Here is a 55,774-nt window from a genome sequence, read left to right as displayed (position 1 = left end):
GGTACATGGGCACTGGTGGGTATTAGCAAATCGTCCGAATAACGCGGTTCTTGATTTTGATACAGATCTTCACCAAGACAGCTTTGTCATCGATATCTGGGGAGCAATTCGCGGGAACCTTCCATCCAGCGTTGCCTATAACCCATCGCACATCCTCTATGATTGCGGTCAGGATAACTCGCTGGAGATCGTGTGTACTGTTCCGGCTAAACCTTAGTCGTTTCAGTTTTTATTAGCCGTATCCCTGTATTTGATCTCAGAGGATTAATGCTCTGTAACGCCATTTGATAATTTTATGGCGTGGATTGACAGTATCGATGAAAATACTTTGAGAGTGCAGGAAGCGATTATTGATCAGTGTTTCATTGCCCGCTACGGCTGCATGCAAGAGCTTCAGGCACTTAAGCTGGAGCTGGCTTTTGCCTGACGCTTAGTTTCGCCTGTGGCGCAGTTTTCCAATCACGCCCTTCATCACTTGATGCCCTGTTAAAAAGTCGATACGAATAGTTCTGAGTTAGATCCAGTAATCTGCCGTCCGGTAGATGGCGTCTTTCTTACAGCCACAGGTCGATCGGTCGCTTTAGCGTGTCATTCGCTTAAAGCGCCAAAGGCCCGTGGCTTTTCTGATTATTTAACAAGGAGTTAAGTTATGGGTGAATCAGCAATGAATTCAAACGTGGATTTCGAAATATGGAACCATAATGATCGTGGTGGCTTGAGCGATACCTTCAAAAATGCTCAGGGTCAGGACAACATCACGGGCAATACCGATTCGTTAGAAACTGCATCAAACACTTGGGTGATTGTTTTCAACGAAACCAATTATTACGGCGACTCAATGCAGGTCGGGCCCTCTACCTACCTCGATGATCTGAACCATACTACCCGTTACAACTCATCAGGTAGCGATGAGGGTGACTGGAAGAATCAGATTCAGAGTTTTGTGCTGTATAAAACTAAGCCTTCTTACTGGGGAAGAAATCCAACGAGGGATGAGCTTTTTGTACCTCCTTCCGGGCATGCTGTATTCACGGAGAATAATAATTTTCTCGGGGACAACCGTACCTTTACAGCACCCTATAACGCCCTGAATCTGGGTGTGGTCGGATACACGACCAGTGGTACAGAAATGTATCGGACGACGGGTGGCACGATCAATTCATTACGCACAGGCCCGAATGCCTGGCTGATTATATTTAACGAGGCAGATTGCCGGGGTTGTGCCTTGAGAGTGTCGCCAAACACTATACATGGCAACCTTAATAATATCACTCGCTATAACCTTCAGGGAGAAGACGAGGGAGACTGGAAGAACCAGATTGAGTCTTTCTTGCTCTACAATAAAGAACCTGAATTCTGGGGCACTGGTTATCCGCGTCCGTATATCGATTTCACAACCCTGTTTAATCTGTATCCGGGGACGACCAACACCAGCAGCGACGATAAAATTACATATGTCATCGAGGATGCGACCTATAAGATCGATGAGCCAGAAGTCGCTGCACAGGCAACAACGCAGGTTATCAGTGATTACTACATTAATGATGACTTCAGTGTGTTGCCTGAGGATGGCTGGACGAAGTATCACATTTCAATGAGCCACGAAAATACCGGCGGCCGCAATGACAAAGCCGAGTTTGATATGTTCTTCGATAACTCAGGAAAGCTTGTCAGCATCCAGCACTTCGAGTGGTCATCGGATGGCGCTTATAACATTTCGCAAGCATTGATAACGATTGTCGATGATGAGGCCTGGCTGCTGGGTACCATTGGTGCACTTGAAACTCTGGGGATTTCCGAAGAAGTCGCAGATGGTTTCGTACAGGTTTTCGATTTTTTAACGACAGCCTTCAACGATATTTCTTCGCTGGTCTACAGAAAGACAGACAACGGTGGTAGTTACTATTTCCTGCCTGTGATCTGCCATACGATCAATCGGGTTTACTCGGCGATTGCGGGCACGTTTAACCGGCCTGCCTATGCTTCTTCATCCGATAGCCGCAATAGCTATGCGCTGGATTTCAATTACGATGGCTACACAGATGCATTGTCGGGCACGGGTTCTGGTGTCTCAAACGTCGGCGCCTGGGGCCTGAAGTCGGGCACAAGCGGCGAGATGCCGTTCAGTCAGGTGATTGAGTTTGAGTATCAAGGATATAACTTCCGTGTCTGGTACCCGGAAGTTTCGTTCTCGACTGAGCTGGGTATGGTCATGTCCTGTAAGATCGACTACGAAATCAGTGACAACAAGGATGATCACGTCATCCTGTTGATGGGTGTCAGCGTGCCAGCCAATGCAGGTGATCAGCCAGTATTGAGTTTTGCTCAGGCCACCATCCAGTTCACGGACATGTCAGACTCAAACATCATGACGTCTCCGTGTGGTGGCAACAATATCATTAACGATGTCTACGACCAGCTCAGCAGCCAGCTGACAGGTACCAACATCGACAGTAGCTCAGGTGGGCGTGCTTACCTTGCAGACGTCGCTAAGGCCAATATGCAAGCTATGCTCGACTGCGCTGTGTTTACTCACAAGTAGCATTTTTCAATCGCGTGGCAGCGTTCTACGTTGCCACGTTTATTCGCTTGCTTCCTGCCAGAACTGGCATATATTAAGCGCTGAACCCCGTACCCTCCCAACGCTTGCCACGAGAAGGCGGCTCTGCCGGTTCACCTGTGTTTACTGTTTGCTTTAGCGGGTGTGACTCCATGAATGAAATGTTAGCGATTGCGCTCTTGATCGGCGCCAGCGCCTGTTTTGCGATGGCCGAAATCGGTATTGCTGCGTCGCGTAAGATTAAGCTGCGTGTGTTGGCGGGCGAGGGTAATCACCAGGCTCAGGACGTGCTTGCCCTGCAGCAAGACCCCGGCGCTTTCTTTGCCATGATTCAGATTGCGTTAAACGCTATCTCGATTCTTGGCGGCATCATTGGGGAAGAGGCGCTGACGCCTTACGTAAAAGAAGCGCTGAGCATGGTGTATCAGGGGCCTGCGCTGGATCAGATCAGCTTCGCTCTGTCGTTTTTCTGTATTACCGCGCTCTTTATTCTGTTTGCAGACCTGCTACCCAAGCGTATAGCCGTGAACCTGCCGGAAGCCACTGCCGTACGTCTGGTGACTCCGATGCGCTGGGTGACTTATATGGTGATGCCTCTGGTTGTGCTGTTTAACGGTGTGACCAATGCCGTGCTGCGCTTACTGAAGCTGCCTACTGAGCGTGAGGAGCAGGTCACGACTGAAGACATCGTTGCCATGATGGATGCCGGTGCAGAAGACGGAAGCCTGCAGCAGCAGGAGTATGAGTTAATCGGCAATGTTTTTGATCTCGATACTGCACTGATAAGCAGCGTTATGACGCCGCGTGATCAGGTTGTTTACTTTGACCTGGACGAGTCCGTCGAATCGATTTCTCAGAAGGTGGTCGATCATCCGCATAACGATTTCCTGGTATGCGATGGTTCACTGGAGAAAATCAGCGGCTCGGTTGAATCTAAGATGATCCTGCAGCAGGTGTTGAAGGGGGAAATGTCTGGCCTGTCGGCGCTGAACTTCTCAAAGGATGTTCTTTATCTCCCAGAGACACTAACCCTCGGAGAGGGCCTGAATGCCTTCAAAACGGCGACTCAACCCTTCGCTGTTGTCGTGAACGAGTACGCGACTGTCGTTGGGCTGGTCACAGTGAAAGACATGCTCAGTGGTTTTATGGGGCAGCTGATCACTCATGAGGACGATCAGTTGATCATCCAACGCGATGAGCAATCCTGGTTGATGGATGGTATGACGCCCGTTGGTGACGTGATGCGGGCTCTGGATATCGCTGCAATGACGAGCTGTTCGGCATAAACGTGAGTGCTAATGAGTACCCATAGAAGGAGTAGGCTTGTCAGAGGGTGCTTAGGGGTCATGTTATAACCCTAGTCAATATTGCAGAGATCACCAAAGATCAAAGCGCCTTATGGTCGAACCATTGGGCGCTTTTTAGTTTTATGAAGACATTGGCTAAGGCGTCACAATATTAAATGTGCCTTCCGGCTTTTCGATTAGGCTAAAGAACTTTACTAAATCCAATACACTGCCATCCACGGTGAGATCATCCCCAAACAAGGTGTCCTTGATGCCAGCATGACCGACGATCATATCGACAAACAGAGGCTGCGTAAGGGTTAGGGTGGCGTCAGCAATGGTATCTTTGGCCACCGCCTTGTGGTGCAGTACGCTGTTTTTAAGGGTTAGAAGGTAGCTCTGATCTAAATCGCTAAAGGTGACCTTAATAGCCAGTTCGGTATCGGCTGCTTTGTCCGCGTTGAGGTTCACCGCCATGCTATTGAAGAAGAGGTGCACGGGGGTTTTTAACAGGACTTCTTTCATGACCGCTGGGCTGATGCCTTCATCCGGTCCGCCGTGGCGCAGTTCGTAAGCGCCTGTGAGATAGAAATCACGCCATGGTGCAGATTCGGCCTGATACCCCAGTTGGTCGTACACCTTAGCTAATAGGGCTTTGGCTTCTGCGTGGTCAGGATCGGCGAATACGGCATGGTTGAGCAGTTCTGCCAACCAGCGATAAGTCTGGGTGCCATCGGTTGCGGATAGGTTGGCGGTGCCGTCGAATTGCGTCTGCGCTTTGGCGACGACTGCGTCCACGCCACCCATCATTTCAACATAACGAATCGCAGCTTCTTTTTCGGGTAAAGGGTCTAGCTTAGCTGGGTTGGCGTTATACCAGCCTAGATAGGCTTGGTACACCGCTTTGGCGTTGTGCTTGAGTGTGCCGTAATAGCCTTGGTTATGAAACTGTGTGTTAAGCGCCTCAGGTAGGGTTAAGCTTTCCGCAATTTCGTTTGGGGTATAGCCCTTGTTGAGTAGGCGAACACTCTGGTCGTGTATGAATTTATAAGTGTCGCGTTGTTGTTCCAAGAAATGGTTGATTTTTTCTTGCCCCCACAGTGGCCAGTGGTGACTGCCAAAGTACACGTCGGCTTGGTTAAAGCGCACGCGTGCTTCGTCGATGTAGCGGCTCCAGATATTCGCATCACGAACCTTCGCGCCTCGTAATGTGTAGAGATTGTGCATATTACGGCTCAGCATTTCAGCGCCACAGAACGCTTTTTGTTTTGGAAGGTAGAAGGTAAATTCAGCGGGGGCCTCTGAGCCCGACACGGTTTGAAAAACGAAGGGCACACCATCAATGCTCAGTTCGGTGATGGGCTCGGAAATGTGAACGGTGGCTTCTTCAAAACCGAAGCTGCCAAACGCTGGGCCCTTGCCTAATCCTGTGCCCACATGCCCGCGCTCCTCTCTGGCGAGTCGCTTACCGTACATGTACATGGCACGACGACTCATGGCCGTACCAGCAATGATATTTTCACTGGTGGCTTCTTCTTCGAAGCCTGCTGGAGCAACGATGGTTAGACTCTGTTTTTCTTCGTCGCTTAGGTTCTGCAGTATGCCCTGTATGCCGCCAAAGTGATCAATGTGACTGTGGGTGAACAAAATGGCCTTGATGGGGTATTTGCCTAAATGTTGTTGTGCAAAAGTGAGGGCTTTATGGGCGGTTTCTCTTGCGGTGAGAGGGTCCACTAAAATCCAGCCTGACTCACTTTCAATGATGGTCATGTTGGCCAAATCGAATCCACGAATTTGATAAACGCCGTCGGTGACTTTAAATAAACCGTGAATGTTATTCAGCGCCGCCTGGCGCCATAAACTGGGGTTGACTGAGCCGGGTGCGTTTTCACCATTGGCATCGACAAAGCCGTATTCATCCATGTTCCAGACCAAGCTTTTGCCAGTTAAATGAGCAATTTCAAGATGGTCTTCACTGGCGATGAGGCCTTTGCGAGCAAGCTCAAAATCCTCTGTGTTGCTGAATGGCCGTTGTGCCAATACCGCTTGGTTGGCTTTTACCGTGGTGGGGGTGGGCGCACTGTGCCCAAGTGTGTTCGCGTCAGATTCAAATTCAACCGAGTTGTCGCAGGCCGCTAATAAGGCAGCGGATAGGGCGAGCAGGGCAATACGAAACATAAAAGAGCCTCATGTATTCTTATTTTTAGATCAGTGTAACCCTGAGATGCAGGAATGCCTTGGTCTTAAGCGGACAAAGGTGTGTCATGTTTAACCGTCAATGACTAAAGCAGGTGTTTTTTGCGAAATGCCGATGGGCTTTGACCCGTTAGCTTGGAAAAGGCTCGCGTAAAGTTACTATGATCGGCAAACCCCAAGCGGAGCGCGATATCTGTAATGGGTAACTGAGTGTCTTTTAGGTATTGTTTAGCCAGTTGAACTTTGCAATCTTGCAGTAAACCACGAAATTGATTGCCTTCCTCTTCCAATCGACGTCGCAAACTTCTTTCCGTTAACTTCAAATGTTGAGCCGCCCCTGTGACCGTGGGTTCGGACTTCTCAAGCTGGCTGAATATGTAATGGACAACGTGTTGGCTCACGGTTTTATCGGTTAAGTCTTGAACGTAAGACTGCACAATGGATTCATTGTAAGCTGCCATTTTTTTATCGCCCATGAGGTCGCTCTTGGCCACCTGTTGGCGATCAAACCATAAAGCGTTGTGCGTTTGCTTAAACTCAACTGCACAGCCAAAGCCGTTTTGCCAGCGTTCAGGGTAGGGTTCACCTGATCGTTGCAGTGTGACTTTGTTGATTAGCTTTGGGTTGCTGGTCAGTTGCAAGGCAAGCTGGTGAAGCGTTGCTAGAAAGCTGTCTATGGCTAAGGGGCTGATGTCCACACTGGGAATGGGTTGAATGGCAAACTGAATGTGCTCTGGTGTGTAATGCAGTTCGATATTGGCCGAATTACTCACCATGGCGTGATACTGCGCCAGTTTTTGAATGGCTTGCTCAAGATTGTCAGCGGTCAGCATCAACAGTCCCAACGCTCTAAAATGCATGGGCTGAACGTATTTGGCCACCTCTAGACCGAAGGCGGCGTTACCTGTGGCCTGCTCCACTAATTGCCAGAATTGGGTCATACGGCGAACGTCCACCCGCCCATCTGGATTGTCCTTAAACTGAGCAACGGACAGACCTACTTGTTCAAATAGCGGAGCGGGGTCAATGTCTTGAGCCTTAAGGGCGCGAATAATGGCCAGAGGCCATGCGGCAAGAGTGGTGTGGACTGGACGATTGATCATGTTTTTGGTTGTTATTGTTAGTTGGCTCATTTTATGGGTCAAGCTTGTGTCAGGTAAAGAGGTGAACCGGTAAACCCTAGCGTACGTATGTTGGGATAAGCGTATGAAATGGGCTGTTTCATGGAAATAAATCATTTTAATTGTGCGCAATCTAATTTACAGTGGTCACTCCCCAAAAGGGACAGGCTATACTGCTAGCCACATCAAAAGCATTTCCAATACAAAGCTGAAGCGCTTACCGCGCAAGACGGATTTCTGCCTGTACGAGGGCTATAAATTCGAGGTGCTGGATCTTGAGGGCGTGCGGGTAGAGCAGTTGCTGGTCACCCGATTGAATGGATGAGGTTGGTCGATGGCAAAGCGGGGTACTCCCGCTTTGCCACTTTCCTTAACGTTATCCCGTTGCGCTTATTTTGCAATCAGCTCGCGCAGTACATAATGCAGAATGCCACCGGCTTTGAAATAACTGATTTCATTACTGGTGTCGATTCGGCACTGCACCTTAAATGATGTGGTTTTACCGTCGTCATCCGTCGCTTCGACTTCAAGAAGTTGGTTGGGTTTTAACTCATCATTAATGCCTTTGATATTGATCGTTTCCTGTCCGGTTAAGCCATGGTCGGCGATGTTCTGGCCATCAATAAACTGCAATGGCAGAACACCCATACCGACCAGATTTGAACGGTGAATACGTTCGAAGCTTTCGGCAATGACCGCTTTTACACCGAGCAGGATAGTACCCTTCGCGGCCCAGTCACGGCTTGACCCTGTGCCGTATTCTTTACCTGCGAGTACAACCAGTGGTGTGTCTTCTTTTTGATAGCGCATAGCGGCATCGTATATAGCCATGCGTTCACCGCTCGGTGTATGAATTGTCTCACCGCCTTCTTCGCCGCCGAGCATCTGGTTACGGATGCGGATGTTGGCGAAGGTGCCGCGCATCATCACTTCGTGATTACCGCGACGCGAGCCATACGAGTTAAAGTCTTCCGGTTTTACCCCAAGGCTCTGTAGGTACTCACCTGCAGGCGAGCTTGTTTTGATGTTACCCGCCGGTGAAATATGGTCGGTGGTGATGGAGTCACCAAACAGCGCTAGCACGCGCGCGTTTTCGACGTTCTCTAAGGGTTTTAGAGGTTGGTCGATGTCATCAAAAAACGGCGGGTTTTGCACGTAGCTTGAGTTGTCGTCCCAGGCGTAGGTTTTCCCTTCGCTGATATCAATACCTTGCCAGTGCTTATCGCCGCTGAATACATCGGCGTAACGGGTGCGGAACATGCCATCATCGACCTTGGCAACGGCCTCGGCAATTTCGGCATTGGTTGGCCAGATATCTTTCAGATATACCGGCTTGTTGTCTTTATCCAGACCGAGCGGTTCGGTTTTTAAATTAATGCGGGTATTTCCGGCGAGCGCGTAAGCAACAACAAGGGGCGGTGACGCTAACCAGTTGGCTTTGACGTGCGGGTGTACACGCCCTTCGAAGTTTCGGTTGCCCGACAGTACCGCTGACACGGTCAGATCATGTTCGGTGATGGCTTTGGCTATCTCGTCGGGGAGTGGGCCAGAGTTACCGATACACGTGGTACAGCCGTAGCCCACCAGATTAAAGCCGAGCTTATCCAGATACGGTGTGAGTTCGGCTTTTTCAAGGTAGTCGGTTACGACTTTCGAACCGGGAGCGAGTGAGGATTTCACCCAAGGTTTACGTGCCATGCCCAGTTCTATGGCTTTCTTCGCAACCAGACCGGCCGCCATCATGACGCTTGGGTTCGATGTGTTGGTGCAGGAGGTAATAGCAGCAATCACCACAGCACCGTGGCTCATGGTGTGTTCTTCGCCGTCAATCGTCACTGTTGCCTGTGCGTTCGGGCCGCCTACGGCCGTGCCGCTGCCACCTTCGCTTTCCAGTCGTGCTTGCTCATCATCTGCAGGCGTTACCTGCAATGCGAGCAGATCGTCGAAGGTATCCGGTACATCGGGCAGGGCGACGCGATCCTGTGGGCGGCGTGGTCCAGCGAGGCTGGCTTCTACTGTGCTCATATCGAGATGCAGGCTGTCGGTAAATTCAGGCTCATCACCGGCTTCACGCCACAAGCCTTGTGCCTTGCAGTAGGCTTCAACTCGCTTGATTACATCATCGGGGCGACCACTCAAGCGCATGTAATTGAGGGTTTCATCGTCGACGGGGAAGAAACCACAGGTTGCGCCGTACTCCGGTGCCATATTGGCGATGGTGGCACGGTCTGCGAGTGGTAGGTCGGCAAGGCCATCGCCGTAGAATTCGACGAACTTACCGACAACGCCTTTGTTACGCAGCATCTGGGTGACCGTAAGCACCAGGTCGGTGGCCGTCACGCCTTCGGGCATTCTACCTGTGAGTTTGAAACCAATGACTTCCGGTATCAGCATGGAAACGGGTTGGCCCAGCATGGCCGCCTCTGCTTCGATGCCGCCAACACCCCAGCCCAGTACACCGATACCGTTAATCATCGTGGTGTGCGAGTCGGTGCCTACGAGCGTATCCGGGTAAGCCCAGTCTTCACCGTTCACATTGGCGGCCCAAACACTCTGAGCGAGATATTCAAGGTTCACCTGGTGACAGATACCCGTACCGGGCGGCACAACGCGGAAATTATTAAAGGCGGTCTGGCCCCAGCGCAAGAAAGCGTAGCGTTCGCCATTGCGTTGCATTTCAATTTCAACGTTGTCGTGAAACGCCTGATCATCGGCAAAGCGATCCACCATCACTGAGTGGTCAATCACAAGATCAACGGGTGAGAGCGGATTGATGCTCTCGGGGTCACCGCCTGCGCGGGCGATGGCATCACGCATGGCGGCGAGGTCCACAACCGCAGGTACACCGGTGAAATCCTGCATCAGTACGCGGGCAGGGCGGTATTGTATCTCGCGGTCGGACGAACGCTTATCCAACCAGTCGGCGATGGCTTTAATATCGTCTCTAGTGACAGTGTCACCGTCTTCGTTGCGCAGAAGGTTTTCCAGCAGCACCTTTAAGGACTTAGGCAGCTTATCAATGCCTTTCAGTTGTTCGGCCGCTTTCAGAAGCGAATGATATTTGTAGGGTTTGCCGTCCACCTCTAGCGTGGACTGGGTATTCAGACTGTTAACTGTCGACATGCTCGGCCTCCATGAAATCCGTGAATCAGCCGCTGTCATCACAGCGGCTGATGTATAGCCTAGTAAATTTGGTTCGGAAAAGGAGGACAAGTTCAACCTGATTGGCAAGGATTGGCCAAACAGAGTGTTCCGTCGCGTTTGGCGCCTCAGCACTCAAGGAATGCCTTGATTAGCGTATCAGCAAAGCCAGCTTTCCCATAAGTCAGATCTCACGGTGGCGTTACTCGCAGAAGTGTCCTCGGCACGGCATAATGACTGCAAATTTTAAGGAGCCATTATGACTTTTAATATTGTTCTGATCGTACTTATCGTTTTGCTGGTGATCTACGCGCTAAAGCGTGCGGGTGTATTCAGCAAAGGCGCAGCAGAAAACGAGACCGTCGGTGATGCTTATTTAGCTGAGAATGCGTTGCGCGAGGAGGTTACTCAGACCGACAGCGGCCTGCAGTACGAAGTGCTCACAGAGGGTGAGGGTGATACCCGACCGGCAGCGACAGATACTGTGCTGGTGCATTATCACGGCACTTTGATCAATGGCTCTGTCTTTGATAGTTCGGTAAAGCGCGGTGAGCCGATTTCATTTCCGCTGAATCGCGTTATCGCGGGCTGGACTGAGGGCGTACAGTTGATGACCAAAGGCGCAAAATATAAATTCTATATTCCTGCGCGTCTTGCCTACGGCAATCGTCAGGTGGGTACGATTCCGGGTGGATCGCTGCTGATTTTCGAAGTCGAACTACTGGATATTAATCCGGCCTGATCTTATGGCGTTTGACACTGAGCTTGCGGAGCGTATTCGTGCGGTGGTCTGTCACTTCGGCCACTGGGACGAAAAGAAGATGTTCGGTGGGCTTTGTATCATGCTCAATGGTCACATGCTGTGCGGCGTTTTGGGGGATGAGCTGATGGTACGGGTTGGTCCTGACGATTACGAAGACGCACTTGATGAAGACGGTACGCGAGAGATGGACTTCACCGGCCGTCCGTTAAAAGGCATGGTGATGGTCGATGGCGCAGCGGTCGCTGAGCCAGAAGAACTGGAATACTGGCTTCAGCGGTGTAACCGCTTCGTCGGGCGCCTGCCGCCCAAATAACCCGAAAGGGCTTTTGAAATAGCCTCCGCCTGAAGCGACCAATTGAATCGTGTTTTAATCAATCGATCTCTTGGTGACGTTTTTACGCCCTGAGAAAAGAGAGCCTCCCCGACCTTTTGGCTCTTTTGCTGGTGGCGCGGATGGCTTCTCTTTAGCGCGGTTGGCACGCGGCACGGAGCTCAACTCCTGATTGTCTTCACCGCTCTGTTTTCCTTTTGAAGCCTTTCCTTTCTGTGCTTTCTCTTTGCCTGCTTTTGTCTTCAATGATTTACGCAGGTTGAGTTTACCAGGCCCTGTCGCGGGGACGCTGTGGTTTGGTACATGTCCGATAAGATCCTCACGACGTAGTGCGCGGCCGATCAGAGTTTCAATGGCGGTCAGTGTGTCGACTTCATGGGCGGCGACCAGTGAAATCGCGATGCCTTTTTCACCGGCGCGGCCGGTACGACCAATACGGTGAATATAGTCGTGCGCGACAGGCGGCAGGTCATGATTGATGACCGCAGGTAAGTGTTCGATATCAATGCCGCGTGAGGCGACATCGGTTGTCACGAGAACTCGCAGGCGATGCTCGCGGAAGGCATCAAGAATGTCATTACGCTCAGCCTGTGTTTTATCACCGTGCAGTACTTCTGCCTGAATGCCTTCCGACTTGAGGTGATCCGTCAGAGCGTCTGCACCTTTTTTGGTCTTGGTGAAGACCATTACCTGCTTCCATTTATTTTCAATCAGAAGCGAAGCAACGGCATTGCCTTTATCGCTGTGATCGACAGGGTGCAGCCACTGACGGACGTTTTCGCTAGTGCGGTTAGCGTCTTTCTGCCCGAGTTCGATGGCTCCGGGCATAAGCTCAGACGCAAGTTCGCGTACGGCATTATCAAAGGTTGCCGAGAAAAGAAGGTTCTGGCGAACGTCGGGTAGTTTCTGAACAATGCGTTGCAGATCTTCGGCGAAGCCCAGATCCAGCAGGCGGTCTGCTTCGTCGAGCACCAGACACTGCAGATGCTCAAAACTGACACGATGACGGATCATGAGTTCGTACAGACGACCTGGTGTGGCTACGACAGCGTCTGCGCCTTCGGCCATTTTATCTTCAATGGTGCGTGGGTTCTGTCCGCCGCAAAGGAGCAGACAACGGTGACCGCAGTTGCGTCCATAGTCCCGAAAATTCTCTGCCAGTTGCTGAGCGAGTTCACGCGTTGGCGCAATAATAAGTACTCGCGGGTAGCGATAACCTTCTTCTTCTGTGCGTGGGTGCTCGCTGAGTAATTGCAGAAGCGGAAGCATAAACGCTGCAGTCTTGCCTGTACCGGTTGGCGCTGCGGCCATCAGTTCGGTTCCCGCCAGGATATGAGGGATTGCGGCCTCCTGAATCGGGGTAGGTTCAGCGTATCCCAACGATGCCAGCCGTTTCAGAATGTTAGTGTCGTGCAACAGGCTGCGGAAGCTACTCATGACTGGTCTCCACCAAAGAGTGTCTCAGGCGTAAATTCGATGGACTGCTCGTCATTTCCTAGCCACATGGTGCCGTCCTGGATCGTCGCTTGCAGTCGCATGGTGCGGGTGCATAGTGACTCTAGCTGAGTGCAGGCATCGTCGGCGAGCTTAATTACGCTCAGCTTTGGGTATGCATGAATTTTATTTTCATGCTGTTTCCACCAGACATCAAATGCATTGCCCTGATAGCCGTACAGTTTGACTGACTGTGCTTTATTACACGCCTTTCGTAGACGTTTTTCATCAGGCTGGCCCAGTTCAATCCAAAGCTCCGTCTCATCGCTGTATGTGCGCTGCCAGAGATCAGGCTCGTCATCTGTGCTGATGCCTCGGGTAAATTCCAGACGTTCGTGTGCATTCAACGCGAATACCGCGATGCGGGTCATCATTCTCAGTATGGTTTCTGAGGGATGTTGGGCGATCGTCAGGGTGTGGGTCGCATAGTAGTCGCGATCCATGTCAGAGATCATCAGTTCAGCTTTGTAGATGGTGGCTTTCAGTGCCATGCCTGGATTCTCGAGCTTTGTGTACGGGAGAAGAAAGGTGCGTACTCTACTGCGATTGGTGGAGCTTGCATAGTATAAATACTTTTTACTTTAAGGATCATTCATGATTAATTATATATATTAATGTTGTTTAGGAGGTCATAAATGAGTGAGTATGATCTTGATCCACTGTCAGATCAGCAGATTCTGGCAAAGTTGGCCGGGCGGCTCCGGAGTGAGCGTCTCCAGCGTAACGTTACACAGCAGGCGCTGGCTGATCTCGCTGGGGTGGGAGTGGCCACACTGCGGCGTTTTGAGGGCGGAGAGGGCAATCTGAGTCTGCTTAATCTTATCGCTGTTTTACGCGCCCTCGGGCTTGTGCACCTGTTGGATGCATTGATTCGTGAGCCTGATGTCAGCCCGATAGCGAGCCTCCGAGAGAACGGTGCCGGGATTTATCGGGAGGCGCCCATACGTCAGAGGGCAAGACCTGAATCGTCATCGGCAGATGATGCAAGCTGGTCGTGGGGCGATGACGAATGATCAGCCTGGCGGAAGTGCAGCTTTGGGGACGCACAATAGGCGCTGTTCAATGGAACAGTGTGCGCCAGCTCGGCGTGTTTGAATATGCCCCTGAATTCCTACGCTCGGGTATTGAGTTGGCACCACTGCAGATGCCGTTAAGAGCGGGGCGTTTCAGTTTTCCTCAGCTGGCTCATGAGACCTTTAAGGGCTTGCCGGGAATGTTGGCTGATGCCCTGCCGGACAAGTTCGGTAATCTCCTGATTGATCAGTGGCTGGTGGCACAAGGGCGTGATCCGGGGTCATTCAATCCTGTTGAACGTCTGCTCTACATTGGGCAACGGGGAATGGGGGCGCTGGAGTTTGCTCCGGCGACGCGAGGTCATGTAGGCGCTGGAACGCCAGTCGAGTTGTCCGAGTTGGTGTCGCTGGCGAATAAAGCCCTGAATCAGAAGCAGGGCCTTGCGGTAGAAATTATTGAAGGCGAAGAAGACGCTCAGGCGTTGAACCAGATTATTGCAGTGGGAACGTCGGCGGGTGGTGCACGTGCAAAAGCCGTCATCGCATGGAACGAGCAGACCGGAGAGGTGCGCTCCGGGCAGTGCGATACAGAAGCGGGCTTTCGGCACTATTTGCTCAAATTCGACGGCGTTGCGGCGAATCGTGATAAAGAATTGGCAGACCCTCAAGGTTATACCCGCATTGAATATGCATGCTATTTGATGGCACAGGCTGCGGGCATCGAGATGATGCCAAGTCGCTTACTTGAAGAAAACGGTCGTGCGCACTTTCTGACCCAGCGGTTTGACCGGTCTGAAACTGGCAAGAAGCTTCATATGCAAACGCTCTGTGGTATTGCTCATTACGATTTTAATGTGGCAGGCGGGTATTCTTACGAGCAGTGCTTTCGTGTGATTCGTCAGGTTGTGAAGAGTCAGGCACGCGTTGCTCAAGAGCAGCAGTTCCGGCGAATGCTGCTTAATCTGATGATACGTAATCAGGATGATCATACGAAGAATATTGGCTTTCTCATGAACCGTCAGGGGGTGTGGTCTCTGGCGCCCGCTTATGATGTAACTTATGCCTACAACCCTGATGGGGACTGGACTTCTACTCACCAGATGTCTGTCAACGGCAAGCGGGATCATTTTGCCCTTGATGACCTCATCGAATGCGGTAAAGCAGCGGACATTCGGGAGCGACAGGTTAAAGAGTTGATTAGCGAGGTGGGAGAGGCTGTCCGAGACTGGAGAAGGTTCGCCCAGGAGGCAGGCGTCCCGGAGGATTGGGCCGCCTCTATTGAATCGTCCTTCAGGAAGTTTTCAATTTAAAATATCGCTAATGATATACTGGTGTTAATTTATGCAATTTAGTGATCATTAATGATCTTTTGATTCGTTCCATTTGAACAACAGTAAACGTACACGCTCATCGCATGGCTGATGCCAGAAGTTGGTGTCTTCGTACCACTCTCCGAGCATGTCGAGGCCAGGCTCTGCCTGGCAGGCGCCGATCTCAATGGATGACTCTTTGCCGTAGGCATCATAGAGCTTTTCAAGAAGAAGCTCGCAGCGCTCTGCGTGGTCGGCTAGCAGAAACGGCTGATCAAGGTCTGCTTCCAGCTCGCGGATAACGGACCAGCCGGTTTCTCCCATCTGATAGAGAGTGTCCTGAGAAATACCATGCAGGTCTTCGAGTGCGAAATCCCAATCGTCCCAGTCATCGTCCGGTTGAATCAGAGTTGTCTTGACGGTGCCGTCCGCCAGAGACCAGGCGATTGCGACGGGGTGTGCGCTGTCTTCGTATGAGCTGGCATCAATCGCAACAAAAGACGGGTATTCCACGGCGGACTCCAGATATAAATCGATTAGTCAGGCGGCGAATTTACTTCGCCGCCGGTCGGTGTGCAATATTGCAGTGCAATAAGTCGTCGGGGTGCAGGAACTGCTCGGCGTCTGAGGCACTCACTGGGTGACCATAATAGAACCCTTGTGCGAGATCACAGCCGTTGCGGATCAGAAAATCAGCTTGCTCAGCGGTCTCAATTCCTTCAGCCACAATCAGCATATCGAGGTTTTTGCCTAACGTAATGATCGAAGCGGCAATGGCCTGATCGGCAGTGCTCGTGCTCAGGTCCTTCACAAACGTCCGGTCGATCTTGATGGCGTCGACGGGTAAGTTCTTCAGATAATTGAGTGATGAAAAGCCGGTGCCGAAGTCGTCAAGGTAAATAAATATGCCATGTTCTCTGAAATACTCGAGGACGTGGCGGGCATGAGTGAGGTCCTGCATCAGCAGGCTTTCAGTGATCTCAACTGAAATCAGCGAGGTTGGTATGCCTATTTCTTTAATCGTGCGGACGATATCCAGATGAAAATTCGGAATCAGGAACTGTCTTGGGGAAATATTGATGCTGATGTTGGCCTGGTAGCCTTGCTGGTACCACTCTTTTGCCTGGATGCATGCTTGCTCAAGAATCCAGAAACCAATCCGGCCGATCATGCCCGCATCTTCTGCGATATGGATGAAGCTCTCTGGTGATACGAACTCACCGTTAGACTTTGGCCAACGCAGTAACGCCTCAAAGCTGTGGAGGTGGCCAGTTGACATCCCCGGTCGTATATCGTGGAGGCACACCTTAGGTTGGTAATATAACTCCAGTGCGTTGCTTTCCAGAGCCTTGCGCAGACTGGTCTCAAGGGACATACGCTGAACGGCGATACGTTCCAGCGATGGCGTAAACAGATGGTAGCAATTTTTACCATTTGCTTTTGCACGGTACATGGCGATGTCGGCATTACGCATAAGAATGCCGACTTCTTCGCCATCGGTAGGGTAGATGGCTATACCCATAGAGGCGCCAATGACGAACTCTCTGCGTCCGAGGCGAATCGGATCACACAAGCGAAGCAGAAGATGCTCTGCGGACTCCAGTACTTCATCGTGGTGCTCGACGTGGTTGAACAGTACGATAAATTCGTCACCACCAACACGGGCCAGTGTGTCTCCTGGGCGCAATACTCCCTGAAGGCGTTGGGCGACCTCAATGAGCAACTCGTCCCCGGTACTATGACCAAGGCTGTCGTTGATGGTTTTAAAACCATCCAGATCCAGATAGCAAAGAGCAAAGCGCTTGTGTGTATCTGTGGCTTCTTCAATGGCCTCAGACAGTTTCTGCTGCAGGTGTACGCGGTTTGGCAAGCCGGTCAGGCTGTCATGGTACGCCTGGTAACTGATGGTCGCTTCTTTTTCACGGACTTCCGTAATATCGCGGATCATCCATATAAAGCCGGCAACTTCATGGTGATGTCCGTATATCTCCAGTGTTGTTCCGTCATGAAACTTGTATTCATCGAACGACGATTTACCGGGATCACGAATCGCCGCCAGTTGACTATGCAGCTTCGTTTTATCGCTGAACAAGGAGCAGGAGTAGTGGAACAGGTCGGTGCCCGACCGAGAAATGACTTCGTCCCGTGAGGTGCGGAGCAACTCTACGTAGCGGTCGTTGAACGCTACGACATGATCATCCTTGTCGACAACAAGAATGCCTTCGTTTGACGCATTGAGCGTGGCATTGAGTACCTCGTAGGACTGACTCAGTTCCTGTTGTGACTTTCGTTGGGATTCAAGGTTGCGGGTCAGGGTAGCGTTCCGCTCCAGCATGGTACGCGCACTCTGCTCAAGCGTTTCCATGAGGTCGGACCGCTGTTGATCCAGTAATTCGTATGTTCGGTCAACGTCCCGGAGCAGCGCCTGAAAGTTTTCGGGCAGGCTCGCCTCTTCTCCGAGGTGTTGCTTTATGTGTTGCTCAAGCCTTTGGTGCATAGGGCCGCCAGGTACCTGTTTGTTTTTGTAGTTGTCGGTAAGCGTGGTGACGACCTGACGGGAGAATCAGGACGGCCTGACATCCGCTGGTTGGCGTGGCAGTGAATCGAGCGTATCCGGTTATTTTGTCCTGTCTGCATCTTCCGCTCTGACTTTTGAAGGAAGGTATGCAGGGCATCCGGAAAAAACTCGACTTTTGCTAGCGGCAACCGGCTTCTGTTGCTCGATTATTTCTCTATAAAACGGTTTGTTTAAACGTCTCAGGAGTGTGATGGATCACGAAACTCTGAGCTCCTCCGCATCAGCCGTACACTCTATCTCGTTTGTCTCATCCACGGTAATCGTGCGCGCTGGCGCTGCAGGCACGGAAAGCGCTTTCATGTGGCGATAATGGCCTTTAATGGCTGCCCAAATCGTTGGGTACGAGCGCAGTTCATAGCCCAGTTCTGCTGCTTTCTTTTCAACCATAGGGTGCAGCTCAGCGTAATGCACATGGCTCACACGTGGGAACAGGTGATGTTCTGCCTGAAAATTCAGTCCTCCGAGAGCCCAGGTCAGAAAACGACTGTCCGTGGCGAAGTCTACCGTAGTACGCATCTGATGTACGGCCCACTCATCCGGTAATACACCACGTTCGTCCGGGCGGGGGAATTCAGCTTTATCTACGACATGTGCCAATTGGAAGATAACGGCGAACAGGAAGCCCAGAAAAGCGTGCATCAGAAGAAAACCGAGCAGTGCTGGGCCAGCTCCCAAAGCAGCCATTGGAATAAGCAGATACAGGGTCACGTAGATGGCTTTCGATGCCCAGAACTCCACATGGTCAGCGAGCTTCATGCGGTGCGAATAATCCCTGCGGGCAATTTTCTGGCTGCCATAGGCTTTAAAATCCAACGCAAAGAACCAGAACAGACTGGTAATCAGGTACAGGAACCAGACATAAAAATGCTGATATTTGTGAAATGGGCGATGCGGTAGATGAGGGCTCATCCGGAACAGTCCGAGAGCGTCGATATCCTCGTCCGCCTCGTCGACATTGGTAAAGGCGTGATGATTGCGATTGTGCTTCTGTGCCCAGTAGTAGCGATTACTACCAACGAGGTTGAAGGACATCGCCATCAGGCGATTGACCTTGCGAGAACCGCTGAAAGATTCATGTGCACCGTCGTGCATGATATTGAACCCGACCAGTGCTGTAGCTATGCCATGCAGTGCCCAGGCAATGTAATGCATTGAGCCAGACAGACCGTAGATGAGCAGGTAGCTCCCTACGTACAGCAGGGCAATAAAAATGGCTTTATTATGCAGGCGATCATCGCCGGTTTTCCTGATTCCTTTCTCTCTGAAGAAACGGGTCACTTCTCCAGATAATTCCTGATATACCGGGCGTTTGCCGGACTGAAAGTGTACGTGAGACATGTTAATTATTCTTTAGTTATGAGGCCGCAGCCTGTGCTTTTCGGACGCTCGTTTCTTCCACTTCCGTATGGACAATCAGCGCCTCAAAGTTATCGTTATTATACAGGTGTTGTGAAACTATGGTTGGAAATATTGTGACTCAGGACACATGTTTGGTCAGTTTTCGGTAATTTAATGGTGTGATTCCCATCCATTTCCGAAACGCCCTCACGAAGTTTGACGTGTCTGTGTAACCTAGTTGCTCGGCGATTTCTGAAACCTTCATGCTCGAGTTGCCAAGCAGTCTTGTGGCCTGTTCACGTCTTACTTCTTCAACCATTTTTCGGAAACTGGTGTTGAGCTGTGCCAGTTGCCGGTTGAGGGATCGGGCGCTGATACGCAGGCGCTCTGCAACATCTTCTAGTGATAGGCCGCTGCCGTAACTGATCAGAAGTGTACGGACCCGTGACGCAAGATCGATGTGCTCACCCGGCGCTTCCGCCAGTAGCCGTTCGCATTCCTGCTCAGCGCTATGACGAGCAACGCTGTTCGCTGTTGATACCTCGAGGCTCAGAGCTGCTTTGGGTAATACAAGTTCGTACTGATCACAGTTAAATTCGACGTCACAGCCTAACAGTTGTTCATAGAAAGCCACCGGTCGCTGTGCTGACTCGACCAGTCTGATGATTGGAGCCAGGATGTCATTATTACGGGTCAAAAAACGCGCAATTGTTACCAGCGTCGATAGAATGTTGTGCGCAATAAAAGGGTAGGAGTCGGGCAGGGCGGCTGCTCTGATAATTTCCAGAGCGCATTCATCCTGCCCCTGACGAAACCGAATGCGCGCCAGCCCCGTACGGGTGCCCGCATAACGTACGGCGAGGGACAGGCCTTCACCGAGCGTCTCGCTTGCCATCACGGCAAAACCAAGGAAGCCATGGCTGGCGATGCTCATTCTTCGCCCGTGCTCCAGCCCCAGCAGAGGATCGTTTGACAGGCGATAGGCGTTGCGTACGATCTGGTCATACTCACGCGCTGAGATATGTGTGCCGGGTTGTCCGAGCGCACGTGGCGAAAGGCGGGTATTTGTGACTAACTGTGCCGGGCTTATCCCTCGGTTAGCCAGCAGCTCCAGCAAGGGGATCAGGTACTCGTTAGTAAACAGCGGGTGAACCGCGGATATTTCCTGACGTCCGGGCATGATAAACCTGATACAATGTGTGGCGATAAATGACCAAAATGATGTCACGAATATCACTTTCGCTCAAACTCGCTTTGCTTCATAGTCTGGGCGCCATAAAAAACGATCAAATAAACAGGGGAAAAACCTATGGATGCGTCTTTCTGGGACGGCAAACGTGCGCCCGGTATCGTTGATACCATCAATGTGAATGAATACGATTCGGTTGTTGAATGCATTGACAGTGCGTTCAAGCGCTACGCTGACCGCAAAGCATTCACCAGCGTAGGCTACACTCTGACCTATCGTGAAATCGACGAGTACAGTGCTGCATTCGCATCCTATCTACAGAACCATACTACCCTGCAGCCAGGCGATCGTGTCGCGGTTCAGATGCCGAACATTATGCAGTGTCCGATTGCGGTATACGGCGTTCTTCGTGCCGGTATGATTCTTGTGAACACGAACCCGCTGTACACTGAACGCGAAATGCTTCATCAGTTCAACGACTCAGGCGCTAAAGCCCTGGTGTGCATGGACATGTTCGCTAAGTCGGTTCAGAGCATCCTGCCAGAAACGGGCCTGAAGCACGTTATTGTGACCAGCCTTGCAGACATGCTGCCATTCCCTAAGCGTCAGCTGATCAATGCTGCTGCTAAATACATCAAGAAAATGATCCCGGATTACTCGTTGCCAACCGCTGTGCGTTTCCGTAAAGCGCTGAGCCTGGGTAAGTCTGCGGGTGCCTATAAGAAGAACCACATCACTGGTCACGACAGTACTATCGTTCTGCAGTACACCGGTGGTACTACAGGTGTTGCGAAGGGCGCTGAGCTGACCAACCTGAACCTGATTGCGAACATGCTGCAGGCGCGCGCCAACATGGCACAGGTTGATGATAACGGTAAGCCACTGAAACCAGCCGACGGCGCTACCGTAGTAGCTCCGCTGCCTCTGTACCACATATACTCTTTCACTGTTCACCTGATGGCGATGCTGGATTCTGGTGATCACAGCATCCTGATCGCGAACCCTCGTGACCCAGGCATGTTCATTAAAATGATCAAGCCTCATCGTCTGGACGGTTTTGTTGGTCTGAACACACTGTTTGTCGGGCTGTTGAACCACCCTGAATTTAAAGAGTGTAACTTCGAGCACCTGAACCTGACTCTGTCAGGCGGTACTGCTCTGATGGATGACACTGCCAAGCGTTGGAAAGAAACCACAGGTTGCGGTATCTCAGAAGGTTATGGTCTGACTGAATGTTCGCCAATTGTTGCGGTTAACCCAGCGGCTGGTCTTGAGCGTCTTGGTACTGTGGGCCAGGCTGTTCCGGGCACGTCACTGAAGTGTATCGACGATCAGGGTAACGAAGTGCCTCAGGGCGAGCGCGGTGAGCTGTGCGTTAAGGGTCCTCAGGTAATGAAAGGTTACTGGAACCGTCCTGAAGCGACCGCTGACTCTTTCACTGAAGACGGCGAATGGCTGAAGACCGGTGACGTTGCTGTTATCGATGACGATGGTTTCGTGAAGATCGTTGACCGTATCAAAGACATGATCCTGGTATCTGGCTTCAATGTTTATCCAAACGAAATTGAAGAAGTTGTGGCAGCGCATCCTGCTGTTGAGAACTGTGCCGCGATCGGTATTCCGGATGCGAAGAGTGGTGAAGCAGTGAAACTGTTCATTATCTCTACCGATAAGAACCTCACTGCGGATGACATCAAAGCTCACTGCCGTGAAAATCTGACCGGTTACAAACAGCCTAAGTACATTGAGTTCCGCGATGAACTGCCAATGACTCCGGTTGGTAAGATTCTCCGTCGTGAGCTGAAAGACGAAGAAGCTGCTAAGAACAAAGAAGCTGAGCCGGCTTAATTCCGCTCGGTACTTTGTTGCAATTTGCTGAAAATAGAAACGGCCCCTCATGCAGGGGCCGTTTTGTTTCTTGACCTATCTCAATAACACCCGCAGAACCCCCCGGACTTACCAGTGTGACACCCTCTGTTGGTCATCGCGGCCAATCGCTGCTTCTGGCTGCCGCTGAAAGAATGCTGATGGTAGCTACAACATCACCGGGACTAAGATTTTTATTTCTTCGGGTGAACACGACTTTACCGACAACATTATTCATATCGTACTTGCCCGTCTTCCTGATGCGCCTGCAGGCACAAAAGGTATCTCGCTGTTTATCGTGCCTAAGCTGAATGTGAACGACGATGGTAGTGATGGCGAGACGAACAACGTGACCTGCGGTTCTATCGAGCACAAAATGGGTATTCACGGTTCGTCTACCTGTGTCATGAACTTCGACGGTTCTAAAGGCTTCCTGATCGGCCCTGAGAATAAGGGCCTGCACTGCATGTTCACCTTCATGAACACGGCTCGTCTGGGTACTTCTATTCAGGGTATCGGTGCGGCTGAACTGTCGTTCCAGGGCGCACTGCCATATGCCAAAGAGCGTCGTTCAATGCGCTCCCTGAGCGGTAAGAAGAGTCCGGACAAAGTGGCTGATGCACTGATTGTTCACCCGGACGTACGTCGCATGCTGCTCACTCAGAAAGCCATCGCGGAAGGCGGTCGTGCCATGCTGTATTATGCAGCGACGCTGGCAGACAAAATGATGGCCTCACATGCCGCAGGCGATATGAAAGGCTACGAGGACTGGGACGACAAACTAGGCTTCCTGACGCCAATCATGAAAGCGGGTCTGACTGAACTGGGTTACGAAGCGGCGAACCACGGTGTTCAGGTATACGGTGGTCACGGCTTTATTAAAGAATGGGGCATGGAGCAGATCATCCGTGATACTCAGATTGCCAAGCTGTACGAAGGCACGACGGGTGTTCAGGCACTCGACCTGCTGGGTCGTAAGATCCTGCTGGGCCGTATGAAGTCATTCGACGACTTCCGTGCGGTTGTGAATGAGTTCATCAAGAACCACAAGAACACCAAAGAAATGAAGCCGTTCATCAAGCAGCTGAAGCGGGCGATGATTGCCTGGCGTCTCAATACTTTCCGTATTGCGTTTAAGGCACGAAAAGACCGCGACATGGTAGGTGCAGCGTCAGTCGATTACCTGATGTACTCCTGCTACATCGTGATGGCCTTCTTCTGGGCTAAGATGGCGGATGCTGCGTTCACTAACGTAGCGGCTGGCAAAGACGTCGACTTCCACAAGGCGAAAATTCAGACCGCGGAATTCTATTACGATCGTCTTCTGCCTCGTGCGAAAGCACACAGGAAAATGATGCTTAAAGATCCTAAGTCTCTGATGCAGATGGATGAGGAGAGCTTTGCTTTTCTGTGAGTGAGATCTGACGATAATAAAACGGCCAGCAATTGCTGGCCGTTTTATTATCCGGGATCTATCAATCAGGCTTCGACTTCGCTTTCATCATCGTCACGCACTGACTCGTCAGAGTGATCATAGAGCGCAATCGAAAGATCAATATCGAGCGTATTATCATCGCTTAACTGTCGATTTAGCTCGCCATGGAAGCGGGTTGTGGTGATGTATTCAGCCAGACCAAAGTGCGGATGAGGCGTTACTTCGTCGGTTCCTTCCGGTAGTACCAGTGAGAAGTGAACCTGTGCGGTGGCGCCTTTTACTTCCGCACTGGATTTGAGAAGCGTTGCACGTTCCAGCATTGGCTCTCGTTCGAGAATCAGGCTGATCAGGAATGACAGCAGTCCGGCCGGTTCTGATATCACTAAAGAGAATGGCATCTGAGTCACGGTTCGGACAGACTTAAGAATCTCAGATTCGTGTAGCAGGTCGTCGAAGAGCTTCGGCAGATCAACAGCGCCCTGGCCCTCGTTGGTGCAATGGCGCAGATACTCGCGCATGACCGGCATTCTGCCTGGGAGGTCTGCACCTTCTGGGTAGTGCTCTTCCATTTCTGCAAGCAGCCACTTCTTGAACTCATTCGTCGACTGCTGATTCACCTGAGCATTTTTCTGCTCCAGACGGGTCTCGAGGCGCCTTACTGTTTCACGGGCCTTCTGTTGCTCTGTGTACAGCTGCTCCGTGCGCTCGGTGACTTTATTCTCAAGTGACGCTGCTAACTCATGAGCACGGCGGGTTGCAGACTGTTCGCGGGTTTTATCCAGCATGCAGATCAGAACTTCACGAGGGCGCGATTCACTGAACTGGAGCGTTTGCATGGTGATATCGAAATAGCACTTCTCATTGCGGAAGTTGGCAATGGTAAATTCGCCATGCAGTCGCGATATGCGGCCAAGCAATAACTGGTTAATCTTTTCCCGCTGCTCCGGACCTTTAAGCCCCCGAACCATGTCACGGATATGTTCCATCGCACTGGGCATGGACTCCAACTCTTGGCGCGTGGTCGCCAGATGCCGTGCAAAGTGGTTATTACATTGAAGATGGTCAGACTCAGGCAGGTATCTCGCAAAGCCCAGAGAGGCGTTGTCAATTGCGACTGTCAGCTGCTCTTTGGTTTCGACCAGCTGCTCTCGGGCCTGCTCCCGTTCCTGGGCGTCACTGCGAAGGGTTTCGCGCATGCGGTTAATTGCGTTGGCGACCATGTCGAGCTCATCTGATCGCTTATGTTGATCGCTGAACTGCAACGGATCATCAAGATTATTCAGGTTGAAGGTATGTGCCCACTGGGCCATAACATCCAGGCGCCGGGTGATCAGCAGACGTACCATCACAAGAATGAAAATAGAGACGGAGAAAGTCTTGATGAACTGGGTGCCAATGATGGTGACCGCTTTATGTTTTAGGTCGTCGTAAAGCCCGGTGTAGTTCACATTCAGGTAAAGGTTACCAAGTTCGTATTCCTGAGAGGCGCTCTGGTGCGTCAGCGGAAACGAATAATGAAGGTCCGCGGCGGCATAAATATCTCCCGCGCTCTGTACCAGCTTCTCACGACTTTCGATGTAGACGTACACCACACCCGGGAAGTTGAGGATACCGGAGAGCTGAGATTCGATCTGGCGGTTGTCAAAGTTCCAGAGGCTGTAGCTGATACTTTCCTGGTAACTGGCGTGGATCTGATCGAGGTTGCTGCGGTATTGGCTCACCCCGCGGCGGTAATCAGAATAGAGTACAAAGCCCGAGGCCAGGACACTGACGATAAAGCTGAAAGCCAGAAGATATGACAGCAGACGCACGCCAACGTGGCTTTTCTGAACGAATTCCTGATCAGTCTGTTTCTGCGGGCTACTCAAGTCCTGTGTCCTGCAATTATGAAAGTTATACTCGTTTTGTAACTATAGGCCAGAAAACAAATTTTGACGACCCGAGATCAACAGGGTCATATTCTCTGGCTTGTTTCGTACATTCTTCGCCGAAAATTGACATAGATCGTGCTTCGCGCCTGTGAACCGTTCGTTGTTGTTTTGTTCTTGATTTGTATCAAATGACGTCAATGTCATTTACGTACTCTGGCTGTGTTTTCTATTGCACAGACATAAGGAGTGCGCGATGAAACTGATGAAAACCCTGATCGCTGGTGCTGTATCCATGGCTTTCCTTCCTGCCGTTCCCGCATTTGCATACGAGGCCGGAGATATTATCGTTAAAGCCGGCGTAATCAACGTAATTCCTAAAGATGGCAATGCAGAGGTGGGTAACTCTGAGCTGGACATCGACTCTGATATCCAACTCGGCCTGACCGGTGTGTACATGGTCAGCGACAAAATCGGTATTGAGCTGCTTGCAGCCACTCCTTTTACACACACCGCAGAGGGCGATGGTGGAGATATTGATGGGGTTGATGTTATTACCACTAAACATCTCCCACCAACACTGTCGGCTCAGTTCTATCCAATGGATGCAGCGTCGAAAATTCAGCCATATGTTGGTTTAGGCGTAAACTACACCTTCTTCTTTGACGAAGAGGATGATGCTGGCCTTGGCTCTAACGGACTGAAACCAAGCTTTGGCTTAGCCTACAGCGCCGGTGTTGATTACATGGTCAACGATAACTGGTTGGTCAATGCGTCTGTCTGGAAAGTGGATATCGACACTGAGGTAAAAGGTGGCGCTGCGGATGGCCTGGATGTCGAGATTGATCCTGTCGCCTTTATGGTTGCGTGCGGCTATAAGTTCTGAGCAGCCATCATGACCAATAAAAAAACCGGGCGATTGCCCGGTTTTTTTTATTGCTATTGGTTTTACAGCACAGGCGCTATAAGGCGAAGCAGGCGCGCAAGAAGCTGCTTCCACCAGCGCTGATCGACGTGAGTAGGGCGACAATGGTCGAGGTCATCAAGCATCATGGCCTCGATTTCAGCAGCGAACTCTTTGTCTTTAATCAGAGCGCCAATTTCGAAGTTGATGCGCAGCGAGCGGTTATCCAGATTGGCACTGCTGACGCACGACCACTCATCGTCTACCAATAGAACTTTCTGATGCAGGAATCCGGGCGTATAGGTGTAGAACTGCACCTGAGCTTTCTGCAGAGAGGCAACGTAGCTGCGGTTCGCCTGAGCTACCATCCAGTTATCAGAGATACCCGGAAGAATAATCCTGACATCAACTCCACGCAGGCCAGCCAGTTGAAGCGCAGCATAGACGTTCTGGTCCGGAACGAAATAAGGGCTGACGATCCAGCAGCGCTCTGTGGCGGTGTTAATCATGTGGGTAAAAAAGAGGCTGCCGCTGTCGTAATAATCGGCAGGACTTGGGTTGATGCACATCACTTTGCGCTTACCCATGATTTGCGGCTGCTCCCAGCGCAATTCAGGCGTGACGCCTGTAGCCCACATCCAGTCTTCGCTGAACGATAGCTGAAATGCCAGCGATACCGGGCCAGACACGCGCATGTGTGTATCTCGCCAATGACCTATTTCCGGATCTTTACCCAAATATTCAACACCCACATTGTGACCGCCGACAAAGGTTGTGTGATCATCGATAATCACCAGCTTACGGTGGTTACGGAAATTGATGTTGGTGCGGTTGCGCAGTTTGAGTGGGTTAAAGCGTGATACTTCTATGCCAGCATCTGTCATCTGCCTGATGAAATTCTTATCCAGACCACCAGAGCCGATTTCATCATAAAGCAGGTAGACCCTGACACCTTCAGCCGCTTTCTGGCACAGTACATCAGCAAAGCACTGTCCCAGAGCATCGTCGCGGAAAGTATAAAACTGCACGCAGACGGTATGTCGCGCTGTTCTTGCTGTATTGAGGATAGCATTGAAGGTGTCGTGTCCGTTAATCAGTAGCTGAGTGTCATTGCCATCCAGCATCGGGACGCGAAAAAGTCTCTGTAGTGGCAGGGTGGTCGTGTCAGGCGACAGTACAGCATCAGTCAGAGTTTTACGGATCTGTCGCTGACGTTTAGCCAGGTGCGTGTCCTTTTTTCGGCGAGCGCGACGATAACCTCTGAAGCGGCGACTACCAAAGAGAAGATAAACGGGAAGGGCTACCAGTGGCATCAATATCAGAGCAAGTACCCAGGCGGCTGTTCCCTGCGCGGTCCGGCCTTGCCACAAAGCGTCAGCGGCGGCTGCTATGCCGCCGATGTATAAGAGGATGGGCCACACCCACCAGGCAAAAGCTTCCATAATCTTCCTGAGACGACTTTAAGTCATGTGAAAAGGCGCCTGGCGCCATTCGATATCAGACGGGTCAGCAGGTGAGGTGGCTTGTAATCAGAGGCCGACGAGTCTCATGAATTCTTCACGGGTCGCCTGATTAGCGCGAAAGTCACCCTTCATCACCGAGGTGCGCATCATTGAGTTCTGCTTCTGTACGCCACGCATCATCATGCACATGTGCTTGGCTTCAACGATGACACCTACACCACGACAGCCCGTGACTTCTTCTACGGCTTCCGCGATCTGTTTCGTCATGTTCTCCTGAATCTGAAGTCGACGTCCGAACATGTCAACAATTCGCGCGAACTTGGAGAGGCCGAGTACTTTACCGTTTGGCAGGTAACCAATATGGCATCGGCCGATAAATGGCAACATGTGGTGCTCACACAGTGAGTAAAACTCGATGCCCTCTACTACAACCATTTCGTCGTTATCGCTGCTGAATACGGCACCGTTGACTACTTCATCGATTTTGGTCTCGTAACCACTGGTCAGGAACTGCATCGCTTTCGCAGCTCGTTTGGGTGTATCCAGAAGGCCTTCGCGTGAGACGTCTTCGCCTAATTCAGTTAATACATCACTGTAAAGTGATTCTAGTTTCGACATTTTGGTTCCGTCGCTTATTCAGATTTGAAGTAATAGTACTTAATTCGATGAAACTTATACAGGATTTTGTGCTTGTATAAGTTTTATTGTGTTATCGGCCAGTCGAATGGCATTCGTTTTACGCGCTCGCCAAGCTCAGAAAGGTAGCCAGCGACGCCATCAGGCTCCTGTCTTCCGGTCCAGTGCAAACATGTATGGCTCCCGGTTTCTCCAGGCAGACCGCTTTCCGCCGAAACCCTTGTTTCTGAGATATTTACTGACCTTGTTGAGACTGCATCACGGAGTATTTTATCGGTCTGGCGAGCAATTGCTTCACCTGAGTCAATCCAGTGATGATCCGGCCAGAGATGTTCTAACTCGTTGCGCAGCAGTGGGTAGTGTGTACAGCCAAGTACAATGGCTTTCATGTCCGGGTACGTCTCCAGCCAGGGGCCAAGGTGGGCCTCAAGTTCTGAACTGACGTCCTCACCGGAGACCGCACGCTCCGCGTAACTGACCAGCAGTGGGCTTCCAAAACGGTGAACTTCGAAGCCATAAGCGAAGTCTGATATGAGGTTGTCGGTGTACGGGCGCTTCACCGTCGCGGGAGTTGCGAGAAGACCGAATGAGGTATCAGCCGAACTCGCGCAATGCCCGGCGGCGACTCTCACCGCGGGCACAACGCCCACAACTGGGATGTCGAGTACTTCACGGAGTAATGGCAGGGCTAACGTACTGGCAGTGTTGCAAGCGAGAACAAGTACCGCAGGATCGAAGCGCTCGACTGCTGCCTTGCATAATTCAGGGATTCGGCGTTCAAGGAGGCTATCACTCTGATTACCGTACGGAAAACAGGCTGTGTCCATCAGGTAATGAAAGCGCGTTACCGGGAGTTTCTTGCGGACCTCACGAAGTATCGACAGACCACCGGCGCCAGAGTCAAAAATCAGGATGCTGTTGTCTCGGGAAACATGAGGCGTGGAGGTAACCACTGAAGAGAAGTCCGCAGGTTAGTCAGTATTGCCGGCATTCTATCAAAGAAATTTCGCTCATGCCGGGCAAAAATCAGGACAGCGTCTACACTGAGTGGAACGGGAGAGGACAAACCTTGGAACTAGCGGAATTACTCGAAAACGCCCGCCGCAATGAAGCGCTGCTGCAGCGTCTACAGGCGTTTGAACTGCAACTGCTGTCAGCCCAGAACTGGCAGGATTTTCTGACCTTACTTCTTGAAGCCTTGCCTTCTCAGTTTGATCTGGACGCCGTCAGTTTGCGCATCTGTGACCCAGATGGAGAAATTAAAGCGTCGATGCTTCAGTCTCTCGATATCGATCAGGGAGCATTGCTTAATCAGATCGAATTCAAAGTCAGCTTACCCATAAGCAAAGCCGATGTTATCGACACACCACCACCGTGGCGTTCGGGTCTGCGTTTGCCTTTAATGCGCAGTGGCGAATACATTGGCCAGCTATGTATGTTTTCATCTCGAGAAGATCGTTTTACCGCCGGTATGGCGACCGATTTTATGCAGCATCTGGCGGCAGTGATCGCTGCTTGCCTGGTGATGGTGCGGCAGTCTGAGGCACAGGCGCTGATGGCACTGACTGATCCACTCACTGGCGCTGAAAATCGTCGGGGGTTTGATCGTGTTTATCGGCGTGAATGGGCCAGAGGGCAGCGGCAGCATCATGTATTTGCGATGGTGCTGATGGATATCGATCACTTCAAAAAGGTCAACGATATTCACGGCCACGGCACAGGTGATCGCGTACTGAAGACGTTATGCCGGACATTGAAATCGACCATACGACCCACCGATCACATCGGACGCCTCGGCGGAGAGGAGTTCGCATTGATTCTGCCTGGTTGCCAGCCAGATCAATTAATTGCGGTGGTTTCCCGGGTTCAGGAGTCGATTCGTGAAATGTCGGTATTGAATGACTCGGGCAAGCGTGTGCCCGTGACGGCGTCGGGGGCTTTTATTGCAGTCACGCCACGTCCGCATCAGGATCTGTCAGTCGAGCAGGTGCTCGATCATCTGGATAAGTATCTGTACAAAGCAAAAGCGGCCGGCCGGGATCGGTTCCTGCCGGCGGCATCTGCCTGAGCGTTACTCAGGAGCTTCGGTAAACAGTAGAGTAAAGGTCACGGGCACAGTCGTTGAAATTCGATCCAGACCTGCGACTTCGCGCAGCGCTTCGACACCTTTTGCCAGTTTAAATTCGCCAGCATTCACTAATACTGGGGATTGGGTGGTAACAATCACGTGACCGTCGGCAGCCGCAGTAGCGAGCACATCCGTTTCAATGTCTTTCTTCTCGCCGTGCAATTCGAGAGTCAGCGGTAATAAAGACGTTGCGGTTTCGCCGTTTTTAAGCGCCAGCATCATGGTTTCCGGCAGGTCGGCAGAAACTGTGGCTGTGGCATAGTCAGAGACGTTGAAAAGCATGGATTGCATGCGTTCGTTGCGGATGCCAATGCCGGTTTCAACACTGGTCAGATCAATCGCAATCTCTGCATTACCCTTATCGCTGACTGAGCCAGAAACCTGAGTAAACTCATGAACTTCGGTAATGTTGGTGTTTTTCGTACTCAGAAATTTCACTGAAGAATCCGGACTCAGTGTCCATTCAGCATAACTTAGTGGGGCGGCAAGAATTAGCAGGGTAGAAGTCAGGAGTTTCATAATTGGTTCTCGTTAACGTTTAGTCTGGACTTTGACACGAAAGCTTATGAAGGTTCAAGGCGTAGCCTGTGACCCAGGGCAAGTCAAAAGGATCATTTACTACGGATTATTGAATAAGAGTAACCTGAGGAAATGAGTACGTGCTCAACCATTTCAGATCGCGCTCAATGGTTAAGCGATTATCGTGTTCCAGAGTCAGGCGCTCTTTATCAATTTTGAACTGTTGTTTCGGCGTCAGGGCTTTGTATTCATCGAGAATCGGCATCGAACGTGTAGCAGTATGGTGGGCGCGGAGACTTGCCAGTTCATCCATGTGCCAGACATCCGGATCGAGGCCCTTCAGCAGATACTCAAGGCGAAGTACGCCCTCGGTGATATCACACTGCTGCTGCAGAACAGAGCGACTGACGAAACGGATGTCTGAAATCAGCTCTTCCTGATGCTTGCGAAGCTGCATAGCGGCTTCTGCTTCCTCACGTTCCTGTTCTTCCTCCATTGCCTGCACTTTGCGGGTTAGACTCCACGCGTACCAGGCGAGCGGAATAATCACGAGCACGGCAAGAATGATAAGCAGGATGGAAAGGGACATGGACACCTCAGGTCAGATACGTCAGTGGTGCCATGATAACCTCTGATACCGATGGGCTGAACCCCGCCTTACGCTTCCAGACGTGCAGCCTATGCCTGATCCAGCAGGCAGCGTTTAACGATAGAGCCCTCGCGATAGCGTACTTTGAAAACAGCACCATCGCGGTGACTGTTGATTTCGAAGCGCCGGGTGGTTCTCCCGGCAACTGCGTCATTCTGAGTTTCCGGCTGGCACTGGGTGTTTGGTGAGGGGCTGCTTTCAGATGATGTAGTTGTCATCACTGTCCTCCGTTACTGAGTGGCCGAGGGCCGTCATAGCCTCACTGATGGTAAAGAAGACTTGCCCAGGATTGATTTTCTCCGCCAGATGCGTTCGGTTCAGTTGATCCATGACTGGCCCTTTAAACTCGGCCAGATGCAGAAGGACAGAACGTTCCTGAAGGCGGCTATTCAGTAACTCCAGCGCTTCAAGGCCGCAGTAATCGATGTGATTAATTGCGGTACCGACGAGGACAACGTGTTTGATGTCTGGCCGTCGCGCGGTGCGTTCAAGAACATAATCGATCAGGTAGTCGCTATTAGCAAAATACAGGTTTTCGTCGACGCGAATCAAAGTGACGCCGGGGATGGTCTCAACGGCGTGTCGTAAAACATTACGGAATTGCTGTGTACGCGGCAAACGGCCAATCTCTGCAATGTGAGGTTGACTGGTGCGACGCAGGTATATGACCAGGGAAACGATCACGCCCGCAATAATGCCGGATTCAGCGTCCATAACGATGACGAGAGTAAAGGTCGTCAACCAGACGATTCCATCACTGCGTTGAAAATGCCAGGCGTTGAGCCCATCGCGCCAGCGGAACAAAGGCCAGGTGGCGACAACGATTAATGCGCCCAGTGCAGCATGGGGAAGATGTTCGAACCAACTACCAGCGACAAGACATACGAGCGCCATAAAACCAAAGGTAAATACCGCAGCCCACTGGCTGAGCGCCCCCGCTGACTGCATCACCATGCTTCGGCCAAAGCCTCCTGCCACAGGCATCGCATGACTGATAGCTGCCGCGACGTTCGCCGTTCCCAGTGCCAGCAATTCTTGATTGGGCCTGATGCGGTTTGTTTGCTCCCGAGCCATCGTATTCGAAATCGACAGGCTTTCGAGATAGATAATCAACGCCAGAACACCGGAGGGTAGCAGTAGCGCCTGCCAGTTCAGTTCAGAAATCTGGGGCAGGGATAATGTTGGGAAACCCGAGGGAACGGCGCCTACGGTCGCCAGTGGTGGGCTGATAACGAGCACCAGCAGAATGCCTGTGGTTACCAGTACCAGTGGCCCGGCTCGGTTTGCCAGTGTGCGCAGGGCATCGGGTAACGCAAAGCGTGTCGTGACCGCAGGAATGACTTTTTGCCAGAATATGAGCAGGGCTGCGCCTGTCAGTGCTGTGATAAGAGGCCATAACGCAATATCCCGCCAATGTTCAGCAGTAAACGCAACTGGGCTCCAGCCAGGTCCGCCTCTCGGAATATCAAGCCCTGTGAAATACTTCAGCTGACTGAGGATGATCACAATCGCAGCAGCGCTGGTGAATCCGGAAATAACTGAATGGCTGATAAATGAAGTCCAGGAACCCAGCCCAATGGCAAAGAATATAAATAACCAAAGCCCGGTCATGCCGGCTAGCAGAGTCGCGTAAGCTGGGTAATCTGATGCATCGGGGCTGACGACGCCCTGAAGTGAACTCAATGTCATCAGAGAAATAATGGCCACAGGCCCGACGGCCAGAGTCGGGCTTGAACCGAGCAGAGCGTAGGCGAGCAAGGGTAGCAGGGATGAAAATAGCCCCGCTTCCGGAGGCAGGCCGGCAAGAAACGCATAAGCCACCGCTTGCGGAACCAGCATAACCGCGACGACCAGCCCGGCAATAAAATCCGGTAGCAATCCCTGGTGGGGCAGCGGGTAGAGAGTATTACTGATCTTCACTGCTGACGGGTCCGTATAAGCGGTTGAGAAGGGCAATGACATCGGCTGCACGCTGATCGCCAAGCCGATAGAACATGGACTGGGCTTCTCTGCGAGAGGTAACGAGCTGTTCGTTCCGTAGCCAGGCGAGATGCTGTGACATCGCAGACTGACTCAATGGCAGCATATTACAGAGTTCAGAAACAGATACCTCACCGCCTCGCAGAGCACACAGAATACCAAGGCGATGTTCGTTTGCCATGGCCTTTAAGAGGCGTACAGCCGCTGCGCGGTTTGCCCTTTGATCGGGGCTACTGGCGGACTCAGGTCTGTTGGCTGGCGGCATTGAATTATTCCTCGGGCGTGACAGGTAATTCACTATTTATTGCTGAATAAGAATATTCTAATATAATGAATCTATCAAGATGAGTTACTGATCGGGGGAAGGTATGAGTCACACTATCCAAAGCTACATCCATGAAGACACGTCGACCTTTACGCACTTGCTGGTGGATGACGGGTCCCTGTCATGCGCCATTGTAGACCCTGTTCTGGACTACGACCCGAAATCAGGCAAGACAGATACGGGCTTTATTGATCGTATTCTCGATGACATCGCATCCCGCGGTCTGAACCTGAAGCTGGTACTGGAAACACATGCACACGCAGACCACCTGACATCGGCCGCCTACATACGCGAAAAAACGGGGGCGAATATTGTTATTGGACAGAAGATCAAAGGTATTCAGAAGACCTTTGCCTCGATTTTTAATGAGGCTGAGGACTTCAGACCCGATGGTTCTCAGTTTGATATTCTTCTCGGTGATGGTGCAGAGCTGATGCTGGGTGATACCCGCATCAAGAGTATGGCGACACCCGGCCATACACCTGCTTGCGCGAGTTACCTGATCAATGATACCGATGTATTTGTCGGTGATACTTTATTCATGCCTGATGTCGGTACGGCTCGCTGCGATTTCCCTGGCGGCGATGCGGGAACTCTCTACGATTCTATCCGCAAGTTGCTATCTCTTGGCGACGATGTGCTATTGCATATGTGTCACGACTACCCACCTGAGTCACGTACTGAATTGCGAAGTGCTGTGACTGTCGGCGAGCAGCGCCGGGATAATATTCATGTGAGCGATGATCATAGTCGCGACGATTTCATCAATATGCGCACCAAGCGCGACAGTGGTCTGGCGATGCCGCGTCTGATTTTTCCGTCTTTGCAGGTCAATATCCGCGCCGGTGACTTTCCAGCCCCGGAAAACAACGGAGTCAGCTACCTGAAAGTGCCTCTGAATCAGTTCTGATGCGGTTTTTCGGTCACCGGAATTGGCATTCTTTGCGGCTTCCGTTAGTCTGAGGTGAACAGCAGACGCTAAAGCAATAAGGAACACTTCATGCTGGTGAACAACCGTTGGGTTCGCGCAGGCGGTAGCCTGAAGGATAAACCGATCAGTATTCAGTTCCGCGAGGACTGGCAACTGGCTAAAGACTCAGGCCTGTATGGCCTGTGCGTTCAGATCGCCTGGAACGCGGAGAGTCGGGATGAAAGCAGTGGTTTTCCTGCGACAGAAGAGCAGGCACGTATCGTGGCCTTCACAGAACAATTGCAGGCGCGCCTTGAACCCGAAGAAGACTCTGTCGTTGCCATGATGATCACTCACGATGGCATCAACCAGTGGATTATCTATACCCGCGATCTTGAGCAGCTTAAAACCGGTCTGGATGCGATCCCGACCGATAACGGCCTGTACCCGATCGAAGTCGTCGCCGACGAGGACCCCGATTGGGAGACCTTCATTCAGGTTCATGGGCGTATAACCAGCGAAGAAGCCTGAACCGAACTGAGATCGGCACGACAGAGATTATTCGCTGTGGTGCCGCTTTCCGCGTGACTCCTCTTTGGCTGCAGCTTCTCGGGCAGCCGCTGCTTCCTCTTTCTGGCGCTCAATTTCTTCTGATTCGACCTGAATCATCGCCGGCGTTTCCATACTGATGCGTCCGATTTTACCGGCGCGTAACTCATGCAACACAATTTCTGATGCTTTGTGCAGATCAACGATACCGCCAGCGCGCAGGCAGCCGCGCTTGGCCGCAATCGTATTCAGCAATTGCTCGGCGTTTTCCGGTGTCTCTTTCAGTTTGAAACGTGCCGTCAGTTCTTTTTCATAGGCGCTACGTAGGTAATCCAGAGCGAACATGGCAACGTCGGTGTACTCAATCGCGGTATCTTTCACTGCGCCACTGGCAGCCAGACGGTAACCGCTTAACTCGTTCTCGAATCTGGGCCAGAGAATTCCGGGCGTGTCTGACAGGATGATGCCGTTTTTCAGATCAATCATCTGATTTGCTTTGGTGACAGCGGGTTCATTCCCAGTCCGTGCGATGTAGCGTCCGGCCAGAGCATTGATAAGCGTCGATTTACCTACATTAGGAATCCCCATAATCATCACCCGTACGGCGCGGTTTTTATCCAGCTGCGCCTGACCGACTTTCTTCGCCAGCGCAATCAGCTGCTTAACCTGCTTCCGGTCTTCGGCAACCATGGGCAGAGCCTGTGTCTGGGCCTGCTCTGAAAAGTGGCTGACCCAGGCGCTTGTCGTGGCCGGGTCCGCGAGATCCGCTTTATTCAGCACCTTGATCGTTGGCTTGTCGCCACGCAGTTCGTTGACGAGAGGGTTGGTGCTGGAGAAGGGTAGACGAGCGTCCAAAACTTCGATGACCAGATCGATGTCTGGCATCGCCTCGCTAATTTTTTTGCGGGCTTTGTTCATGTGCCCGGGGAACCAGTTAATGGCCATTGTGCGCTATCCCGATTGACGTTCGCTCAAGAAAGCGACACATTGTAATGCATGGCAGTGCAAGAGTAACCTTCCTCTGATTGTCATAATCAGGTGATACAAAGCATTGCTAAGGATGATGGGATTGGAGACAACCTATGGATCTTTTGCCTGTAGACATTATTGATACTGCGCGCAAGCAAGGCAGACACGCCTCGGCAACTGTTTCTGGACGCCGGCGTGAAGGTTTTTTACTTGGAAATCGCTTTGTATTTTCGGATCAGAGTGAAGTGCTCTGGATGCAAGCCGGTCCGGGCGAATTCCGGGAATTGAAGATCTGGCGTAAATAGCCAACCTGACTCATGTTGAGTTGAGGTAACAGTCGGCAGACACTGCCGTGCAACTTAGGCCGCCCAGTAGATATGGGCGGCACAGTGTCTTTCGCGCTTATCGAGCCGCTTATTCTGCGTTAGCGGTCTGCTGTTCTTCGTCGTACTCGTTCGCTGCTTCCGTCTGAGTTTCCAGTGCGGCCGGTGCTTTTTCGATCGCGCTGGTTTCGGGGTAGTGGGTCGATTCTTCGTTACTGCTGTCTTCAGCAGTAGCTTCAGGTGCTGTTGCCGGTTCTTCAGCCTGTGGCTTCGGCGTTTCCTGTTTGTTTGCCATTGCGGCTTCTTTTTCTGCCTGCTTGGCTGCCTTCTCGCGCTGCTTTTCTATTTTTGCGATCTGGCGATCCTGCTGCGCCCAATATCCGGTACGGAACTCGACATCACGCACACCGTTTTCTTCGGCGATGCTGTCTGCGATTGACTTGGCGGCATCGTCGGCGTCGCGAGCCATCAGCTTACGTTCAGACGCATCAATACAGGAGAACAGATCCAGCAATGCGCTTGAGAGTACTTCCTGGGCTACATCATCACGACCTTTGCGGAACCGACGTGCGATCATGCTCAGCATGGCAAGGTCGTTCGCATCGAGGCGCAGCTTCAGCTCTGCCAGAGAGAGTTCTTTCTCGCGTTGCTCACGCTCTTCTTCGTAATATTTTCCAATCAGGGCGTGGGTCTGTGTGGTCTCGGTCATGGTTGAAGGCGTCCGTAAAGTAATTCGCAAACGCGTACTTTAGCGATAACCCCTCTTGGTGTGCAACTGCGGGATTGTCGTTTATGATAGGCCTAATCTAAGTAGTCAGGTGATGTATGAGTCAGGAGCGCACAGCACAGATAATTGAGCAGAAACTGGCAACGTTGGAGCCCCAATTTTTGCGAATAGACAACGAAAGTCATATGCACTCCGGTCCGGCGACAGACTCCCACTTCAAGGTGACTCTCGTCTCTTCTGCTTTTGATGGTGTTCGTACGGTGGCTCGTCACCAGAAAGTGTACGGCATACTCAGTGATGAGCTGGCAGGGCCTGTCCACGCGCTTTCCCTGCATCTTCATACCCCAGAAGAATGGCAGACGGATTCAACTATTCCCGATTCTCCTGCCTGTATGGGGGGCAGTAAGCATGATTAATAGATTGATCAGACTCTCACTGGCTAGTACGGCACTGGTGCTCACATCATTGGCTGCTGCCGGTGACTGGGAAGAAGTAGCATACGATAAAGACGAAGATATCCGCGTATACACCCGCTATGTCGAAGGCTCTGATATGAAAGCGTTTAAAGGCATCACAACGCTTGAGAGTACGGTGACGGCGCCGGTTGCTTTGCTACAAGATGTTAAACGCGCTCATGAGTGGGTGTTTAATTGCAAGGCAATGGACCTGATTGAAGAGATAGCACCAAATAACGCTACCTACTACACAGTGACGTCTATGCCTTGGCCTGTGAAAAACCGCGATAACATCAGCGAATCACTGGTGACACAGGACGCCAGCTCTGGCGTTGTCACAGTGACCATTCAGGCGCGCAATGATATCTTCCCGTCAAACGATGACCATGTCCGGATTCGTGAACTGGATGCGACCTGGACGCTCGAGCCGCAGGCAGGCGGCTTGTTAAAGGTCACGTACGAGGCGCATGCCGATCCTGGTGGTGGCTTACCGTCCTGGCTGGTAAACAGCTTTGTTGTTGAGGCACCGCTGAATACCCTGCGTGATTTCCGCGAGCTGGTGGTTGATAAAAAATACCAGTCGGCCTCACGGGAATATATAACACACTGATTTAAAAAGGCTTTTTTAGCTTTGTAATATTACTGTCATAAAAGTCAGGTACTCTCCGCCGCTGGTGAATTGAGTAGTACCTACTATGCGCATTTTCGTAATTGTCACAGCACTGTTGTTATCTTTCGCGGGCCTGCCGTCTCTGGCACAGCAGCCAGAGTCGCTTTTCAGCGATATTTCCTCTGGGCGTTATCAGCATCTTTTTCGTATTGATGGCTCCAACACCATTGGTGCAGAGCTTGGTCCTGCTTTAGCTGAAGCCTGGCTGACCAGTCACGGTGCCAGCCAGTTATCCCGCGTTCCTATGGCGGAGAATGAGACCCGTATTACAGGCTACCTTGATAGTGTTGGTTCTCATGTCATTATCGATATCGCCGCCCACGGTTCAGGCACCGGGTTTAAAGCCCTGTCTAAGGGGCTGACCGACATTGCCGCCGCGTCTCGTCCGGTAAAAGCCAGCGAAGCGGCGATGATACCAACGGCGGACCTGACCAGTGTTGAAAGTGAGCATATTGTTGGCATCGACGGTCTGGCCATCATCGTTGATCCCTCAAACCCGATTAATGCGTTGAGCGTGGACGCTCTCCGCAATATTTTCTCAGGTCAGGTCGCTAACTGGAAAGAGGTTGGTGGTCCGGACATGCCAGTCAGTATCTTTGCACGTGATGACAAGTCGGGTACCTGGGATAGCTTCCGTCATATGGTATTAGGTAAGACTCCACTGGCTGAGACTGCTGAGCGCTTTGAATCGAATAACGACCTTTCTGATCGAGTTAGCGGCGTTCGCGGCGCGATCGGATTTGTCGGCCTCCCTGCGGTGCGTCAATCGAAGCTGCTGTCGGTATCGGTGGGAGATGTAGCAGCGCTGGCGCCAGATCGCCTGACGGTTGCGACTGAGGATTATGCCTTGTCCCGTCGTTTATACATGTACACCGCGGGTACATCAGATAACCCCTACGTACGAGACTTCCTGCGTTTTGTCGCGACTGAGGGGCAGGAGCAGGTGGCTGCGACAGGCTTTATTTCACAGGACGTTTCTGCTGTTCGCCCAGAGAATACCGCCAGCTTGCCTTCAGAAATACGTCAGCGGGTTGAAGGCGCCTATCGCCTGAGTGTTAATTTCCGCTTCAAGGACGGTTCCGCCCGGCTAGATAACAAAGCCCAGCGTGACGTGGAGCGTCTTGTGAAGTATCTGAGTAACAACCCGGATGCTGATGTCATGCTGTTCGGTTACGCGTCTGAAAGCGACGACCTGAATCGTGCTCACCTGTTGTCCAAGCATCGGGCCATGGCGGTCAGTCGGGCATTGAAGCAGGAGGCGCTCTATCCGGATGAGATTGATGGATTTGGTGCGGAGGCACCACTGGCGCGCATAGAAGGAAACGATGGCCGTCAGAAGAACAGCAGGGTGGAAGTCTGGATTCGCCCACCGCACTCAATCGCCGAAGCGCTGTAACGCGCTTCGCGATTGGCCGGACGTCGCTCTGATAGATCAGGCGGCGCCGTGCATCATCAGATAAAGTTCGACGACTGCCGCAGGAATGTTGGCGCACATACGGTCGGACAGGTCAGCATCTTCATCGATATCCGCCATTTCTGGCTCATCCATAAACAGCCCTGATGCATACATGATCGGGAACAGGTGCTGAGCCACGATTTCCTCACGGTCGGCATACCAGGCTTCTTCGTTAAGCAGAACGGCTGACATAAAGCCCATTGCCCAGCTTTCGAGTGGTGGTTCGTTTTCATCGTCGATCAATGTCAGATCGGTGGGTACGGGAAAGTCCTGACCGGAATCCAGCCACGCCTGTATCTCTTTCGACAGCTGGCTCATCAGGGTATCAACTTCCTGACGTTCCGCTTTCGAGAAACCGGGTTGTGCTTCAAACGCACAATCCCACAGGGTTTGTTGGTCCATGCCAGAGGCACCCGAAGGGCCCGTCAGAAGGCCGGTAATGAAACCGTGTACAGCGAAGAAATCAAAGCTATCGTTGCGCTCCGCTTCGTCTTCAAGCAGAGTGCCGAGTCGTTCGAGTTCTTCTTCGGTAAGGGCTGGGATACTATTCAGATCAGTCATATATTCAGAAATCAGATTAACTTAATTCGGGCAATCGTATCAGGCTTATGAGACAGCGGAAATCCTACCGGCAGGAATTATGGTTAGATGTCGCCGGAGAACAGGTAAAAGTACTGCTGAGTGCCTCCGTCCGGAAGTCGATTCGCCTGCAAGTGAACTCAGACGGTGATGTTGATATCCGAGTGCCTGTCGGTACACCTAAGAGCGATGTACTGACCTTTGTGCGCCGTCATGAAAGCTGGCTGAGCGAGCGCCGTGAGGCGGTGAAAGAGCGCGATCGCAAGCGTGCCGCGTCGGTCACTTTATATGGCCGTGAACTGCCCATTATGGAAAGTGCGCTGGGTGAATTTCTGGTCACTGATCAGCAAGTATGGATGCCACTGGAGTGGTCGCAGGAGAAACGCGATAAGGCACTCGATAAATGGCAGCGAGAAGAAGCACGCCTCTGTTTCACGCGTTTAATCGAACAATGGTGGCCACGTTTCACCAAACCCGGCCGTGAGCGTCCCGTATTGCGCGTAAAGCGGATGCGTACGCGCTGGGGCAGTCTCTCTAAGAAGGGTTACATCAACCTGAATCTGGCTCTTCTGTCGCTGCCTGAGGATCTTATTGAGCTGGTGGTTGTTCACGAACTTTGTCATCTCGAACATTTCGATCATGGTCCGGGGTTTAAAGCTTGTATGACATCTTGCTTACCGGACTGGCGTGCGCGCGACAAGCGAATCAATCAGGCGGGTCTGATGCTGCTTTAAAGCAGCATCAGGTCACCTGCAATACGCTCTCTTATCGATTACTGACGTCTGTGTTCACCCACAACTGCGAATACCAGTAGAAACGGCCAGGTTGGCTCAGACTGGGAGCAGTGCAGTTATAGCGGCCCCGGCCAGCAGTGATGGCGTTCGGTTGCTGCATCTCCACGGTCATGATTTTACCTTCGACAGACGTTTCTATATCCAACTCTCCAGCGCCGGCGGCATAGCATTGCAGTTGCGCGGGCTTGAAGTCGTCCACATCAATGGTCAGGGTGAGTTCTGGTGGGTTATTTTCCAGTACGGGGTCTCGCACCTGATCGGCTGAAATCGAAAACGGCAGGCTCATAAGCTTGGTCGCAAGAGTGTCTGTGTTGGCATACACCCCAGAGGCCGGGAACCGCGCTATGACCTGCGGATGAGCGCTCTGACCAACGGCGCCGCTCTGTTGACCGAAAGCAATGTAACCATGATCTTCTAGCCATTCGGCCATCTCCAGTGTGTACTCGCCGTAGGGGTAGGCAAACATACGGGTTGATGATCCGGTCTCTGCCTTAATACGTGCTTCCGCTTGTTTGATTTCGTTTTCCCACCAGTCTTCGGCATCCTGACCTTCAGGGGTTTCCAGTAAGTAGGGGTGGCTGCGTGTATGGTTGGCAATGACAGCTCCACCGTCTTTAATCTCGCGAAGCTGATCCCAGGTCATCATGTCGGCGTATTTCTTATCCACCGGGTCAGTACTGGTGAACATAGTAAATGACCAGCCGCGTTTCTTAAGTTCTGGCCAGGCATTCTCGTAGACTGACAGATACGCATCGTCGAACGTAATTGCGACGGCACGCTCGGGTAAGGGCTCACCGGTCATGATCGACTGCAGCGCTTCTTCGAGGTTCACCACGGTCATGTTCTTTTCTTCCAGCAAGGTCATATGTTCGCGGAAGACCTCGGGTGTCACACTGGTAATGGCCGGGGTCGAAGCATTGACGTGGTGGTACTGCAGGATCACCAGTGCGTTTGCCAGGCCCGGAAACAGGGCGCTCATAATGAATACAGCAAAGATCAATCGGTGCGTCATATAGTCCTCAGAGTTGGCTCTCTATTCGTAATAGCTTCTATCGTGGTCAGCTGTTAGCCGTGCCGATAGCGTAATCGTTGATAGGCGGAGCTGACTTTGCGGAAGGCCTCTGCGTCGCCGCCTTTGTCTGGATGATGCTGACTCGCCAGCCGTCGGTATTGCTGTCGGATGGTACTGAGATCTACCGGAGGCGTCAGCTCAAGTACTGCCAGATCATTGTCGTAATGTTCTGGTATGACCATGCGCTGCCAGAAATCGTTCAACAGGGCGTCGACGCTGGCCTGATCTGTATCCAGATTGTTCAGATCGAGATAATACTCAGCGAGTGCATCGTGTTGGTCGGGCAGGTCGCTCCCGCTGTCAGTTTTTAAAGGAACGAGTCCTATATCCAGTGCACTGATCTGAAGGTAACCCCGCGCATCCTCAAGCCAACGATTTCGCAATCGATACAGGGCATGCATGACGATGAAGTTAGCCCGGAACAGAGTCATAGAATCGCTCAGGGCATCTTTACGAAATATGCCTTGCTCTGGGGCCTGTAACCACCGGATCAGTTCGTATTCCGGGCACCGGTGTCCGTCGGCAAGGTAAGTCGCTAACAGGTCGGTGACCAGATTGAGAGTGTCTTCTTCCATGCACACAAGGTAGCACAGAGCGGAGCCGTCAGCTTCGTCTATCGGGGTCCGTTTCTTCAATCACGCGTCGGACAAAGCCGGGAAGGCGTGGACTGATGTGATTCAGACGCCTTGAGGTCACCGGATAACGACATCGCAGACGCTTCAGGTAACGCGACAGAGCGGGGATCGCTGGAACGAGCAGCGAAACGCCAAGGATGATCATCAGTAAACCAACGGGTACAGGCAATGGCAGAACGAGTAGCCCGGCAACGATCAGAAGGACGCCGCCGACAAGAGTTACACTGCGTCGGATCATTAGTTATGCTTTAGAAAAGCCTCAAAGGGCGCGTGCAAGTAGTGTGTGCGCTCAAACTACTGACCAGATGTTGCAATACGATGACCGAAAATAAAAAGCCGCTGCCGCGCCGGGCGCACCTGATTACACCGGGCGGGCTGAAAGCCCTTGAAGACGAGCACTATTTTTTATGGCGCCGCGAACGCCCGAAGGTAACCCAGGAGGTCTCTGACGCGGCTAAGCTCGGAGACCGCTCCGAGAACGCGGAATATATTTACGGTAAAAAGCGCCTGAGACAGATTGATAGTCGTCTCAGGTTTCTCGGCAAGCGTATTGAGGCAGTCACCGTAGTCGATCGCCCGCCCGCAGATCTGGATAAGGTTTTCTTCGGTGCCTGGATCGAACTGGAAGACGAAGAGGGCGAGATCCTGCGTTACCGTATCGTTGGCGAAGATGAGATCGACTTGCCGCATGGTTATATCAGCGTCGATGCGCCGCTGGCCCGAGGCTTAATCGGTAAGTTCGTTGATGATGAGGTGACGGTGCGCCTGCCGAAAGGTGAGACGACGTACTTTATTGCTAAAGTACAGTACGAGCGACCTGACTGGGATAAGCGGCCCACACCCGAGTTCTCGTAAGTGATCCCCGTACGGGAATATGACGCACGGGCAGGTATGAACTAATCTTGAGCAAAGGAGGTGCATGATGATGCAACGATGGCTGCTTACGCTGCTCGCTATACCGGCCCTGGCTCTGGCCGATAATCACGCGGCTCACGGTTCAGGTTCGAATCCAGAATCTAAAGATGCGCTGTCAGAAGCCTATGTAATGCCGGTCTGGGTCGATGCAGTGACTCAGGTTTGCCCGTGGAAATCGGAAGATGCTGAAGGCTATATTCGTCTGATCCGTAAACAGAACGACGATGGCAGTCACGGGCTGTTCGTACAATGGCTAAGAAAGGGTATTGCAGGAGCTCCGACGGCTGCGGTATCTACTCTGGCCGTCGAGCCTCTCGAAAAAGACTATCTGGTCAGAATTGAAATGCCGCAGCCGACACTGGCTCGTGATGCTTGCCGCCTGAAGGCGATGGCCGAAGATATGATGAATGAGCGACGTTATGAATTTGACCTGCTACTCCGTGCTCCCGGCGACATGCAGGTCAATATTACGCGTATGCTTGGCGGCGGAGTCTGAGCGGGTCAGTCGTCCGATGCCAGTAGGTCAATGCGGGTACCCAGGTGGCTCTTATCCTGTTCGTCCTGCAGACCTTCGAAGTTCCACAGTTCGCGATCGCCCAGCTGTGATGGCGCAACGTTACAGACAGCGGCAAAGATGTTTTCACTGCGTCCTGGTTGTTCTTTCTCCCACTGAGCCAGCATTCCTTTGATGTTCTGACGCTGCAGGTTCTCTTGAGAACCGCACAGATTGCATGGAATGATCGGGAATTCTTTCTCGATGGCAAACTTCTCAATGTCTTTTTCTTTGCAATACGCCAGAGGACGAATGAGAACGTGCTTTTTGTCGTCGCTGAGCAGCTTGGGCGGCATGGCCTTGAGCTTGCCGCCGTGGAACATATTCAGAAACAGAGTTTCGATGATGTCGTCACGGTGATGACCCAATGCAATCTTGTTGGCGCCAATCGATTCTGCATAGCCATACAGAGTACCGCGGCGCAGGCGTGAGCATAGCCCGCAGGTGGTTTTTCCTTCAGGGATGATCTCTTTAACGACGCTGTAGGTGTCTTTCTCGATGATATGGTAGGGCACGCCCACCTGTTCAAGGTAGGCCGGTAGGATATGCTCAGGGAAGCCTGGTTGCTTCTGATCCATATTGACGGCGATCAGTTCGAAGTTGACGGGCGCGCTCTTTTGCAGGCTCATCAGAATTTCCAGCATGGTGTAAGAGTCTTTGCCACCCGACAGACACACCATGATTTTGTCACCGTCTTCAATCATCCGGTAATCTTCGATGGCTTTGCCAACGTTACGACGAAGGCGCTTCTGGAGCTTGTTGAATTCGGTTCTGGATTTGCGTTCAGCTTGATTGGCTGCAGCTTCAGTAGCTTCTGTAGATAGCTCAGCGGCCGCTGGATCGAAGATCTCAGGCTTATAGCCTTCTTCAGGTTGCGAAACAGCAGATTCAGACACGTTCAATTCAGACATACAACACCCCATGCGTAGGGTGCGCTTTATATCAGAATGCGGTGCTTATATAAACATCAGGCCACAGCGTCACTGGATTCGACCAGTTCTTCGTAGCGCTGCACGAAGTCCTGTACAGTCAGGTCGTCACGGGTGTGATAACAGTTCTTCCAGAGCGTTGCCAGATGCAGCACACTGGCGCCACGGGGTAGTGTGAATTGAGGGTGGCGAACGTAGGCGAGCCAGGTAATAGCGGTCGCATAGGCGAGGTTTGTTGTTAGTTCAGCGTGCGGGTTCTCCAGGAATTCCCGTTGGCTGGCAATGCCTCGCACTTTACTGGCCAGTTCTGGCCGATCTGCAAGATAGTCATCCCAGATATGCCGGTGCGTCAGGCCATGCAGCCGGTAAATACCCGAGGTGCGTTGCCCCTCTGTTTTCAGGAATGAGCCCAGCTCAGACTCAATGGCTGCAGTACCCAGCAGTAAAAGCTCTGCGTCGGCACTGTTAGCGTCCAGTTTCTGCAGTGTTGGACGAATAACGTACGTCCGGAAATCATCAGCATCTATACCCATCAGAAACTCCAGAGGGTGTAATTTTGGCAGTCTCAATATCAGGAGCAATAAGCGTACCTGAATAACTGCCGGTACAGGCAGCGCCTGTTATCAGATGTTTACTCAATAGTACTGCCCAGTACGTGAAGCATAGTGATGCAGGTCTCAGGGGGAAGCAAATATTTGCGCACTGTGACCAATGTCTGATATGGCGAGCGAAAAGAGGATGAGCACGGTCCGTGTGCTCATTAGGATGCTAAAAGCCAAAATTTAAATCAGCTCTCAGCCTGATGCAGACACTCATCGTTGGCGCGTGTCAGTCCCGCGAGATCATATAGGGTATCGCTGTCTTTCAGGATAATCTCTTTGCCCTGTGTTTCGATCAGTTCATTTTTCTGGAAGCGTGTGAACACTCGGCTGATGGTTTCTACCGCCAGGCCCAGGTAGTTACTGATGTCGACACGTGACATTGGCAGGCGGAAGTGAGTCGCTGAGAAACCACGACGCTGATAACGTTGCGAAATATCCAGTAGGAAAGAGGCAACACGTTCTTCTGCATTCTTCTTGCTGAGAAGCAGCATCATGTTCTGATCGTGCCGGATTTCAGTGCCCATGGTGGTCATCAGCTGACGACGCAAATCAGGTAGCTCATCCGCCAGTTGTTCAAGCTGCTGCAACGGAATTTCACATACTGTTGTGGTTTCGAGGGCTTTTGCCGTCAGCGGATACGTGCCTGCGTTGTAGCCAGACAATCCGATCAGCTCGCTGGCCAGGTGAAAACCTGTGATCTGCTCTTCGCCGTTACTTGCCAGGGTGTAGGTCTTCAGTGCACCCGTACGAACCGCGAATACAGACTGAAATTCTGTACCTTGCTGAAACAGCAGTTGGCCTTTCTGGATCGGGCGACCACGACGGATGATGTCGTCCAGACGCTCCATATCACTTTCGGTCAGGGAAAGAGGCAGACAAAGAGCATTCAGTGAACAGGTCTGACAATGAGGCTGAGCTCCACGCAGAGGAGCATTAACTGACGTTTTCATAGGCAAGAACGATCTCTAATACTTTAGATCAAGCGGCTGCGAACATGGCTGGTTGCCACACGGAGGCCAAAGTCCAGCAACCATAACCGATCAATAATAGGCCCGCAATATTTCGCGCCCACTGATGCCGAATAATATTCATCACGGATGCCGAGGCCAGCCCAGCGGATAAAATAGCGGGAAAGGTTCCGAGACCAAAAACAAACATGGTCAGGGCGCCCATCGCAGGCTGACCGTTAGCTGCTACCCAGCTCAGGGTGCTGTATATGAGCCCACACGGCAACCATCCCCACAACATGCCGAGAAGCCACTGGCTGGCTGGGTCTGAACGGCCCAGTCGTTTCTGGGCGTGGGGTTGAATTCTGCGCCAGAACAGTTGGCCAATTTGCTCAATGCGGGTGAGCCACAGTGCCCAGCGCGCGACGTAGAGACCCATTAATATGAGCATAACGCCTGCGATTGAACGTAGTGTGATCATCAGAGCTTCGTGCAGGCTCGACAGCCACAGCCCGAGACTACCGACGATCAGGCCTGCGAGGGTATAACTGGTAATGCGGCCAAAATTGAACAGTAACGAAGCCCGGACTCTGTGCTGAGTGTCGAGTTGCCCAGCTGCCGCGGCAACTCCGCCGCACATGACCAAGCAATGGCTGGCGCCAAATAAGCCAAGTAGCAGGGCGGTTAGGAGGGATAAGGGTTCAGTCATTCTTGGATTTTTTGGGCTCGCCGTCTGACTCTGAATCCGCGTCTGAATCGGTCTCAACGCTATCTTCGCGGCGCTCGTTCAGGTACTCATCATCATCGAACAGAATCTTGTGCGCGGGCGAATCCAGGTCATCAAACTGGCCGCCTTTCACAGCCCAGAAAAAGATGGCAACTGCAATGGCGAGCAGGGCAATCGACAGGGGAACCAGTACGTAAATAATATCCATGGTCAGCTCTCAGCAGTAAGTGCAGGTGGGCGACGGGTCAGTCGCAGAGCATTCAGAACGACAAGTAGTGAGCTGAATGACATGCCAATGGCCGCGGCCCAGGGCGGCACCATACCGGCCGCCGCAAGTGGTAACGCGATCAGGTTGTATAGTAACGCCCAACCGATGTTCTGACGAATGACATTGCGGGTTTTATGGGAGACTGATAACGCATCAGCAATGACTTCAAGGCGACCATTCGTCAGCAGGGTATCTGCATTGGTTTTCGCCAGATCTGTAGCTTCATTCACAGCCAGCGAGACATCCGCGCCCGCCAGCACCGGAACGTCATTAATACCATCCCCTACCATAAGAACGGTATCGCCCTGTTTTTGCCACTCGCGCACGATGGCAAGCTTATCCTCTGGGCTGAGGCCATTGCGCACGTCTGAAATACCGAGTTCGTCAGCGACGAGAGTCGCTGACCTTGAAGGGTCGCCGGTCAGCAGTGCGACTTCAATACCGCGGGTTTTTAATGTTTCAATTAACGGGCCTGCGCTGCGACGCACTGTGTCATTGAGGAGGAACCAGGCCAACGGTTGCTTATCATCGGCAAGCAATAACCACTGCCCCGATGCGCTCTCGGGCGGAAGAATACCCTCTGGCCAGACGAAATCCGGGCGGCCGAAACGGAATCTGTAGCCATTAACCTGACCACTGACGCCCTGACTCGGGTGGTGCTGAATGTCTTCGGTAGCAAGCACCGGGTAGTGACGGAAGGCTTTCGCAATCGGGTGGCTGGCATGTTGTTCAAGCGATGCAACTACCGAGGCCAGAGTATCCTGATCCAGCTCCAGGCTGTTTTCTATACCGCCCGCAACAGGGCGGACTTCCGTCAGTGTCAGATGCCCCAGCGTCAGGGTGCCTGTTTTATCGAACACCACGCGGTTCACTGACTGCAGGGTTTCCAGAACATGACCTTTACTGATTAATAAGCCGCGTTCGCGCAGCGCCGTTGTTGCCGCTGTCAGAGTGGTTGGCGTAGCAAGTGACAGGGCGCATGGGCAGGTGACGACGAGAACAGAGAGTGCGATAAAGAAGGCATGGTCGTTGCCCTGAAACATCCAGTAGCTGAACACCGACGCAGAGATAATCAGAACCGCCGCAACGAACCGGCTGGCAATGCTATCGGCAATAAGAGCGACTTTGGGCTTTTCCTGCTGCGCGCGATCCATCAGGCGAACGATGGTCGATAGCTGCGCATCGGCACCGGTGGCTGTGACTTCCATAATGAGCGGGCTTTCGACGTTCATGGTGCCGCCGATCAACGTGTCGCCGGCTTGCTTGTTCAGCGGCATGTATTCGCCCGTCAGTGCTGATTCGTCGACCGTGCTCTGACCTTCAACCACAACGCCATCGGCTGGGACTGGGTACCCGGGTTTCAATAACAAACGGTCGCCGGTTGAAATGTCACCTGCGGCGATGATTTCTTCACCGTCCTGCGTTTGTTTCAGCGCTACATTCGGCAGAAGTGTCATCAGATTGTTGCCTGCTTTACCCATTCGATGACGGGCGCGCATTTCCAGAAAACGCCCGAGCAGCAGCAGGAAAGTGAACATACAGACAGAGTCGAAATAAACTTCGACGCCCTGGTTGAACGTGCTCCAGATACTGGCGCAGAAGGCGAGAATGATTGCCAGAGACACAGGTACATCCATGGTCAGATGGCGTGTCTTCAAATCGCGTATTGCCGCATCAAAGAACGGTCGGGCGCTGTATAACACGACTGGTAAGGTCAGAATCATTGACGCGAAGCGCATAAATACTTCGTACTGCTCTGCCATGCCAGCATACAGGGGCACCGCAAGCATCATCACCTGCATCATGCCGATACCGGCGACGGCGAGCCGCCGGATCGCTTTCTTACCCTCACGCTCGCGCTGCGCGTCGTCTTCCGTTGATGAAAACGGTGCGGCTTTGTAGCCGAGGCGATAGATGGCTTCGAATATCTGGGATAGTGCGATGTCGGTATTATTCCACGCAACGACGAGTCGGTGGTTCGAGAGATTCAGTGTCGCCCGTTCGACACCTTTGAGTTGATTAACTCTGTGCTCAATCAACCAGGCACAGGCAGCACAACTGATTCCGTCGATAATCAGCGTCGCTTCTTTCTGCTCTCCCTGCGTTGCAACAAACTGCTTCTGCAAGGCTTCGCTGTCATACAGACTGAGAGACTCGCGAGCGGTCAGGACCTCGTCGTCTTCGTTTGCAGGCGATATCTGTGGGAGTTCTGTGCGGTGGCGGTAGTAATCTTTGAGACCAGAAGCAACGATGGTTTCGGCCACGGCTTTACAGCCTGGGCAGCACATGGGTTCTTCTTTGCCATCGATGATGGCCGTCCACTGCTGGCCTGCTTTCAGCGGTTCACCGCAGTGAAAGCAGGGCGTACGGAGGCTTTGCGTCATTGAGTGACTGTCTGAATCTTCTTACCGTTTTCGATGACTGTACGCGCTGTAACGCGCCACTCCTGATCCGGGCTGGTCAGCCAGATAACGCGCTTCTGCGGCAGCTCCAGCTCATTGGCGGCAACGTACTGACCACCCGGAGTACGCTGCAGAAACAGAGTAAGGTCACGATCTTCAAGTGTTGGATGAATCAACTGAAGCTGCAGAGAGCCAGGGTCTTCATCCGCAATGGATGTCGCGTTTACGATGATTTCATCTTCGGTGAAGGTCAGGTCTGCCTGAACATTGAGGCGACGGGCGCCCTCATGAAACCGCAGATCCTGCGTATAGCTCATGCCATCCTTGTAGTAACTGTTGCTCACGAGCGAGTCTTTGGTGTCGAGTGCGAGTGACAACATGATGAAGCCCCATACTACAGCGGCGAGCGGTACGCCGATGACAAGCAGCATCATGGGTTCTTTGTACCAAGGGGTCGTCTTTTCGCTAGTCATGCAAGGTATCCGGGGAAAAATGAAAAATCGCCCAAGTGTAACTACTTGGGCGATGGGGCTCCAGTGCTTCTGTGTCAGGAAGTTATATGACGTTCAGATCGCTCTTGGAGCGATAAAACGGCTTTCTTCCCGGGTCACTTCTTCACCTGTATCTTTGTTGACGATGACGAACTCAATGTCCGTTTTACTGGCGGAGGTTTTCACCTCATCCGGGTCGATTTCAAGGTTGATGGTGGTCTCTTTCAGCTCATTAACGCTGAGTTGATACTCAGTGTCACCAAGCAGTCTGATACCATCAAGACCGTCGACGCTCAGAATATAGGTGTGTGACTCCTGAGACATATTCATCATCTTCAGGGTATAGGCATTCTGAATCGTATCGTTCACTGTGACCTGATAGAGGCGACCACGATCGCGTTCGATATCCAGCTCAAACGGTGTGCGGTCGAGGATGGCATAGCCCAGGCCAGCCATCATCAGGATCATGGCGCCGGCGTAGCCAAACAGGCGAGGGCGAAGAATATGAGTTTTCTTGCCTTCGAGCTCGTTCTCTGTGGTGTAGCGGATCAGACCTTTCGGCTTATCGAGTTTTTCCATGATGTCGTCGCAGGCGTCGATACAAAGCGCACAGCCAATGCACTGGTACTGCAGGCCATCGCGGATATCAATACCGGTTGGACATACCTGAACACACATTGAGCAGTCGACACAGTCGCCGAGTTGTTGTGTGTCGCCATCTGCTTTCGCTTTTTTACTGCGTTTGCCACGAGGTTCGCCACGGTTGTAATCGTAAGATACGGCGAGGGTGTCGTTATCGTACATAACCGACTGGAAGCGGGCGTATGGGCACATATAGATGCAGACCTGCTCGCGCATCCAGCCAGCGTTCAGATAAGTAGCAACCGTAAAAAAGCCGATCCAGAACATGGCCCAGGCACCGACGTCTCCGAAGGTGAAAATATCGACAACCAGCTCGCGAATCGGAGTGAAGTAACCAACGAAGGTGACACCCGTCCAGAACGCAACAATGAGCCAGGCGATGTGCTTGATGCCCTTTTTACGCAGTTTCTCTGCCGACATCGGCGCTTTATCCAGCTTCATCCGCTGGTTGCGGGTACCTTCAGCGCGTTCTTCAATCCACATAAAAATAAAGGACCACGCCGACTGCGGGCAGGTGTAGCCGCACCAGATCCGCCCCGCAAAATTGGTAATCGTAAACAGACCGAAAGCACAGATGATCAGCGCCCAGGACAGCAGCATGAAATCCTGAGGCCAGAAAGTGACGTTGAATATGTGGAACTGACGTGCCGGAAGATCAAACAGCACCGCCTGACGGTCACCGATATTGATCCAGGCTGTACCAAAGTACCCCAGCATCAGTGCCCACAGGGACCAGGTGCGCAGCTTCTGAAAGAAGCCTTCAACTTCGCGGACGTAGATCTTCTCGCGCTTCTGGTACATGTTGACGGTGTCTGAGGCTTTGTCAGATTTCTTGCTGGGCGGGGTGACGTCTTTGACCGGGATTTTACTCATAACTACTGATCACCTTGTTGCTGGGGTGAGTTCGGAATCAGTGACGCTGATTCTCGTTTTAGACAACTCTTATATAACGAGTTGATTATATAGTTTTTGGTCGTAGGTCGGGATAAAAAAAGCGGCCCGTAGGCCGCTTTTTCTTATTTTCTTGCTCTAGCTCAAGAGGGGAGCGGAGCCCCCGCTTGATTACTTGTCTTGCGACAGAGAATAGACGTACGCAGACAGAACGTGAACTTTCTCTTCGCCGAGAATCTCAGCCTGAGCAGGCATTCTGCCGGCGCGACCGTAGCGGAGAGTAGTTTCGATCTGCTTGGTAGAACCACCATAGAGCCAGATTTCGTCAGTCAGGTTAGGTGCACCAACGAGTTGGTTACCTTTGCCGTCTGCACCGTGACAAGCAACACACAGCATGTCGTACTGTGGCTTGGCTTTGGCAGCAGCTTCTGCATTGTGCTCAAGGCCTGACAGGCTACGAACGTACTGAGCCATGTCTTTGGTGCCTTGTTCACCCAGAGCAGCTTCCCACGCAGGCATTGCCGCCTGACGACCATACATAATGGTCTGCTTGATCTGAGCTGGCTCGCCACCGTACAGCCAATCGTGGTCTGTCAGGTTCGGGAAGCCTTGTGCACCCATGGCGTTAGAGCCGTGGCATACCGCGCAGTAACTCTTGAACAGGCGACCACCGGTCTGCATCGCTTCTTCGTTCTGAGCAAGCTCAGCGATTGGCGTAGCAAGGTAGCCAGCGTACAGAGGAGCGATCTTCTCATCGAACGCCTGAACTTCGGCTTTCCACTGGTTGGTCTGTGTCCAGGTAACGTCTTCGCCGTCAACTTTAACGGTACCGAAACCGTCGAAGTTAGCCAGGCCATAGATGCCGATGTAACCGAAACCGAATACGATGGTTGCCCAGAACATACCTACCCACCAACGTGGCAGAGGGTTGTCCAGTTCTTCGATACCGTCGTAAGAGTGGCCGGTAGTTTCGTCTGTTTCTTCTTTCTTCTGACCTTTACTGGTGTAAAGGATCAGGATACCGCAGGCAATCATGGACCCGATGACAATCGCCTGGACCCAGAAACTCCAAAATGAGCTCAACATAATTATTTACTCCGATCTTTATCGTCGTCCGCGGGCATTTCTGAGTTATCCCGGAATGGGATATCGCCGTCATCCTTGAAGCGCTGCTTACGGCTTGAACCGTAAGCCCACCAGATGATGCCCATGAAAGCGATCAGAGCGAATACTGATCCAAGGCCGCGAACGTCGTTAATATCCATAGGGTTACCGTTTAGTGACGACTGTGCCCAGCTGCTGCAGATAAGCAACCAGAGCTTCGATTTCGGTGACACCGTCAACCGCGTCTTTTGCACCTTCAATGTCTTCGTCTGTGTAAGGTACGCCGACCATACGCAGAGCTTTCAGCTTGTTAGGTGTATCACGACCGTCAACCTTGTCTTCGAACAACCATGGGTAAGATGGCATTACAGACTCAGGTACAACGTCACGCGGGTTGTACAGGTGCGCACGGTGCCACTCATCAGAGTAACGACCACCCACACGGGCCAGATCAGGACCAGTACGCTTAGAACCCCACAGGAATGGGTGCTCGTAAACGTGTTCACCTGAGGTAGATGGAGGACCATAACGCTCAGTTTCTGCGCGGAACGGACGAACCATCTGGGTGTGACATACCGCGCAACCTTCACGCATGTAGATGTCACGGCCTTCAACCTGAAGTGCAGTCAGCGGCTTCAGGCCTTCAGCAGGTTGTTGAGTGTTCTTATCAAAGAAGAGTGGAACAATCTCAGCGAGACCCGCCCAGCTCAGTGCGATAACAATCAGCACCACCATGAGCGGTAAGTTCTTTTCAATATTCTCGTGCTTAATCATTTACCGAACTCCTTAAGCGTGTGCCGCAACCGCGGCTTCTTTCTTAGCTTCGCGGGTGGTCATGAACACGTTGAACAGCATGATCAGCATACCGGTCAGGAAGAATGCACCGCCCAGAACACGAACCACGTAACCGCCGTGAGAAGCTTCTACAGATTCAACGAAGGAGTAGGTCAGGGAACCGTCTTCGTTTACTGCACGCCACATCAGACCCTGCATAATGCCGTTCACCCACATTGCTGCGATGTACAGAACAGTACCGATAGTCGCCAGCCAGAAGTGAACATTGATCAGGCCGATAGAGTACATCTGACCCGCCTTACGACCGAACATAATAGGAATCAGGTGATACAGAGCACCGATAGATACCATCGCGACCCAACCCAGAGCGCCTGAGTGTACGTGGCCAATAGTCCAGTCAGTGTTGTGAGACAGTGCGTTAACAGTCTTGATAGACATCATCGGGCCTTCGAAGGTAGACATACCGTAGAAAGACAGAGATACAACCAGGAAGCGCAGGATAGGGTCAGTACGCAGTTTGTGCCAAGCACCTGACAGAGTCATCATACCGTTGATCATACCGCCCCATGATGGCGCCAGCAGGATCAGAGACATAACCATACCTGAAGTCTGAGCCCAGTCTGGCAGAGCAGAGTAGTGCAGGTGGTGAGCACCAGCCCAAACGTAGATAGAAATCAGTGCCCAGAAGTGAACGATCGACAGACGGTAAGAGTAAACCGGACGACCAGCCTGCTTAGGCACGAAGTAATACATGATACCCAGGAAGCCAGCAGTCAGGAAGAAACCTACCGCGTTGTGGCCCCACCACCATTGAATCATGGCGTCTACGGTACCCGCCCATACAGAGTAAGACTTGGTCAGTGACACAGGCACTGCCAGGTTGTTACCCACGTACAGGATCGCAATCATGATCATGAATGCAGCGAAGAACCAGTTAGCAACGTAGATGTGGCTTTCTTTACGGATAGCCAGCGTGCCAAGGAAGTTAATCACATAAGAAACCCAGACCAGAGTTACCAGGATGTCGATTGGCCATTCCAGTTCTGCGTACTCTTTAGTAGAGGTCAGACCCATAGGAAGAGTGATGGCTGCTGCAACGATCACTGCCTGCCACCCCCAGAAGGTGAAGCTTGCCAGAGTGTCTGAGAACAGACGGGTACGACATGTGCGCTGAACAATGTAATAGGAGGTTGCGAACAGAGCGCAGCCGCCGAAGGCGAAAATCACCGCATTGGTGTGGAGAGGACGGAGACGTCCGAAAGAGAACCAAGGGGTA

56 protein-coding genes and 1 pseudogene (2 of these 57 only partly in view) are annotated in these 55,774 nt (G+C 52.1%); 22 read left to right on the top strand and 35 right to left on the bottom strand.

Features of this window, described 5'->3' with window-relative positions; translation table 11 throughout:
* The 4 genes from AC5E51_RS09775 to AC5E51_RS09760 all read left to right on the top strand — a co-directional run.
* Positions 1-217, top strand: partial view of a hypothetical protein gene (locus AC5E51_RS09775; RefSeq protein ID WP_301179922.1) — the end only. The gene continues 338 nt to the left of window position 1, outside the view; only the last 217 of its 555 coding nucleotides appear in the window; the start codon falls outside the window, past its left edge; the stop codon is at positions 215-217.
* A 78-nt stretch (positions 218-295) separates the two neighbouring features.
* Complete coding sequence (locus tag AC5E51_RS09770) at positions 296-427, top strand: hypothetical protein (protein WP_491778510.1); 132 nt, start codon at positions 296-298, stop codon at positions 425-427.
* 222 nt (positions 428-649) lie between these two features.
* Positions 650-2,542 carry a hypothetical protein gene (locus AC5E51_RS09765; protein WP_491778509.1) on the top strand — a complete coding sequence of 631 codons (1,893 nt, stop codon included), beginning with the start codon at positions 650-652 and terminating at the stop codon, positions 2,540-2,542.
* Positions 2,543-2,712: 170 nt separating this feature from the next.
* Positions 2,713-3,846 carry a hemolysin family protein gene (locus AC5E51_RS09760; RefSeq protein ID WP_491778508.1) on the top strand — a complete coding sequence of 378 codons (1,134 nt, stop codon included), beginning with the start codon at positions 2,713-2,715 and terminating at the stop codon, positions 3,844-3,846.
* 156 nt (positions 3,847-4,002) lie between these two features.
* Here AC5E51_RS09760 and AC5E51_RS09755 read toward each other — a convergent pair whose 3' ends face one another.
* The 3 genes from AC5E51_RS09755 to acnA form a co-directional block, all read right to left on the bottom strand.
* Positions 4,003-6,024, bottom strand: a complete 2,022-nt coding sequence (locus tag AC5E51_RS09755; protein ID WP_068439548.1) for an alkyl/aryl-sulfatase — start codon at positions 6,022-6,024, stop codon at positions 4,003-4,005.
* A gap of 104 nt (positions 6,025-6,128) precedes the next feature.
* The gene (locus tag AC5E51_RS09750) at positions 6,129-7,175 is read right to left on the bottom strand and encodes an AraC family transcriptional regulator (RefSeq protein ID WP_068439563.1); all 1,047 of its coding nucleotides are present in this window, start codon (positions 7,173-7,175) and stop codon (positions 6,129-6,131) included.
* 378 nt (positions 7,176-7,553) lie between these two features.
* On the bottom strand, positions 7,554-10,286 hold the full coding sequence (acnA, locus tag AC5E51_RS09745) for an aconitate hydratase AcnA (RefSeq protein ID WP_491778507.1): 2,733 nt from the start codon (positions 10,284-10,286) through the stop codon (positions 7,554-7,556).
* 277 nt (positions 10,287-10,563) lie between these two features.
* Here acnA and bamJ point away from each other — a divergent pair, with 277 nt between their 5' ends.
* Together bamJ and AC5E51_RS09735 are read left to right on the top strand one after the other, a co-directional pair.
* Positions 10,564-11,046, top strand: a complete 483-nt coding sequence (bamJ, locus tag AC5E51_RS09740) for a BamJ family beta-barrel-assembly machinery protein (RefSeq protein ID WP_068439544.1) — start codon at positions 10,564-10,566, stop codon at positions 11,044-11,046.
* 4 nt (positions 11,047-11,050) lie between these two features.
* A complete protein-coding gene (locus tag AC5E51_RS09735) occupies positions 11,051-11,380 on the top strand; it encodes a TfoX/Sxy family protein (RefSeq protein ID WP_068439542.1) in 330 nt (109 codons plus the stop codon).
* Positions 11,381-11,434: 54 nt separating this feature from the next.
* Here AC5E51_RS09735 and AC5E51_RS09730 read toward each other — a convergent pair whose 3' ends face one another.
* Both AC5E51_RS09730 and AC5E51_RS09725 read right to left on the bottom strand, forming a co-directional pair.
* The gene (locus AC5E51_RS09730; RefSeq protein ID WP_488073059.1) at positions 11,435-12,835 is read right to left on the bottom strand and encodes a DEAD/DEAH box helicase; all 1,401 of its coding nucleotides are present in this window, start codon (positions 12,833-12,835) and stop codon (positions 11,435-11,437) included.
* Entirely contained in the window at positions 12,832-13,383 is a 552-nt protein-coding gene (locus tag AC5E51_RS09725) for a YaeQ family protein (protein ID WP_068439536.1), read from the bottom strand. The genes AC5E51_RS09730 and AC5E51_RS09725 overlap by 4 nt, the downstream gene beginning before the upstream one ends.
* 144 nt (positions 13,384-13,527) lie before the next feature.
* Between AC5E51_RS09725 and AC5E51_RS09720 the strand changes: the two genes are divergently transcribed.
* Together AC5E51_RS09720 and AC5E51_RS09715 are read left to right on the top strand one after the other, a co-directional pair.
* Positions 13,528-13,905, top strand: coding sequence for a helix-turn-helix domain-containing protein (locus AC5E51_RS09720; RefSeq protein ID WP_068439534.1), 378 nt, complete (start codon positions 13,528-13,530; stop codon positions 13,903-13,905).
* Positions 13,902-15,215, top strand: coding sequence for a type II toxin-antitoxin system HipA family toxin (locus AC5E51_RS09715; protein WP_491778506.1), 1,314 nt, complete (start codon positions 13,902-13,904; stop codon positions 15,213-15,215). Before AC5E51_RS09720 ends, AC5E51_RS09715 begins: the two co-directional genes overlap by 4 nt.
* Before the next feature lie 48 nt (positions 15,216-15,263).
* Here AC5E51_RS09715 and AC5E51_RS09710 read toward each other — a convergent pair whose 3' ends face one another.
* From AC5E51_RS09710 to AC5E51_RS09695, 4 genes are all read right to left on the bottom strand, one after another.
* Positions 15,264-15,728, bottom strand: a complete 465-nt coding sequence (locus AC5E51_RS09710) for a hypothetical protein (protein ID WP_068439532.1) — start codon at positions 15,726-15,728, stop codon at positions 15,264-15,266.
* 40 nt (positions 15,729-15,768) lie between these two features.
* Entirely contained in the window at positions 15,769-17,712 is a 1,944-nt protein-coding gene (locus AC5E51_RS09705; protein WP_068439529.1) for a putative bifunctional diguanylate cyclase/phosphodiesterase, read from the bottom strand.
* Between the two features lie 276 nt (positions 17,713-17,988).
* On the bottom strand, positions 17,989-19,131 hold the full coding sequence (locus AC5E51_RS09700) for a fatty acid desaturase family protein (protein WP_491778505.1): 1,143 nt from the start codon (positions 19,129-19,131) through the stop codon (positions 17,989-17,991).
* 139 nt (positions 19,132-19,270) lie between these two features.
* Positions 19,271-20,311: an AraC family transcriptional regulator gene (locus AC5E51_RS09695; protein WP_068439526.1), complete on the bottom strand. Its 1,041-nt coding sequence runs from the start codon at positions 20,309-20,311 to the stop codon at positions 19,271-19,273.
* Between the two features lie 129 nt (positions 20,312-20,440).
* On the opposite strand from AC5E51_RS09695, the gene AC5E51_RS09690 reads away from it, so the two are divergent.
* Both AC5E51_RS09690 and AC5E51_RS09685 read left to right on the top strand, forming a co-directional pair.
* Positions 20,441-22,168, top strand: coding sequence for an AMP-binding protein (locus AC5E51_RS09690; protein ID WP_297531946.1), 1,728 nt, complete (start codon positions 20,441-20,443; stop codon positions 22,166-22,168).
* Positions 22,169-22,340: 172 nt separating this feature from the next.
* Positions 22,341-23,600: pseudogene (locus AC5E51_RS09685) on the top strand (acyl-CoA dehydrogenase C-terminal domain-containing protein); the annotation flags it as partial.
* A 65-nt stretch (positions 23,601-23,665) separates the two neighbouring features.
* On the opposite strand, the gene AC5E51_RS09680 reads toward AC5E51_RS09685, so the two are convergent.
* The gene (locus AC5E51_RS09680; protein WP_491778504.1) at positions 23,666-25,489 is read right to left on the bottom strand and encodes a HAMP domain-containing protein; all 1,824 of its coding nucleotides are present in this window, start codon (positions 25,487-25,489) and stop codon (positions 23,666-23,668) included.
* Between the two features lie 256 nt (positions 25,490-25,745).
* Between AC5E51_RS09680 and AC5E51_RS09675 the strand changes: the two genes are divergently transcribed.
* Positions 25,746-26,375, top strand: a complete 630-nt coding sequence (locus AC5E51_RS09675) for an OmpW/AlkL family protein (RefSeq protein ID WP_297531942.1) — start codon at positions 25,746-25,748, stop codon at positions 26,373-26,375.
* Positions 26,376-26,437: 62 nt separating this feature from the next.
* Here the strand turns inward: AC5E51_RS09675 and cls are convergent, their stop codons facing one another.
* The 3 genes from cls to murI all read right to left on the bottom strand — a co-directional run bounded on the left by cls (position 26,438) and on the right by murI (position 29,445).
* Positions 26,438-27,835 (bottom strand): cardiolipin synthase, encoded by a 1,398-nt coding sequence (gene cls, locus AC5E51_RS09670; protein WP_068439520.1) that lies wholly within the window; start codon positions 27,833-27,835, stop codon positions 26,438-26,440.
* Between the two features lie 87 nt (positions 27,836-27,922).
* Positions 27,923-28,474: a GTP cyclohydrolase I FolE gene (gene folE, locus AC5E51_RS09665; RefSeq protein WP_068436502.1), complete on the bottom strand. Its 552-nt coding sequence runs from the start codon at positions 28,472-28,474 to the stop codon at positions 27,923-27,925.
* A gap of 83 nt (positions 28,475-28,557) precedes the next feature.
* Positions 28,558-29,445 (bottom strand): glutamate racemase, encoded by an 888-nt coding sequence (gene murI / locus AC5E51_RS09660; RefSeq protein ID WP_491778503.1) that lies wholly within the window; start codon positions 29,443-29,445, stop codon positions 28,558-28,560.
* A 116-nt stretch (positions 29,446-29,561) separates the two neighbouring features.
* Here murI and AC5E51_RS09655 point away from each other — a divergent pair, with 116 nt between their 5' ends.
* Positions 29,562-30,560, top strand: a complete 999-nt coding sequence (locus tag AC5E51_RS09655) for a DUF484 family protein (RefSeq protein ID WP_297531935.1) — start codon at positions 29,562-29,564, stop codon at positions 30,558-30,560.
* Positions 30,561-30,563: 3 nt separating this feature from the next.
* Here the strand turns inward: AC5E51_RS09655 and AC5E51_RS09650 are convergent, their stop codons facing one another.
* Both AC5E51_RS09650 and AC5E51_RS09645 read right to left on the bottom strand, forming a co-directional pair.
* Entirely contained in the window at positions 30,564-31,139 is a 576-nt protein-coding gene (locus AC5E51_RS09650; RefSeq protein ID WP_491778502.1) for a YceI family protein, read from the bottom strand.
* A 106-nt stretch (positions 31,140-31,245) separates the two neighbouring features.
* Complete coding sequence (locus tag AC5E51_RS09645; protein ID WP_068439508.1) at positions 31,246-31,728, bottom strand: DUF2489 domain-containing protein; 483 nt, start codon at positions 31,726-31,728, stop codon at positions 31,246-31,248.
* A gap of 32 nt (positions 31,729-31,760) precedes the next feature.
* Between AC5E51_RS09645 and AC5E51_RS09640 the strand changes: the two genes are divergently transcribed.
* Complete coding sequence (locus AC5E51_RS09640) at positions 31,761-31,976, top strand: hypothetical protein (RefSeq protein ID WP_068439506.1); 216 nt, start codon at positions 31,761-31,763, stop codon at positions 31,974-31,976.
* Between the two features lie 10 nt (positions 31,977-31,986).
* On the opposite strand, the gene AC5E51_RS09635 is transcribed toward AC5E51_RS09640, so the two are convergent.
* Together AC5E51_RS09635 and AC5E51_RS09630 are read right to left on the bottom strand one after the other, a co-directional pair.
* On the bottom strand, positions 31,987-33,708 hold the full coding sequence (locus tag AC5E51_RS09635) for a SulP family inorganic anion transporter (protein WP_068439504.1): 1,722 nt from the start codon (positions 33,706-33,708) through the stop codon (positions 31,987-31,989).
* Positions 33,695-34,033: an ArsR/SmtB family transcription factor gene (locus tag AC5E51_RS09630; RefSeq protein WP_068436295.1), complete on the bottom strand. Its 339-nt coding sequence runs from the start codon at positions 34,031-34,033 to the stop codon at positions 33,695-33,697. Before AC5E51_RS09630 ends, AC5E51_RS09635 begins: the two co-directional genes overlap by 14 nt.
* 103 nt (positions 34,034-34,136) lie before the next feature.
* Here AC5E51_RS09630 and AC5E51_RS09625 point away from each other — a divergent pair, with 103 nt between their 5' ends.
* The gene (locus AC5E51_RS09625) at positions 34,137-35,003 is read left to right on the top strand and encodes an MBL fold metallo-hydrolase (RefSeq protein WP_068439502.1); all 867 of its coding nucleotides are present in this window, start codon (positions 34,137-34,139) and stop codon (positions 35,001-35,003) included.
* Between the two features lie 90 nt (positions 35,004-35,093).
* Positions 35,094-35,534, top strand: a complete 441-nt coding sequence (locus AC5E51_RS09620; RefSeq protein WP_068439500.1) for a DUF695 domain-containing protein — start codon at positions 35,094-35,096, stop codon at positions 35,532-35,534.
* 27 nt (positions 35,535-35,561) lie between these two features.
* Here AC5E51_RS09620 and ylqF read toward each other — a convergent pair whose 3' ends face one another.
* A complete protein-coding gene (ylqF, locus tag AC5E51_RS09615) occupies positions 35,562-36,497 on the bottom strand; it encodes a ribosome biogenesis GTPase YlqF (RefSeq protein ID WP_068439498.1) in 936 nt (311 codons plus the stop codon).
* Between the two features lie 137 nt (positions 36,498-36,634).
* On the opposite strand from ylqF, the gene AC5E51_RS09610 reads away from it, so the two are divergent.
* Entirely contained in the window at positions 36,635-36,826 is a 192-nt protein-coding gene (locus AC5E51_RS09610) for a hypothetical protein (protein ID WP_068439496.1), read from the top strand.
* Positions 36,827-36,935: 109 nt separating this feature from the next.
* On the opposite strand, the gene AC5E51_RS09605 is transcribed toward AC5E51_RS09610, so the two are convergent.
* A complete protein-coding gene (locus AC5E51_RS09605) occupies positions 36,936-37,553 on the bottom strand; it encodes a hypothetical protein (protein ID WP_068439495.1) in 618 nt (205 codons plus the stop codon).
* A 116-nt stretch (positions 37,554-37,669) separates the two neighbouring features.
* Here AC5E51_RS09605 and AC5E51_RS09600 point away from each other — a divergent pair, with 116 nt between their 5' ends.
* The 3 genes from AC5E51_RS09600 to AC5E51_RS09590 all read left to right on the top strand — a co-directional run bounded on the left by AC5E51_RS09600 (position 37,670) and on the right by AC5E51_RS09590 (position 40,092).
* Positions 37,670-37,987 carry a BolA family protein gene (locus AC5E51_RS09600; protein WP_068439494.1) on the top strand — a complete coding sequence of 106 codons (318 nt, stop codon included), beginning with the start codon at positions 37,670-37,672 and terminating at the stop codon, positions 37,985-37,987.
* Positions 37,980-38,636, top strand: a complete 657-nt coding sequence (locus AC5E51_RS09595; protein ID WP_491778501.1) for an START domain-containing protein — start codon at positions 37,980-37,982, stop codon at positions 38,634-38,636. Before AC5E51_RS09600 ends, AC5E51_RS09595 begins: the two co-directional genes overlap by 8 nt.
* A gap of 85 nt (positions 38,637-38,721) precedes the next feature.
* A complete protein-coding gene (locus AC5E51_RS09590) occupies positions 38,722-40,092 on the top strand; it encodes a substrate-binding domain-containing protein (protein ID WP_084188988.1) in 1,371 nt (456 codons plus the stop codon).
* A 36-nt stretch (positions 40,093-40,128) separates the two neighbouring features.
* On the opposite strand, the gene AC5E51_RS09585 is transcribed toward AC5E51_RS09590, so the two are convergent.
* Complete coding sequence (locus tag AC5E51_RS09585) at positions 40,129-40,713, bottom strand: YecA/YgfB family protein (protein ID WP_068436465.1); 585 nt, start codon at positions 40,711-40,713, stop codon at positions 40,129-40,131.
* A 47-nt stretch (positions 40,714-40,760) separates the two neighbouring features.
* Between AC5E51_RS09585 and AC5E51_RS09580 the strand changes: the two genes are divergently transcribed.
* Positions 40,761-41,465 (top strand): M48 family metallopeptidase, encoded by a 705-nt coding sequence (locus AC5E51_RS09580; protein ID WP_297531922.1) that lies wholly within the window; start codon positions 40,761-40,763, stop codon positions 41,463-41,465.
* Between the two features lie 31 nt (positions 41,466-41,496).
* On the opposite strand, the gene AC5E51_RS09575 is transcribed toward AC5E51_RS09580, so the two are convergent.
* From AC5E51_RS09575 to AC5E51_RS09565, 3 genes are read right to left on the bottom strand one after another with little or no spacing between them, the layout of a single operon-like run.
* Positions 41,497-42,537 carry a polysaccharide deacetylase family protein gene (locus tag AC5E51_RS09575; protein ID WP_068443910.1) on the bottom strand — a complete coding sequence of 347 codons (1,041 nt, stop codon included), beginning with the start codon at positions 42,535-42,537 and terminating at the stop codon, positions 41,497-41,499.
* A 53-nt stretch (positions 42,538-42,590) separates the two neighbouring features.
* On the bottom strand, positions 42,591-43,232 hold the full coding sequence (locus tag AC5E51_RS09570) for a DNA-J related domain-containing protein (RefSeq protein ID WP_488046114.1): 642 nt from the start codon (positions 43,230-43,232) through the stop codon (positions 42,591-42,593).
* A complete protein-coding gene (locus tag AC5E51_RS09565; RefSeq protein WP_068443904.1) occupies positions 43,201-43,470 on the bottom strand; it encodes a PGPGW domain-containing protein in 270 nt (89 codons plus the stop codon). The genes AC5E51_RS09570 and AC5E51_RS09565 overlap by 32 nt, the downstream gene beginning before the upstream one ends.
* Before the next feature lie 80 nt (positions 43,471-43,550).
* Here AC5E51_RS09565 and greB point away from each other — a divergent pair, with 80 nt between their 5' ends.
* Both greB and AC5E51_RS09555 read left to right on the top strand, forming a co-directional pair.
* Positions 43,551-44,087 (top strand): transcription elongation factor GreB, encoded by a 537-nt coding sequence (greB, locus tag AC5E51_RS09560; protein WP_491778500.1) that lies wholly within the window; start codon positions 43,551-43,553, stop codon positions 44,085-44,087.
* Positions 44,088-44,151: 64 nt separating this feature from the next.
* Positions 44,152-44,643: a hypothetical protein gene (locus AC5E51_RS09555; RefSeq protein ID WP_491778499.1), complete on the top strand. Its 492-nt coding sequence runs from the start codon at positions 44,152-44,154 to the stop codon at positions 44,641-44,643.
* A 5-nt stretch (positions 44,644-44,648) separates the two neighbouring features.
* Here the strand turns inward: AC5E51_RS09555 and ttcA are convergent, their stop codons facing one another.
* The 12 genes from ttcA to ccoN form a co-directional block, all read right to left on the bottom strand.
* Positions 44,649-45,611, bottom strand: a complete 963-nt coding sequence (ttcA, locus tag AC5E51_RS09550) for a tRNA 2-thiocytidine(32) synthetase TtcA (protein WP_488073044.1) — start codon at positions 45,609-45,611, stop codon at positions 44,649-44,651.
* A 56-nt stretch (positions 45,612-45,667) separates the two neighbouring features.
* A complete protein-coding gene (locus tag AC5E51_RS09545) occupies positions 45,668-46,162 on the bottom strand; it encodes a hypothetical protein (RefSeq protein ID WP_491778498.1) in 495 nt (164 codons plus the stop codon).
* 254 nt (positions 46,163-46,416) lie between these two features.
* Positions 46,417-47,181 carry a fumarate/nitrate reduction transcriptional regulator Fnr gene (fnr, locus tag AC5E51_RS09540; protein WP_068437023.1) on the bottom strand — a complete coding sequence of 255 codons (765 nt, stop codon included), beginning with the start codon at positions 47,179-47,181 and terminating at the stop codon, positions 46,417-46,419.
* Between the two features lie 28 nt (positions 47,182-47,209).
* Positions 47,210-47,887, bottom strand: coding sequence for a sulfite exporter TauE/SafE family protein (locus tag AC5E51_RS09535; RefSeq protein WP_297531907.1), 678 nt, complete (start codon positions 47,885-47,887; stop codon positions 47,210-47,212).
* On the bottom strand, positions 47,880-48,113 hold the full coding sequence (gene ccoS, locus AC5E51_RS09530) for a cbb3-type cytochrome oxidase assembly protein CcoS (protein ID WP_297531905.1): 234 nt from the start codon (positions 48,111-48,113) through the stop codon (positions 47,880-47,882). The genes AC5E51_RS09535 and ccoS overlap by 8 nt, the downstream gene beginning before the upstream one ends.
* Positions 48,114-48,115: 2 nt before the next feature.
* Positions 48,116-50,557 carry a heavy metal translocating P-type ATPase gene (locus AC5E51_RS09525; protein WP_491778497.1) on the bottom strand — a complete coding sequence of 814 codons (2,442 nt, stop codon included), beginning with the start codon at positions 50,555-50,557 and terminating at the stop codon, positions 48,116-48,118.
* Positions 50,554-51,048 carry a FixH family protein gene (locus AC5E51_RS09520; RefSeq protein ID WP_076517085.1) on the bottom strand — a complete coding sequence of 165 codons (495 nt, stop codon included), beginning with the start codon at positions 51,046-51,048 and terminating at the stop codon, positions 50,554-50,556. The genes AC5E51_RS09525 and AC5E51_RS09520 overlap by 4 nt, the downstream gene beginning before the upstream one ends.
* Before the next feature lie 93 nt (positions 51,049-51,141).
* On the bottom strand, positions 51,142-52,581 hold the full coding sequence (ccoG, locus tag AC5E51_RS09515; protein ID WP_491778496.1) for a cytochrome c oxidase accessory protein CcoG: 1,440 nt from the start codon (positions 52,579-52,581) through the stop codon (positions 51,142-51,144).
* Positions 52,582-52,770: 189 nt separating this feature from the next.
* Positions 52,771-53,685, bottom strand: coding sequence for a cytochrome-c oxidase, cbb3-type subunit III (gene ccoP, locus AC5E51_RS09510; protein ID WP_491778495.1), 915 nt, complete (start codon positions 53,683-53,685; stop codon positions 52,771-52,773).
* Between the two features lie 2 nt (positions 53,686-53,687).
* Entirely contained in the window at positions 53,688-53,864 is a 177-nt protein-coding gene (locus AC5E51_RS09505) for a cbb3-type cytochrome oxidase subunit 3 (RefSeq protein WP_491778494.1), read from the bottom strand.
* 4 nt (positions 53,865-53,868) lie between these two features.
* Positions 53,869-54,474 (bottom strand): cytochrome-c oxidase, cbb3-type subunit II, encoded by a 606-nt coding sequence (ccoO, locus tag AC5E51_RS09500; protein ID WP_297532365.1) that lies wholly within the window; start codon positions 54,472-54,474, stop codon positions 53,869-53,871.
* A 15-nt stretch (positions 54,475-54,489) separates the two neighbouring features.
* Positions 54,490-55,774, bottom strand: the 3' portion of a protein-coding gene (gene ccoN, locus AC5E51_RS09495) for a cytochrome-c oxidase, cbb3-type subunit I (protein WP_076517093.1). 143 nt of this gene lie beyond the right edge of the window; only the last 1,285 of its 1,428 coding nucleotides appear in the window; its start codon lies beyond the right edge, outside the window; it ends in the stop codon at positions 54,490-54,492.

The sequence above is a fragment of the Thalassolituus sp. genome (assembly GCF_984348125.1).
Note: the sequence above shows the minus strand (reverse complement) of the source record. Positions and strands in the feature narration are given on the sequence as shown.

Excerpts from the sequence above, each read along its gene's own strand:
- acnA (WP_491778507.1), bottom strand. The coding sequence starts at position 10,286 with ATGTCGACAGTTAACAGTCTGAATACCCAGTCCACGCTAGAGGTGGAC.
- AC5E51_RS09750 (WP_068439563.1), bottom strand. The coding sequence starts at position 7,175 with ATGAGCCAACTAACAATAACAACCAAAAACATGATCAATCGTCCAGTC.
- AC5E51_RS09640 (WP_068439506.1), top strand. The coding sequence starts at position 31,761 with ATGATAACCTCTGATACCGATGGGCTGAACCCCGCCTTACGCTTCCAG.
- AC5E51_RS09625 (WP_068439502.1), top strand. The coding sequence starts at position 34,137 with ATGAGTCACACTATCCAAAGCTACATCCATGAAGACACGTCGACCTTT.
- AC5E51_RS09760 (WP_491778508.1), top strand. The coding sequence starts at position 2,713 with ATGAATGAAATGTTAGCGATTGCGCTCTTGATCGGCGCCAGCGCCTGT.
- AC5E51_RS09715 (WP_491778506.1), top strand. The coding sequence starts at position 13,902 with ATGATCAGCCTGGCGGAAGTGCAGCTTTGGGGACGCACAATAGGCGCT.
- AC5E51_RS09765 (WP_491778509.1), top strand. The coding sequence starts at position 650 with ATGGGTGAATCAGCAATGAATTCAAACGTGGATTTCGAAATATGGAAC.
- AC5E51_RS09610 (WP_068439496.1), top strand. The coding sequence starts at position 36,635 with ATGGATCTTTTGCCTGTAGACATTATTGATACTGCGCGCAAGCAAGGC.
- AC5E51_RS09650 (WP_491778502.1), bottom strand. The coding sequence starts at position 31,139 with ATGAAACTCCTGACTTCTACCCTGCTAATTCTTGCCGCCCCACTAAGT.
- ccoG (WP_491778496.1), bottom strand. The coding sequence starts at position 52,581 with ATGAGTAAAATCCCGGTCAAAGACGTCACCCCGCCCAGCAAGAAATCT.
- AC5E51_RS09770 (WP_491778510.1), top strand. The coding sequence starts at position 296 with ATGGCGTGGATTGACAGTATCGATGAAAATACTTTGAGAGTGCAGGAA.
- AC5E51_RS09600 (WP_068439494.1), top strand. The coding sequence starts at position 37,670 with ATGAGTCAGGAGCGCACAGCACAGATAATTGAGCAGAAACTGGCAACG.
- AC5E51_RS09565 (WP_068443904.1), bottom strand. The coding sequence starts at position 43,470 with ATGATCCGACGCAGTGTAACTCTTGTCGGCGGCGTCCTTCTGATCGTT.
- AC5E51_RS09595 (WP_491778501.1), top strand. The coding sequence starts at position 37,980 with ATGATTAATAGATTGATCAGACTCTCACTGGCTAGTACGGCACTGGTG.
- AC5E51_RS09755 (WP_068439548.1), bottom strand. The coding sequence starts at position 6,024 with ATGTTTCGTATTGCCCTGCTCGCCCTATCCGCTGCCTTATTAGCGGCC.
- AC5E51_RS09695 (WP_068439526.1), bottom strand. The coding sequence starts at position 20,311 with ATGCCCGGACGTCAGGAAATATCCGCGGTTCACCCGCTGTTTACTAAC.
- AC5E51_RS09690 (WP_297531946.1), top strand. The coding sequence starts at position 20,441 with ATGGATGCGTCTTTCTGGGACGGCAAACGTGCGCCCGGTATCGTTGAT.
- AC5E51_RS09525 (WP_491778497.1), bottom strand. The coding sequence starts at position 50,557 with ATGACGCAAAGCCTCCGTACGCCCTGCTTTCACTGCGGTGAACCGCTG.
- AC5E51_RS09580 (WP_297531922.1), top strand. The coding sequence starts at position 40,761 with ATGAGACAGCGGAAATCCTACCGGCAGGAATTATGGTTAGATGTCGCC.
- AC5E51_RS09675 (WP_297531942.1), top strand. The coding sequence starts at position 25,746 with ATGAAACTGATGAAAACCCTGATCGCTGGTGCTGTATCCATGGCTTTC.
- AC5E51_RS09520 (WP_076517085.1), bottom strand. The coding sequence starts at position 51,048 with ATGACTAGCGAAAAGACGACCCCTTGGTACAAAGAACCCATGATGCTG.
- ccoP (WP_491778495.1), bottom strand. The coding sequence starts at position 53,685 with ATGTTGAGCTCATTTTGGAGTTTCTGGGTCCAGGCGATTGTCATCGGG.
- AC5E51_RS09575 (WP_068443910.1), bottom strand. The coding sequence starts at position 42,537 with ATGACGCACCGATTGATCTTTGCTGTATTCATTATGAGCGCCCTGTTT.
- AC5E51_RS09590 (WP_084188988.1), top strand. The coding sequence starts at position 38,722 with ATGCGCATTTTCGTAATTGTCACAGCACTGTTGTTATCTTTCGCGGGC.
- AC5E51_RS09645 (WP_068439508.1), bottom strand. The coding sequence starts at position 31,728 with ATGTCCCTTTCCATCCTGCTTATCATTCTTGCCGTGCTCGTGATTATT.
- ylqF (WP_068439498.1), bottom strand. The coding sequence starts at position 36,497 with ATGGCCATTAACTGGTTCCCCGGGCACATGAACAAAGCCCGCAAAAAA.
- bamJ (WP_068439544.1), top strand. The coding sequence starts at position 10,564 with ATGACTTTTAATATTGTTCTGATCGTACTTATCGTTTTGCTGGTGATC.
- cls (WP_068439520.1), bottom strand. The coding sequence starts at position 27,835 with ATGGAAGCTTTTGCCTGGTGGGTGTGGCCCATCCTCTTATACATCGGC.
- ccoS (WP_297531905.1), bottom strand. The coding sequence starts at position 48,113 with ATGGATATTATTTACGTACTGGTTCCCCTGTCGATTGCCCTGCTCGCC.
- AC5E51_RS09630 (WP_068436295.1), bottom strand. The coding sequence starts at position 34,033 with ATGCCGCCAGCCAACAGACCTGAGTCCGCCAGTAGCCCCGATCAAAGG.
- AC5E51_RS09725 (WP_068439536.1), bottom strand. The coding sequence starts at position 13,383 with ATGGCACTGAAAGCCACCATCTACAAAGCTGAACTGATGATCTCTGAC.
- AC5E51_RS09535 (WP_297531907.1), bottom strand. The coding sequence starts at position 47,887 with ATGACTGAACCCTTATCCCTCCTAACCGCCCTGCTACTTGGCTTATTT.
- AC5E51_RS09620 (WP_068439500.1), top strand. The coding sequence starts at position 35,094 with ATGCTGGTGAACAACCGTTGGGTTCGCGCAGGCGGTAGCCTGAAGGAT.
- folE (WP_068436502.1), bottom strand. The coding sequence starts at position 28,474 with ATGTCGAAACTAGAATCACTTTACAGTGATGTATTAACTGAATTAGGC.
- AC5E51_RS09585 (WP_068436465.1), bottom strand. The coding sequence starts at position 40,713 with ATGACTGATCTGAATAGTATCCCAGCCCTTACCGAAGAAGAACTCGAA.
- AC5E51_RS09730 (WP_488073059.1), bottom strand. The coding sequence starts at position 12,835 with ATGAGTAGCTTCCGCAGCCTGTTGCACGACACTAACATTCTGAAACGG.
- fnr (WP_068437023.1), bottom strand. The coding sequence starts at position 47,181 with ATGAAAACGTCAGTTAATGCTCCTCTGCGTGGAGCTCAGCCTCATTGT.
- greB (WP_491778500.1), top strand. The coding sequence starts at position 43,551 with ATGACCGAAAATAAAAAGCCGCTGCCGCGCCGGGCGCACCTGATTACA.
- AC5E51_RS09735 (WP_068439542.1), top strand. The coding sequence starts at position 11,051 with ATGGCGTTTGACACTGAGCTTGCGGAGCGTATTCGTGCGGTGGTCTGT.
- AC5E51_RS09605 (WP_068439495.1), bottom strand. The coding sequence starts at position 37,553 with ATGACCGAGACCACACAGACCCACGCCCTGATTGGAAAATATTACGAA.
- AC5E51_RS09505 (WP_491778494.1), bottom strand. The coding sequence starts at position 53,864 with ATGGATATTAACGACGTTCGCGGCCTTGGATCAGTATTCGCTCTGATC.
- AC5E51_RS09555 (WP_491778499.1), top strand. The coding sequence starts at position 44,152 with ATGATGATGCAACGATGGCTGCTTACGCTGCTCGCTATACCGGCCCTG.
- AC5E51_RS09720 (WP_068439534.1), top strand. The coding sequence starts at position 13,528 with ATGAGTGAGTATGATCTTGATCCACTGTCAGATCAGCAGATTCTGGCA.
- AC5E51_RS09700 (WP_491778505.1), bottom strand. The coding sequence starts at position 19,131 with ATGTCTCACGTACACTTTCAGTCCGGCAAACGCCCGGTATATCAGGAA.
- AC5E51_RS09545 (WP_491778498.1), bottom strand. The coding sequence starts at position 46,162 with ATGGGTATAGATGCTGATGATTTCCGGACGTACGTTATTCGTCCAACA.
- AC5E51_RS09705 (WP_068439529.1), bottom strand. The coding sequence starts at position 17,712 with ATGCACCAAAGGCTTGAGCAACACATAAAGCAACACCTCGGAGAAGAG.
- ttcA (WP_488073044.1), bottom strand. The coding sequence starts at position 45,611 with ATGTCTGAATTGAACGTGTCTGAATCTGCTGTTTCGCAACCTGAAGAA.